The following is a 54,644-nucleotide window of genomic DNA, read 5'->3' as shown; positions in this document are numbered from 1 at the left end:
ATCACCGGCCGCGTCGCCGACGGCACCCGGGTCACCCCGGGACAAGCCGTGCTCACCGTCGTCGCGCCGACCCGTGGGCTGCTCACCGCCGAGCGCACCATGCTCAACCTGGTCTGCCACCTCTCCGGCATCGCGACCGCGACCGCCGCCTGGGTCGACGCCGTCACGGGCACCGACTGCAAGATCCGCGACAGCCGCAAGACCCTGCCCGGCCTGCGCGCATTGCAGAAATACGCGGTCCGCGTCGGCGGCGGCGTGAATCACCGGATGGGACTCGGCGACGCCGCGCTCATCAAGGACAACCACGTGGTCGCCGCGGGCTCGGTGGTCCAAGCGCTGCGCGCTGTGCGCGCGCTCGCTCCCGATATCGCCTGCGAGGTCGAGGTCGACAGTCTCGAACAGCTCGACGCGGTGCTCGCCGAGGATGTGGAGCTGGTGCTGCTCGACAACTTCCCGCTCTGGCAGACCCAGGCCGCCGTGCAGCGCCGCAACGCCACCGCGCCGGGCACGAAGCTGGAGTCCTCCGGCGGGCTGGCCCTCGACGTGGCCGCGGACTATGCCCGGACCGGCGTCGACTACCTGGCCGTCGGTGCGCTCACCCATTCGGTCCGGGTGCTCGACCTCGGGCTCGATATGTAGCGGAACGATCTCGTTCGCCGATCTAAGGACGTGTTGTCTCGACCCGATCGGTACCTTGATTCACCGCGCGCCCGCTCACCCCTGTGTCACCCTGCGAGTATGCAGCCGACGACGGCGTTGCTGCTCTCCATCGTCGCCGCGCTGGCCGCGCTGTGGTTCGGCGTTCCGGCCGCGGCCGCGGCGCCGGACTGCGCCCCGGAAAACGTTGCGCGACAACCGATCACGATCGCGGTCGACGGAGAGCAGGCGAGTGGCTGGGCGTACGAGCCCTACACCTGTAGTCCCGGTGACCTTCCCGCGCGTCAGTTGATCGTGGCGGTACACGGCTTCAACGAGAAGTCGGCCGATTACCCCGACGTGATGTCGGCGCTCGCGCAGCGCAGCGGCGCGACCCTGCTGACGCTCGATCAGCGCGGCGGGAACAGCCAATGGAAGACGGGGGAGTGGAACCCGTGGGCCGGCTGGCACGATGTGGTCGCCGCCGCTCAGTGGTACAAGGACGAGCATCCGTCGGTCAGCAGGACCGTGCTGTGGGGTTGGAGCCAAGGCGGCATGACCAGCGGGCTGGCGCTGGCGCACGGGCCCGCCGGGTTGTTCGACTACTGGGTGAACACCGCCGGGCCGTCGAACGCCGTCGACTACTGGAACCTGGGCAACAGCCTCGGACTGCCGCAGCTGACGCAGATCGAGCGGGACGCGGGGGACTGTTCACCCGCGGAGTGTCCGCAGGCGTACCGGGACCGTTCCACCGCCGCGCTCGCCGCGCAACTGCACGCGCGACGGAGCTTCCTGGTGCACGGCACCGCCGATCCGATTGTCCCGTATCAGCATTCGCTCGACCTGAAGGCGGGACTCGCGGCGGCGGGCCGACCCTATTCGATGTACACGATCATCACCGGCCGGGGTCCCGACGGGGCCGTCCTACCCGGAACGCACTGGATCGGACCGGTCTGGTTCCAAGGGGCGTGCGTGGTCGAGCGGATCCTCACCGATCGTGAGCCGATGGACCGGCCCGCGCTCGAATACACCACCGATGTGCTCGCCGGCGTCGACACCGCCCCGCCGTCGCCGCCCGGTGCGACCTGCGCGGCGTGAGCCGCGCTAGGCGGTCAGTTCCCGCTCCAGCGGGGTCCTGAAGCGGGGGATGGCGCGGACCTCGCCGAACCACGCGCCGGTGCGCTCGGCCTCGGCTTCGATCATGGCTTTGGCGTCCGCACCGACGTCTTCCAATAGGCGCCAGACGATTTCGCCGTCCTTGCGCTGGGCCCAGCCGCCGACGATGCGGCCGTCCCACCAGATCGTCGGGCCGATATTGCCGTTGCGGTCGAACAGCGACGGTGCGTGCGGGCCGAGATACCACTGCCTGGACTGCCAGCCCATCGGTGTCGGATCGAGCGCGGGCAGCAGTGCGGCCCAAGGTGCCGGTGCCGCAACGGGTTCCACATCGTCGGCGAGCAATAGGCCGGTGCCGCTGTCGAGTTCGACCTCGACGGTATCGAGAGCGGTGAGTGCCTTGCGGACTTCGCCGACGCCCCAGCCGGTCCACCACTTGAGATCGGTGAGCGGCGCGGGACCGAACGCTCGCAACCACTGCCGGAGCAACTCGGTGCGCGCCTGCTCGGCCGAGAGCGCCGCAATGCCTTCGGGGAGCCAGGATTCGATCGGCGACCAGGTGTACTGACTGCTGGTCCAGCTGCCGTTCGGGCGGCCGCGGACGATGCGGCCCTCGCAGCCGAGGGTCACCAGCACCCAGGTGGTGATGTTGGTCGGCTTCGAATACGCCTTCTCCGGCGCGGTGTTCACCTGGGTGCGCAACCGGGGCACGTCCTTGCTGAGCTGTGCGCCGGTGGCCGCGCCGCGGGCCAGCAGGGCGGCGTGCGTTTCGGCTTCGACCTCGGCGAGCCACGGGGACACCTCGCCGTCGACGACCCCGGCGACTTCGAGATACTTGCCGTAGGTGCGACGCTGCTTGTGCGCCAGCGCATCAGCGCACGCGGACTGCAACACCGGCAGCAACTCGACCGGGACGACGAACATGGTGCGGCGCATCGCCAGCATGCGCAGCAGCGTCCGGTCGTCGTAGAGCGCCCGTTCGACGTGTGCGGGGGTGAGCATGTTGCTGCGCGCCCCGACGGACAGGTACACCGTCGCCGGGTCGGTCGCGTGCAAGGCGACCAGCGAGCGAACTATCTCGGTGACCTGATCGGACCGGTTCGCCGTCGCGAGCCGGTGCCGCACCGCCAGCCGAGCGCGTCGCTCGGCCACATCAATCGAACGCATAGGCGAAAGCCTAGCGTTCGCCGGTGACCGATCAGAGTCCGAAGTCGTGCGGGTTCAACTGCAGCGCCTGGCAGGCATCGCGGATGAACAGTCGCAGCGGCAAGGTGTGCGGTCAGTCCGCGGGTGTCCAGGCGCGGACCAGATCGAGCAGGCCGGGGAAGCGGGCGTCGAGATCCGCGATGCGTACCTTGCTGCGCCGTTCCAGGCCGTACTGCTGCTGCCGGGTCACCCCCGCCTCCCGCAACACCCGGAAGTGGTGGGTGAGCGTGGATTTCGGCCGATCGATACCGAACCAGCCGCAGGAACGGTCGGTGTCGGGGGATTCGCGCAGCAGCTTCTGGATCATGGTGAGCCGCAACGGATCGCTGAGCGCCGCGAGGACCTGGTCCAGCCGCAGGTCCGCGCGGTCCGGCTCGGGCAGCCTGGTCTCCGCCGTCTCAGTGGCCATGGGCGCTTCTCCTGGGGTCGTGATGCTTAGTACGTATTTTATCGTACTAGATGCTAGGTTCGACTTCCGTCGTATCAGTACGAGAAAAGTCGAACTAGTGGAGGTCGAGATGGGGACAGTCGTTGCGGAACGGGAGGTTGCGCCCCGGGCCGGGCTCGTGTGGTCGGCGGCGTGGCCGGTGCTGGCGGTCTTCGTCCTGTCGAACGCCGCGACGCCGCTGTATGTGCGGTGGCAGCGCGACCTCGGCTTCTCCGCGGGCACGTTGACGGCGATCTTCGCCTGCTACATCGTCGGATTGCTGGGTGCGCTGCTCGTCGCCGGCGTGGTGTCCGATCGGCTCGGGCGAAAGCCGGTACTGCTGCCCGCGATCGCGCTGGCCGTGGTCGCCTGTGTGCTCTTCGCGACGGCGGGTTCGGTCGCGGGGCTCGCCGTCGCCCGGTTGCTGACCGGCGTCGCGGTCGGGGCGGCCGTGTCGGCGGGCATGGCCGCGGTCACCGATGTGGCCGGGCCCGCCGGGAAACGACTTGCGGCGCTGGCCGCTTCGACGGCCATGGTGCTCGGGGCCGGCTCGGGGCCGTTGCTCGCCGGGGTGCTCTCGGAGACCGTGCCCGGTCCGACGGTGACGGTGTTCGTGGTCGAGATCGCACTGCTGGCTTCAGCTTTCGTGGTGGTCGTGCGGCTGGCAGTGGCGCCGGGATCGGGTGCGCGCGGACCGTGGATCCGGATTCCAGCCGTGCCCCGGGACGGTCGGATCGCGGTGCTGCTCGGCATCGCCGTGTTCGCGCCCGGCATCACCGCGACCTCGTTCGTGCTGTCGCTGGGTCCGTCCCTGCTCGCCGACCTGCTCGGTGCGGCGAACGGAGTGGTTGCGGGCGGCCTGGCCTTCGCGATGTTCCTGGGCGCCACCGGTATTCAGCTTGCCGCCCGGCGATTGCGGGTGCGCACGATGCTGCTCGGCGGCGCACTGGCCACCACCGCGAGCATGCTGTGCCTGGTTCTCGCGGTAGTGCTGTCGTCGCTGCCGTTGTTCGCCGCAACGGCGGTGCTGGCCGGATCGGGCCAGGGGCTCGGACAATTCGGCGGCCTTACCGCAATCAGCGCCTGCGTCCCCGCGGGCCGTCTCGCCGAAGCGAACGCCGCCCAGAACGTCGGCGGTTATCTCCCGGCGGCCGTTCTCCCCCTTGTCACCGGATACCTCAGTGACGCAATCGGTTTGACCGCCGGAACAACTGCCTTCGCCATCGTCGTGAGCGCCGCGGCGATCACGGGCGGAGTGTTCGTCGCTCTACGAGCGGGGGAGGTCGCGACGGTGTGAGGGGCAGGCCGAGCTTCGTCGGGCAAAGCCGGTGTCCGCCTTCGCAAAGTGTGAATGTTGTTGCGAGCGGGCCGATCTAGCGGCGGATGGTGGCGACCGCATCCTCGAAGAGGCGTTCGGGGTCGTCGGCCCCGCCGGAGCGATACCACGCGTCGACGACGGCGTCGAGGCAGGCCAGCGCGGCGGCGACGAACGCGAGTGCCCGGGGGTCGGGGGCCGGGGAGGCAGGCAGGCCGAGGCGGCGCTGCACCTCGGGGGCGAGTAGTTCCTGCCAGCGCAGCTGCTTCTCCAGGTGTCGGGCGCGCAAGGAGGGCGCCTCGTGGTGGATGCGGGCGAGGGTGAGCTGCTCCTCCTGGCTGCCCGCCGGCTGCTGGAGTACCAGGAAGGCTTTTCTGATAGCCGTCCAGGCCGACTCGTCGTCCGGACGGGCTGCCAGCGCCGCTCGCACCGACTCGCCCAGCGCGTCGGTGTCGCCCAGGACGACGTCCTCCTTGCTGCCGAAGTAGTGGAAGAAGGACCGGCGGGAGATACCGACCGCGGTGGTGATCTGGTCGATCGTCGTCGCCTCGAAGCCGTTCTCCGCGAAGAGCCGTACCGCTGTGGCGGTGATTTCCGCTCGAGCCGCGCGGCGCGCGCGTTCGCGGAGCGTAGGGGAGTCGACCATGCACTGAGTCTACTTATCTTCATCGAGTGCGATATATTGCACTGGGTGCAAATAGTGCATATGGTGCAGCTATGACTCCGATCAACTTTCCCGGCCAGACCACGATCGTCACCGGCGCCAGTTCCGGCATCGGTGCTGCTTTCGCCCGCGAACTCGCCCGCCGCGGCTCCGACGTCGTCCTCGTCGCGCGGCGGCAGGACCGCCTGGAGGTACTCGCCGCAGAACTGCGGACGCAGCACGGCGTGCGCGCCACTGCGGTCGCCCTCGACCTGAGCGAGCCGGGCGCGGGCCGGCGGTTGGCCGCCGACCTGGCCCGACGGAACATCGCCGTCGACGGCCTGGTGAACAGCGCCGGTTTCGGCACCGACGGCGCCTTCCACGAAGAGGACCCGGACCGCCTCACGGACGAAATCAACGTCGACGTCGCCAACCTCGTCGACCTCACCCGCGCGTTCATCGAACCGCTCCGCGCCTCCGGCCGGGGTGTTCTCGTGAACGTCGCGAGCATGACGGCCTACACGCCGATGCCCGCGATGGCGGTCTACGCCGCCTGCAAAGCCTTCGTCCTCAGCTTCACCGAGGCGCTGTGGTACGAGTCGCGCGGCACCGGCCTGCGGGTGCTGTCACTCGCCCCGGGCCTGACCCGCACCGAGTTCTTCGACGACCTGCGCAGCGGGGAACACCGGGGCACCTACCAGACACCCGAACAAGTCGTCGCGACAGCGATACACGCCCTCGACCGCGGCCGGCGACCGAGCATCCAGTCGGGCCGCCTGAACGCGCTCGTGGCGCAACTGCCCCGTTTCACCACCCGCCGAACTGCCGTCCTGCTGAGCGGAATGATCTCGGCGCGGTCTTCCGGGGCCGTGGTCGCGGCGTCATAGTGCGCTGATTGTCTTGGCTCGCCCCGTTCAGGCCACGGCTTTGCTCAGCCGATGGCGGGCGTGGGGATCGAGCCGCCTGCCGATGATCACGGACACCGGCTCCAGGTCAGATGGTTTGATCCGCACCCCCACTGCAGGTGGTTCCGGATCGCCCGCGACGGCAAGGACACGGGGGACCAATTCGTCGGGAATTTGCCATATTTCACGATCGACGGTCTCGCCGTTGATCGTTCCGTCCGTGGTGTAGGTACTGGTCACCTCCCAGACGAGGGGCGCATCGGCGGGCTGTATCGCGATCTCGCACAAGCGGCATCCGAACTCGCCCTGAAAGGTCTTGTGCCGGATACACCTATCGAGCAGATACGGCTTCGGCGCGATGGTCCAGTCACCGAAGTCGGAGTCGATCGTCGGGCTGGCATGAAAGGGTGATCCTGTGTCCACGGCAACTCGGCCAGATCGAATCCTGCGAAACCGCGGGCGTAACGGGCCGAGTCGCAGAAGTGCAGCACCAAATGCTGTTGCCATACCGTGCGCGCCACCGCCGAACCAGCCAAGGCGATCACATCGCAGAACACATCGGTGGCCCCGTTGCTCATGTAGACGTCGAGGCCCGACGCATTCGCGCTGAAACGGTTGCCCATCGTCTCGACCCTGGTAGTCCGGCTGTATCCCGACACTTCGCTACTCGAGACCGGTGCGCGGACCGAGGGGTCTCGGCCAGTCCGGGTCGGATGCTGCGGCTCTTTCTGTTCAGCGGCGCGCCGTTGTCATCGGTGTGCTTCGCCAGCGGCTTGCCTCGCGCTGGAAGCCGTGCAGGAGGCGGACTACCGGGCGGCGGATGGTAGGTGGTGCGGGCTGAGTTTTGTTGGTGTTTCTTGTGTTTGGGCTTGTTGGCCGGCTTCCGAAGGTTGACTTGCTCAGTCTTGTGGACCTGCCGCCGGAGTTACATGGATAGTGCTGAGCGCGTCGTGTGCCGTACCCGGCTGTCGGCGCACGTCAGGTGCGCGTTGGCTTGTTCCGGCGTGGTCATCTGGCTGTGGTTGCGTCTCGAGCGGCTTGGGAAAGGGAGGATGGTCGGGTTGTGTGGACCAAGCGACAGATAGGTGGGGGTTCACAGAGTTTCGATACGGTTCACAGGGGTTGTAGCTGCTGCGAAGCGTATGGAAGCTCTGTGAAGCACCTGGCCGCACCGGCGCGCGCAGGCGATCACGTCAGAAACCCCAGTTGGCCCAAAACCGTTCCAAATCCCGAGAACTGGTGCAGATCCCAAAGCGCCCGCATACCATTCACCCGCCCCGAAAAGAAGCGCTCGAGAACGGCGCCACAGCCAGACGACCACTCAGGTAAGCGACACCGCGCACCTGACGTGCGCCTACAGCCGGGTACGGCATACGACGTGCTCAGCACCATCCATGTAACGCCGGCGGCAGGCACGCCGAACTGAGCTGGCAAACTTCGGAAGCCAGCCAACAGGCCCAGACGCAACGACTCGGATCAACGATGCCTCGGATCAACGGGCCTCGGCCGTCGATGTCCGGGCCTGGCTGATGCTTCGAGTCGGTGCTGTCGTGAACCGACAGTGCCTCGGGCCAGCGGTGTTTCGGCCGATGACGCCCCGGACCGACGATGTGCCGGACCCCGGGGCTCGCATCACTGAGCAGCGAACCGTGCGTTGGACGTGGGCAAACGTGTTGCGGAGCAGAAAGGCTGCGCCACGTGTCGGCGGGCAGGGGCGGGAGGGCGCCGTGCCATCATTCGAGGATGAGGCGCGGGAAAGTACTGGTGGCGGTGGGTGTGCTGGGGGGTGCGTTGGTGGTGGGTGCGCCGGTGGGGGTGGCGGAGCCGGAGTGCGTGGCGCAGGTGGGGGTGCGGGCGGTGACGTTGACCGTGGATGGGGAGGAGGCGACGGGGCGGGTGTACGAGCCGTCGGGGTGTGGGGTGGCGGCGCCGGCGAAACTTGTTGTCGCGGTGCATGGTCACGACGGGTCATCGGCTGACTATGCCGGGTATCTGATGTCGATTTCGCGACGGACCGGGGCGCCGGTGCTGTCGATGGATCTGCGGTCGGCGGACAGCGTGTGGCGGACCGGCGAATGGAATCTGTGGGCGGGACAGCGCGATATCGTGGCGGCGACGCAGTGGTATCGCGGCGAGCATCCGACCATCGAGCGCACCGTACTGTGGGGCTGGAGTCAGGGCGGCATCATGAGCGGCCTCGCGGCGATGCACGGGCCGCGCGGACTGTTCGACTACTGGGTCGACAATTACGGTCCCGCAGACGATTTCACGATGTGGCTGGCCGCGGGCAAGGTCGACCCCGCGCTGCCCGGGCAAATCGAACGCGATGCGGGCGGTTGCACACCGCTCGCCTGCCCGCAGGCCTACATCGAGCGTTCCCCCGCGCTGCTGGCCGGCCGGTTGGACGTGCGCCGCACCTTCCTGATCCACGGCACCGCCGATGATGTGGTGCCCTACCCGACCTCCCTGGAAATGCGCGCCGGACTGCTCGCCGCAGGCAAACCCGTCTCGATGTACACCGTCGTCACCGGCCGCGACCTGAACGGCACCGTGGTCCCCGGCGACCACAGCGTCGGCCCCGCCTTCTTCGAGGGCGGCTGCGTAGTAGAACGCCTCCTCCTCGGCACCGAACCGTCCGACGGCCCCGACCGCGACTACCTCATCGACGTCGCCCACAACATGGTCACCGCCCCCGCTCCACCACCGAATGCCAAGTGCGCCACATGATCTCGGTGCGAGCGCGGAACTCGGCGAGCGACGCTGCCTCGGCGTCCAGTGTGTCGCATAACCTGTTTCGAGCACCGGTGACGTCTGCAACCTCGTCGACTCCAGTGCATCGGAGGTCCTCGGTCATCTGTCCGGACATCGAGCAGGGTGCATGTCGCCTGGCGCTCCGCTAGATGCCATGTGCGCCGGGTGCTCGCGGTCTGAGCGCCGAGTGCGGCTCCGCCGGATGGCAAGTGCGCCATCGTGGCGCAGGTGGGGACTGTGTTCCAGGTCAGTCGGCCGTCAACGTGTCGGGAACTTCACCGTGGTAAGGGATCCACCTGTATCCGGGTTGGAAGACGGCGTAATCGTCACCAAGGCCCAGTTCGGCGTGGAGGGCGTCGCAGAGCACGAGACCGCTGATCGCTCCGTCGCGTAATTCGTCCAGCCAATCGTTTCTGAGTTCGACAGGGTCGACTGTGTCTTCAGGATCCCAGCCGACCCGTGCGGCCACGTATCCATCGAAAGTGGTGAGTAGCTCGTATATTCCGTGGCCGAGTTCGGTCAGCTCCGCTGCGGTGAGCGTGAATCCGGGGAGCGAACCGTCCAGTGCGACGCCGTACCCGACACCCACCGGCAGCAGCGACAATTCGAGGTATGGACCGTCGGAGCGCAGTATCGGCCCGTGGATCGGTATTCGCTGATCGCCCGCAGTAAGCAGGTCGGTCTGACTGGTGGCGCAGGTGAGTAGGGCTGAACGCGCCGCGTCCATGTTGTCGCCGAAGTTGATTACCAGCTCGAAACAGTACGCCACGCCCACTCCATCTTTCGTGCAGATCGACTCTAACTGTTGCTGCTCGAAACTCCCTGTGGAGACCGCTGCGCGGGCGGAAAGTTGGGATCGGTAGGTGGTGGGCTCGGCATGTACTCGGCCCATGACATCTTCTCAATCTTCCGCTAACCGACCGCAGTCCACCGGGCTGGACAAGAAGACCAGTGCGATCCTGTCGTACGCGCTGGGCTGGGTCACCGGGATCATCTTCCTCTTCGTGGGAAAGAACGATCCGGACGTGAAATTCCATGCGGCGCAATCGATTGTCTTCTTCGGGGCGGTCTCGGTGGCCAATATCGGGTTGAGCATCATCGGCTCGTTCCTCGGGGCACTGGGGATCATCTTCAGCCTGGCCGGACTCGTGCTCGCGGTTTTCTCGTTCGTCGTCTGGATCATGGCGATGGTCAAGGCGAACGGGACCGGCGGTGTCCGGGCGGAACTGCCGTTCGTCGGACGGTTCACTGCCCCGTACGCGGATCGCCTGGCCGACTCGATCAATTAACTGCGCCCCGCGTCCCCCATCGACGCCGCGCCGCACCGCATCCCGAAGACCAACGGCCCGAGGCTATCTCGGGCCGTTGGCGTCCTCGAAGCTCCACAAAAGATGGGGTTTCGGTTGCGACAGCACACTTCCGCGACTGTCGAAGTTGATGGACCGCTTCGAGGCCCGCGCGTGGATCCTGCGCCGGACCGACCCTGGCGACGGCCGCTACACCTTGGCCGAGGCGGGCTGCAAGCAGGTGGTCGACAGCGCGCCGGGACATGTCGCGCAGGTGCGCCGTCTCGTTTTCGATCCGCTGACGACCGCGCAACGCCGCCATCTCGGCACTACTGTCTCGCCCCGCCGAGTCGGTGCGGCGGGAGATCGCCGGTCCGGCCCACCGCGGCGCCGGACCGGATATTCCGCCCGCCACCATGGCGGATCCCACAGGGACGGGCTCTGGGAAAGTGGGAACATGATCATGACCACCCGGGGTTGACGTGATTACACCGACGACGAAGTGAGGGTGCGATGACGAAGCCGACCGATCCGGCCTACCACTGGAACAACGCCGAGCTGGATCTCGACGGGTATCTGGCCCGGATCGGCTTCGACGGGGAGCGCGCCCCGACATTGCGGACGTTGCGGGAGCTGGTGCGGTTGCACACCACCACGATTCCGTTCGAGAACCTGGAGATCATCCTCGGCAGGCCGGTGCTGCTCGATCTGGAGTCCTTGCAGGAGAAGCTGATTCGGCAACGCCGCGGCGGCTACTGCTATGAGCACGTCACTTTGTTCGCGGCGGTGCTGGAACGCCTCGGATACGACATCATCGCCTTCAACGGCCGGGTGACGATGGGCGCCGAGCAGGGGCTGCGTCCGGCCACGCACGCGCTGCTGCGCGTGACGACCGCGGACGACGACCGGGTCTGGCTGGTCGACGTCGGTTTCGGCTCCGGCCCGCTGGAGCCCTACGAATTGTCGACGGAGACCGGTGAATTCAGTGCCGGTGCGTGGCGGTTCCGGCTGGAACACACGCGCGGTGAACTGGACAGTGACCGTTGGGTGCTGCACCAGTTCGGCAAGGACGGGTGGATCGACCGCTACACCTTCGCGACCACGCCGCAGTACCGGATCGACTTCGCGGTCGGCAACCACTTCGTCTCCACCTCGCCGCGTTCGCCGTTCACCACGCGGCCGTACGCGCACCGCTTCCTGCCCGACGCCGACCACATGATCGACGGCACCACCGTGGTCACCACGCGCCCGGACGGCAGCAGCGACACCCGGGAGATCGAGGTGTCCGAGGTGCCGAAGGTCCTGTCCGAACTGTTCGACATCGACCTCACCGAGGCCGACGCCGCGAAGCTGGCCGAGGGGGACTGGCAGCGGCGGTGACCGGGCGTCGCAGCTGCCATCCGGAACTACCTGCCGTTACAGTCGGCGGGGTGCGTACCCACCGGAAGTGCCTCGTCCTGTTCGCCGCACCCGCGCTCGTGCTCGCCGCCTGCTCGTCCGGACCGGACCAGCCCGACACGGTCGCCGGCCAGTTCGCCGACGCGCTGACCCGCGACGATATCGCCGCGGCGGCCGACCTCACCGACGATCCGGCGAAGGCCACCGACACCCTGGGCAAGCTCTACGACGGCCTGGGCAAGGAGGTGAAGTTCGATGTCCGTGCGATCGACCAGAACACCTTCAGCCTGGCCGCCACCTGGAAGCTCGGCAAGGACGGCAAGTCCGAGTGGACCTACACCACGACCGGTGCCGCGAACGACCGCGGCGACGGCTGGAAGATCGCCTGGAATCCGGACACGGTCGCGCCCGGTCTCGCGGCGGGGCCGCTGTCCTACAGCCCGGTCTACCCGCAGCCCGCCCGGGTGCTCGATGCCAGCGGCGGGGACCTGATGACCCAGCAGGTGGTCACGCTGGTCAATGTGAGCCCCGGCGCCGACACCGGCGCACTGGCCGGCTTGCTCGGTCCGATCTCGCCGGGTATCACCGCCGCCTCGCTGCAATCGGAACTCGCTGCGGCCCAGGGCAAGCCGATCACCGCGATCAGTTTGCGCGATGCGGATATCGCGCCGATCCAGGCACAGCTGGCCGCACTGCCCGGCGTCACGCTCGCCCCGCAGACCCGGCTGCTCACCACGGACAAGGCGCTGTCCTCGCCGGTGCTGTCCGGTCTCACCCAACTCTGGCAGCAGACCGCCGACGAGAACGCGGGCTGGGCGGTGCGCGCGCAGACCGCGCAGGGCACGCAACGGGTCGGCGGCCGGGACGCGAAGCCGACCACCGATATCGCGACCACGCTGAACATCGACCTGCAGCACGCGGCGGAGGCGGCGCTGGCGCCGATCACCCAACCGGCTGCGATCGTCGCCCTGCAACCCTCCACCGGCAACGTCGTCGCGGTCGCGCAGAACGATGCCGCCGACGCCCAGGGCCCGATCGCGCTCACCGGCCTGTACCCGCCCGGTTCGACGTTCAAGACGGTGACCGTCTCCGCCGCGCTCGAGGCGGGCACGGTGACCCCGGATACGGTGCTGCCCTGCCCGGGCGTCGCGACCATCGAGGGCCGCCGCATCCCCAACGACAACAACTTCGACCTCGGCTCGGTACCCCTGCACACCGCGTTCGCGCGTTCCTGCAACACGACCATGGGCGCGCTCGCGGTGAAGCTGCCCGCCGACGCGCTGACCGCCGCCGCCGCGCAGCTCGGGCTCGGCATCGACTACGTCACACCGGGTTTGACCACCGTCACCGGTAAGGTCCCGCCGGCCGACACCCCCACCCTGCGCGTCGAATCCGCCATCGGCCAAGGACAAGTCACCGCAACGCCGTTCGGCATGGCGCTGGTCGCCGCGTCGATCGCGCACGGCTCGGCGCCCGCGCCGGCGATCGTCAAGGGCAAACCCGGCACCGCGGACAAGACGCCCGCGCCGTTGCCCGCCACCGTCGTCGAGCAGGTGAAGACGATGATGCGGGAGACCGTGACCTCGGGCACCGCCACGCAGTTGCGCGATATTCCCGGTTTGCTCGGCAAGACCGGGACCGCGGAGTTCATCGACGACAAGCACGCGCACGGCTGGTTCGTCGGGATCGCGGATGACCTGGCATTTGCCGTGTTCATCAATGATGCCAACAGTTCTGGCCCCGCCGTCGACGCCGCGGGCCGGATGCTGCGCGCGGTGCGCTAGTCGCCGCACCGCGATGTGGGCGCAGAATTCGCCCATGCTGAGGAGCGCGGAAGTTCCGCGGCCCGCTACACTCGTCCCCGGACCGCGTCAGTAAGCAATAAGCGGAATGTCACGATTTCGAGAAGGTTCGGAGTAGGCGCCATCGATACCGGTCAGTTGATCGCGGAGCATTACCGCCTGGTCGAGCGGATTGGTAGCGGCGGCACAGGCGTGGTTTGGCGTGCCATCGATGAGCGCCTGCAACGCTCGGTGGCCGTCAAGCAGATCCACATCAAGCCGAGTCTGCCCGAGGCCGAGCGTGACGTGGTCCGGCAGCGTGCGATCCGGGAGGCCCGCAACGCCGCCCGCTTCCAGCATCCCAATGCGATCGTCGTGTTCGACATCACCGAACATCAGGGCGACCCGTGCCTGGTGATGGAGTACCTGAAATCCAACAGCCTGGCCGCGGTGCTCTCCACTCAGGGGCCGTTGCCGCTGACCCACGTCGCCCGCATCGGTGAGCAGGTCGCCTCGGCGCTGATCGCCGCGCATCAGGCCGGCATCGTGCACCGGGACGTCAAGCCGGGCAACATCTTGCTCGACGATCACGGCACCGTGAAGATCACCGACTTCGGCATCTCCCGTGCCGCGGGCGACGTCACGCTCACCGAGACCGGCCTGATCTGCGGCACCGCCGCCTATCTCGCGCCCGAGATGGCGCGCGGCGCCGACCCGACCCCCGCCTCGGACGTGTTCGCTTTGGGCGCAACGCTTTTCCACGCGCTGGAGGGCGAGCCGCCGTACGGCGCGAACGCGAACCCGCTCGCGGTGCTGTACGCCGCCGCCAACGGTCAGGTCAGCGAACCGCGTAATGCCGGCCCGGCCACGGATTTCCTGCTCGACCTGCTCAGCCCGGACCCGCAGGACCGGCCGACCATGCGCGCGGCGCTCGATCACCTCGCCGCGTTCGCCGACTCCGGTCCGGCGCCGGTGGCCGCCGGATTCGTGCCCGCCAGTGAGGCTTTCGTGCGCCGCCGCAACGGCGCACCGGAATCGGCGACCCGCGCGCTGCGTCCGTCGGCGGTCTCGGGCGCCACGCACCATCCGGCCGAGCGGCCACTCCCGCCCGACCGGCAGCACGCGCCCGACCGCCAGGCCAGGCAGCGGCCCGCGCCGCGTCCGCCGCAGCACAACACCGCCGCGCACCCGCGCACCGCCACCCAGCCGCGCCCGGCGCCGCGCAAATCCGGCAGCAAGCGCAAGGCCGTCCTGGTCGGCGCGCTGATCGGCGGAATCATCGCCGCCGTCGCGGTGAGCATCGCCGCGATGTCCCGCGAGGACACGAATCAGCCCGTGGTGCAGGCGAATCCGCCTAGCTCGAGCGTGTCGAGCGGCGGTACCAGTTCGACTCCGGCCGCTGCCGCGGTGGGCAAGACCAAGAGCGTGGGCAAGGTCGACCAGCGGGCGGCGATCGACCAGGTCGTCGACTTCTACACCAATCTGTCCGATCTGGACCTCCCGGCGGCGTGGAAGCGATTGACCCCCGCAGCCCAGCAGGTCTACGGCGGCCAGCAGGCCTTCGAGAGCTACTGGACGAAGAACCGGCTCACCGGCTTCAACACCGTCGACACCGCGGACAGCGGCAGCGGTAGTGGCGACGGCTCGGTGGCGGTCAACGTGGCGAGTGTGACCTACGGCGGTCAGAACAAGTCGGTGACGCTGCGGATGATCAACTCCGGCAACGGATCCGCCTTGATCGACACCGACACGCGCTGAGCCTGCGGGGCGGAACCCACCGCTCGCCCTCGATCGGTCGCGAAGTGTGGTGCATCTCGTCGTCAGGGGAGGGCGAAGGTCACGAGGCCGTCCGTGGCCCGGATCCTCGACGCGGATCAGCGTGGCACGAACGGCGGCGACGACGTGCAGCGAGGGTGCCGACCCGGACTCACGGCGCTCGGAAACTTCTGGTCAGCTGATCACCAGGTGATGGTGGCGGCATCGGCCGAGATCCCACCGCCAGGATTACCTGGTGATCAAGTGACCAACTCGGAATCGTGCGAGGATCGCGACGGCAGCCACCTCGACGCGGTGTTCGGGGAGGCCCAGGGCGGCGACGCCGATCAGCGTGCCGGGAGGTGCGCGGTGACACCTGAGTGGACCGGGCGGATAACGGGTGGCGTCGGCCCACTAGGCTGGTAGCTGCAACTTTCCTGTTGCGGATCAGCTGAGGACAAGGATCGACACCACATGACAACCCGCATCGAGCTCGCCCGCGTCGATTTGCGCGGTCGCACTCCCTCTGTTGCCGAGCTGCGCGCCGCGCTGCCGCGCGGGGGAGTCGACGTGGACTCGGTGCTGCATCAGGTGCGGCCGGTGGTGGAGGCGATCCGGGACCATGGCGTTTCGGCGGCGCAGGAGTACAGCGAGAAGTTCGACGGTGTGATCCCGGCCACGGTCCGGGTCCCCGCGGCGGAGCTGGAAAAGGCGCTGGCAGACCTGGACCCGGCGGTGCGCGCGGCGCTGGAAGAGTCCATCGCCCGGGCCAGGAAGGTGCACGCCGATCAGCGCCGCACCGACAAGACCACCGAGGTGGTGCCCGGCGGCACCGTGACCGAGCGCTGGGTGCCGGTCGAGCGGGTCGGGCTGTATGTGCCCGGCGGCAACGCGGTCTACCCGTCGAGCGTGGTGATGAACGTGGTGCCCGCGCAGACCGCGGGCGTCGGTTCGCTGGTGGTCGCCTCGCCGCCGCAGGCGCAGTTCGGCGGCCTGCCGCACCCCACCATCCTGGCCGCCGCGCAGTTGCTCGGCGTCGACGAGGTGTGGGCGGTCGGCGGCGCGCAGGGCGTGGCGCTGCTGTCCTACGGCGGCGTCGACACCGACGGCGCGCAGCTGGAGCCGGTCGACCTGATCACCGGACCGGGCAACATCTATGTGACCGCGGCGAAGCGGCTGTGCCGCGGCCTGGTCGGCATCGACGCGGAAGCGGGCCCGACCGAGATCGCGATCCTGGCCGACGCCACCGCCGATCCCGTGCACGTGGCCGCCGACCTGATCAGCCAGGCCGAGCACGACGTGCTCGCCGCCAGCGTGCTCGTCACCGACAGCGTGGCGCTGGCCGACGCGGTCGATGCCGCGCTGACCCGGCAGCTGAGCGTGGTGAAGCACGCGCACCGGGTCACCGAGGCGTTGCGCGGCAAGCAATCCGGCACGGTGCTGGTCGACGATATCGAGCAGGGGCTGCGGGTGGTCAACGCCTACGCGGCCGAACACCTGGAGATCCAGACCGCCGACGCCGCCGCGGTAGCGGGCCGGGTGCGCAGTGCCGGTGCGGTTTTCGTCGGCGCGTACGCCCCGGTGAGCCTCGGCGACTACTGCGCCGGATCCAACCACGTGCTGCCGACCGCCGGATGCGCAAGGCACTCTTCGGGTTTGAGTGTGCAGACGTTCTTGCGCGGGATCCACGTGGTGGAGTACACCGAGGCGGCGCTGAAGGATGTCGCCGGACACGTGGTGGCGCTGGCGAACGCCGAGGATCTGCCCGCACACGGCCAGGCCGTGCAGGCGCGTTTCGAGGCGCTGTCATGAGTCGTCCCGTGACCGTGCCGGGGTCGGGGATCGGCCTCGACGATCTGCCGCTGCGGGAGAGCCTGCGCGGCAAGAAGCCCTACGGCGCACCGCAATTGACGGTGCCGGTGCAGTTGAACACCAACGAGAACCCGCACCCGCCCAGCCGGGCGCTGATCGACGACGTCGCCGAGTCCATCCGGATCGCGGCCGAAGACCTGCACCGCTACCCGGACCGGGACGCGGTCGCGCTGCGCGCCGGACTCGCCGAATACCTCACCCGGCAAACGGGTGTCGCGGTGACCGGCGACAACGTCTGGGCCGCCAACGGTTCCAACGAGATCCTGCAACAACTGTTGCAGGCGTTCGGCGGGCCGGGCCGCAGCGCACTGGGTTTCGTGCCGTCCTATTCGATGCACCCGATCATCTCCGAGGGCATCGACACCGAATGGGTCGAAGCCAAAAGGGGCGCGGACTTTTCCCTCGACGTCGACTACGCGGTGGCCGCCATCGCCGAGCGTTCGCCGGACGTGGTGTTCGTGACCAGCCCGAACAATCCCACCGGACACAGCATTCCGGCGGCCGAACTGGCGCGGATCATCGAGGCCGCGCCGGGCATCGTGGTGGTGGACGAGGCCTACGGCGAGTTCTCCGCGCAGCCGAGCGCGCTCACCTTGATCGACCGGTTCCCGGCCAAGCTCGTGGTGACCCGGACAATGAGCAAGGCCTTCGCCTTCGCCGGCGGCCGCCTCGGCTACCTGATCGCCGCGCCCGCGGTGATCGACGCGATGCTGCTGGTCCGGCTGCCCTACCACCTGTCGGTGGTCACCCAGGCCGCCGCGCGCGCCGCACTGCGGCACGCGGACGAAACGCTCGGCAGCGTAGCGGAACTCGCCGCACAGCGAGACCGGGTGGCCGCTGCGCTGCGCGACCTCGGTTTCGACGTGGTGCCCAGCGACGCGAACTTCCTGCTGTTCGGCCGGTTCAGTGATGCGCCGCGCACCTGGCAGCGCTACCTGGACCACGGCGTGCTGATCCGTGATGTCGGCATTCCCGGCTACCTGCGCACCACGATCGGCCTGGCCGCGGAGAACGACGAATTCCTGAAGGTCAGCCGCATCCTGGTCGACACCGACCTGACGCCCCGATGAATCCGCCTGTGGAGGAAGCAATGACGAACCGAACCGCGCGGGTGGAGCGCATCACCAAGGAATCCAGCATCGTGGTGGAGCTGGACCTCGACGGGACCGGCAAGACCGAGATCGCCACCGGCGTCCCGTTCTACGACCACATGCTGACCGCGCTCGGCGCCCACGCCAGCTTCGATCTGACCGTGCGGGCCGAGGGGGATATCGAGATCGAGGCGCACCACACGGTCGAGGACACCGCGATCGTGTTCGGTCAGGCGCTGGGCAAGGCCTTGGGCGACAAGGCCGGTATCCGCCGCTTCGGTGACGCCTACATCCCGATGGACGAGACCTTGGCGCACGCCGCGGTGGACGTGTCCGGGCGGCCGTACTGTGTGCACACCGGCGAGCCGGAACACCTGCTGCACGCGGTCATCCCGGGTTCCGGCCCCGGCGCGCCGTATTCGACGGTGCTGAACCGGCACGTCTTCGAATCGATCGCGTTGAACGCGCGGATCGCGCTGCACGTCCGCGTGCTCTACGGCCGCGACCAGCACCACGTCACCGAGGCCGAATTCAAGGCGGTGGCACGGGCTTTGCGCGCCGCGGTCGAACTCGATCCGCGGGTACAGGGTGTGCCGTCCACCAAGGGGACGCTGTGAGCCTGAAATCTGTCGCGCTGCTGGACTACGGCTCCGGCAATCTGCACTCGGCCGAGCGGGCGCTGGCCCGGGCGGGGGCCAAGGTGGAAGTGACCGCCGACCCCGAAATCGCGTTGGCCGCAGATGGTCTCGTCGTCCCCGGCGTCGGCGCGTATGCCGCGTGCATGGCCGGACTGCGCGCGGTGCGCGGGGAGCGGATGATCGGTCAGCGGCTCGCGGGCGGCAGGCCGGTGCTCGGCATCTGCGTCGGTATGCAGATCCTGTTCGAGCGCGGGGTCGAGTTCGGCGTGCAGACCGAGGGCTGCGCGGAATGGCCGGGCACGGTGGAACGCCTGGCCGCCCCGGTGCTGCCGCACATGGGCTGGAACACCGTCGCCGCGCCGGCCGACAGCATGCTGTTCGCGGGCATGGACGCCGAAACCCGTTTCTACTTCGTGCACTCCTACGCCGCGCAGACCTGGGAGCTGCCCCCCGGCCAGCACTTCGCCGCGCCCAAACTCACCTGGGCCGAGCACGGCGTGCCGTTCCTCGCCGCGGTGGAGAACGGGGCGCTCTCGGCGACCCAGTTCCACCCGGAAAAGTCCGGCGACGCCGGCGCCCAGCTGCTGCGCAACTGGGTGCAGTCGCTCTAGGGTCAGTCGGTCTCGGCCCGGTTGACCAACCACCGGCCGTCCGCGTTCACGACGGTGACCAGCAGCGACATCTTGTTGGTCTTGGGCATGCCCTCGGTGGCGTCACCGGTCGTGGTCTGCACCACGGTGAGCGTGACGTCGGCCTGGTTCGCGTCGCCGGACACGACACGGCAGTCCACCGAATTGACCTCCGCCTTGGTGTGATTGGCGGCGAGCGTGTCCAGGATCGTCGGCCTGGCCCGCTCGAACTCGTCGTGCAACCCGCCGGTGGTGACGTCGAGCATGCGCCCGGCATGCTCGCCGAAGTTCGCGTAGTCGTAGGTGCCCGCGATCCGGCCGAATTCGCACCCGGCCAGCCGGGCCTCCTCGGGCGGTGCGGCCGCGGCGGTCGGCGCGGTGGCGAGACCCACGAGGCAGCAGGCTGCCGAAAGGGCGGACAGGGCAGCAAGAGTCGAACGTGACATACGGGAACCCCAGGGGGAGTAGGGAATAGGCGATCGGAATGAGCGCCGAGGCGAGACACTACCGGCCCGCGGGCCGGTCCGGTGCCCGTTGCTCGCGATCACGGTCTCCGGGTAGACCCTGAGTGCCCTGCGCCGAATATCCGGGACCACACCGGATCCGCGCGCGCCCGCCCGCGGCTACGGTCGATTCGAGGAGGGCGCCATGCGACGCGGCACCATTGCCTCGGTCGTGCTGACGGGTTACGCGGTGCTCGCGTGCTTCGCCTTCGCGACGACCGCGGCGGAAACGATCTTTCTGTACCCCAACATCTTTCGGGATGTCCCCGACTCGCTGGTCCTGACCGAGCAATTCATGAGCGTGGTCGCCGTGGGCGATGTGATGCGTCCGCTCGGCGCGGCGTTGACGTTGTGCGCGCTGCTCGCCGGTGCGGCGGCGCTGTGGGCGCGATCGGGCAGGCGATGGCTGGCGCTGTCGCTGGCGTCGTTGGTGAGCGGCCAGTTCCTGCTCTCGATCCTGTACCAGTGGCCGCGGGCCTCGATCCTGTTCGACGATCGAGCCGAGCACACGCTGGACGAGATCCAGCGTGCCGCAACCGAGTTCCAGTTCGGGCAGGGATTGCGCATCCTGGCGGCGGCGCTCACCGCGCTGTTCGCCGTGGCAGCCGCGCTGGCCTGCTATCGCGCACGGATCCGGGCAACTGTCTCGGCCAGCTCTGTCGATCATGTGGTGGGCGTTCCCGGCACGGGCTAGATTGGCCGTCATGGCGATCGCGCGCGACGAGGCGCCGGACAGGCTCGGTGCTATGCCGACGCGACTGGTGGACCAGGTCGCGCTGCTCGCCAACCGGGCGGCCGAGCGGGCGCTGGACAGCACCGGTTCGCGGCGGCACCACTACGCGTTGCTCGCGGTGCTGGGTGAGACGGGTGCGGCCGGGCAGGCCGAGATCGGCAAGCGCACCCGGATCGACCGCAGCGATATCGTCACCGCGGTCAACGAACTGGCGGCCCGCGGTTTCGTGGAACGCGGTCCCGACCCCGGCGATCGCCGCCGCAAGATCGTCACGCTGACCGAGACAGGCGCTGCGCATCTCGCCGAACTGGACCGGCGACTCGCCGGGGCGCAGGAGGAATTGCTCACCGGGCTCGCGCCCGCCGAACGCGCCGAACTCGTCCGGCTGCTCACCCACATCCTCGATCGGCACCACCCGCCGCGGTGACCGGCGCGTCCATTCCCGCAGGCCCGAGGCGGGGCGCGAAGACGGGACGACTAGGCTGTTCAAAGTGAGTGAGCGGAGCGAACGAACCATCAACGCAGCGTCCAAGACGTCGACGAAGCCGAGCGCCAGCGAGGCGCAGTCGTGAGTCTTGTGCTGCTGCCCGCCGTCGATGTCGCCAATGGAGAGGCCGTGCGCCTCGTGCAGGGGGAGGCCGGTAGCGAAACCAGCTACGGCTCGCCCCGCGAGGCGGCGCTGGCGTGGCAAGAGGCGGGCGCGGAGTGGGTCCATCTGGTCGACCTGGACGCCGCCTTCGGGCGCGGCTCGAACCGCGAGCTGCTCGCCGAGGTGGTCGGCGAGCTCGACGTGAAGGTGGAGCTGTCCGGCGGTATCCGCGACGACGATTCCCTGGCCGCGGCGCTGGCCACCGGCTGCCACCGGGTGAACCTCGGCACCGCCGCGCTGGAGGACCCGATCTGGTGCGCCAAGGCGCTCGCCCAGCACGGTGAGCGGATCGCGGTGGGTCTGGACGTGCGGATCATCGACGGCGAACACCGGCTGCGCGGCCGCGGCTGGGTCAGCGACGGCGGCGATCTGTGGGAGGTGCTCGAGCGCCTGGAACGGGACGGCTGCACCCGGTACGTGGTCACCGACGTCACCAAGGACGGCACCCTCACCGGCCCGAACCTGGACCTGCTGCGCGAGGTGTGCGCCGCGACCGACGCGCCGGTCATCGCCTCCGGCGGCGTGTCCACCATCGATGACCTGATCGCGATCGCCGAGCTGGTGCCGGACGGCGTCGAGGGGTCGATCGTCGGCAAGGCGCTCTACGCGGGCCGGTTCACCCTGCCCGAGGCGCTGGCCGCGGTGAGATGAGCCAGGATTCCCCGGCGCTGCCCGACCTTTCGGCACTGCTCGATATCGCGCGCGACATCCTGGATTCGGTCACCTCGCGGTTCGTCGAGGGCGTCGGCGCGCCGAGCGCGGTGGCCAAGGGCCGCAACGACTTCGCCACCGAACTCGACCTGGAGCTGGAGCGCACCATCTCGGCGCAGCTGGAGCAGCGTACCGGGATCGGCGTGCACGGTGAGGAATTCGGCGGGCCGGACCTGGTGTCGGGCACCTCGTGGGTGCTCGATCCGATCGACGGCACCTTCAATTACTCGTCCGGGCACCCGCTTTCGGGCATGCTGCTCGCCCTGGTGCACGAGGGCGAGCCGGTGCTCGGTCTCACCTGGCTGCCACTGCTCGGGCAACGCTACGCCGCGCAGGCCGGCGGGCCGGTGCTGCTGAACGGTCAGCCGCTGCCGCCGTTGCCGCACGGCAAGCTCGCCGAGGCGATGATCGGCTTCGGCGCGTTCAATGTCGATGCGCGCGGCCGGATTCCGGGCCAATTCCGGTTCGATCTGCTCGGCCCGCTGAGCAGGCTCTCCTCGCGGGTGCGGATGCACGGCTCGACCGGAATCGACCTGGCGTTCACCGCCTCCGGAGTGCTCGGCGGCGCGATCGTGTTCGGGCATCATCCCTGGGACAACGCCGCGGGGGTGGCGCTGATCCGGGCGGCGGGCGGTGTCGTCACCGACCTGGCGGGGGAGCCGTGGACCATCACCTCGGGTTCGGTGCTCGCCGCGGCGCCCGGCGTGCACGAGGAACTGCTCGAGATGATCTGCACGGTCGCCGATCCGGCGACCGCGGAGGAAGGGTGAGGCAATGACGTTGGCGGTACGCGTGATTCCGTGTCTGGATGTCGACGCGGGCCGGGTGGTCAAAGGCGTGAACTTCGAAAACCTGCGCGACGCTGGCGATCCCGTCGAGCTGGCCGCGACCTATGACGCGCAGGGTGCCGACGAACTCACCTTCCTCGACGTCACCGCCTCGACCGGCGACCGCGGCACCATGATCGACGTGGTGACCCGCACCGCCGAACAGATCTTCATCCCGCTCACCGTCGGCGGCGGCGTGCGCACCGTCGACGACGTGGACCGGCTGCTGCGCGCGGGCGCGGACAAGGTGTCGGTGAACACCGCCGCCATCGCGCGCCCCGAGGTGTTGCGCGAAATGTCGGAGCGGTTCGGTTCGCAGTGCATCGTGCTGTCCGTCGACGCGCGCACGGTGCCCGCGGGGCAGCCCGCGACGGCGTCCGGCTGGGAGGTCACCACCCACGGCGGTAAACGCGGCACCGGCATCGACGCGGTCGAATGGGCCACCCGCGGCGCCGAATTGGGCGTCGGGGAGATCCTGCTGAACTCGATGGACGCCGACGGCACCAAGGCCGGTTTCGACCTCGCGATGATCCGCGCCGTGCGTGCCGCCGTCACCGTGCCGGTGATCGCCTCCGGCGGCGCGGGCGCCGTCGAGCATTTCGCCCCCGCCGTCCAGGCCGGCGCCGATGCCGTCCTGGCAGCCAGCGTCTTCCACTTCGGCGAACTCACCATCGGCCAGGTGAAGGATTCGATGCGCGCCGAGCACATCGTCGTCCGCTAGTCCGCAGAACCAGGCCCTGCCGGGGATGCGGCAGGTCACCCGTCGATGTGCCGAACTCGCCGAATCTTTGACCGCCAGTGACTTTCGCTGAAGAATCCCGCTGGTCGGTCGCTATGGCCGCGGCGGCGACTCGCTGTGGTTCCGCTGACTGTTGCCGGTGGATCGCGCGAGGGCTGAAGGCGCATAGCGGGTCTCGCTGGAACGAGCACGACCCGCTCAGCTTGGAGGCCGAGCGGGTCGTCGGGTGCGTTCAGGCGCCTGCGGCCACTTTGAGCAGGACCGCGCCGGCGATGATCGCGGCGAAGGACACGATCTTGGGCAGGGTGATCTTCTCGTGGTAGACGAGCGCGCCGAGGATGACGGTGCCGAGGGCGCCGACGCCGGTCCAGATGGTGTATCCCACACCGACATCCAGGGTGCGCAGCGCCAGGCTCAGCGTGAAGATGCCGCCCGCCGCGGCGACCAGGGTGAAGACCGAGGGCCACAGTTTGGTGAAGCCGTTGGTCGCGTTGGTGCCGAGCGCGAACGCGATCTCGAACACGATGGCGATGCCGAGAAATAACCAGGCCATGACGAAAACTCCTGTGCTGGTGGTGAAGTGGGGGATCAGGCGGTTACGGGCTGGGCGGCGCGAGCGGCGAAGGTGTCGGCCAGTTTCAGGCCGAGTACGCCGCCGATGATCAGCACGAAGGCGAGCACCTTCCAGACGTTCAGCGTCTCGTGGAAGATCACCGTGCCGAGGGTGACGGTGCCGACCGAGCCGATGCCGGTCCACACGGTGTAACCCACCCCGACGTCGAGGGTGCGCAGCGCGAGGCTGAGGAAGAAGATGCCGCCCGCCGCGGCGGCCGCGGTGAGCAGGGACGGGCCGAGCACGGTGAATCCGTGCGTGGCGTTGGTCGCCAGCGCGAAGACCACTTCGAACACGGCGGCGATCAGTAGGTAGATCCAGGCCATCGGAACAGCTCCTTATTTGTATGTATATGCAACTAAGTTGCGCGAGGAGAAGTATGCATGTACAAATAATTTGTGTCAAACACGGTGCGCGACGAGGAGATGTGGAGTCGGCTGTCCGCCTTGTACGTCCAGGTGGAAGGCCGGTTGGCGACGGCGGTGCAGCGTGGGCACGGGCTCGGGCTGTCGGAGTTCCGTGCCCTCGGGTTCCTGCGCGAGGCCGAGGACGGCGAGCTGCGCATGCAGGATCTGTCGAACCGGCTCGGGCTGAATCAGAGCTCGGTGACCAGGCTCGTCGGGCGGCTCGACGCCGCAGGCCTGGCCTACCGCGATCTCTGTCCGGACGATCGGCGCGGGGTCTACACGGTGATCACCGACGAGGGGCGGGCCCGGTACGAGGCGGCCCGCGGCACCTACCGCGACACGCTCGCCGCGGCCCTGGACGAATCCGACGACGACACCGTGGCCGCCCTGCGCCGGGCCCGGGTCTGAGCTTTGTTATAAACGGTCACATGAGTCTCGATCCCGCCATCGCCGCCCGGCTCAAGCGCAACGACGCGGGCCTGGTGTCCGCCGTCGCGCAGGAGCGCGGCACCGGCGACGTGTTGATGGTCGCGTGGATGGACGACGAGGCGCTGGCCCGCACGCTGGAAACCCGCAAGGCGACCTACTTTTCGCGGTCGCGGCAGCAGTACTGGGTCAAGGGGGAGACCTCGGGCCACACGCAGTACGTGCACGAGGTTCGGCTCGATTGCGACGGGGACACCGTGCTGCTGGTCGTCGATCAGGAAGGCGCGGCGTGTCACACCGGGACACACACCTGCTTCGATACGGACGTGCTGCTCGCCGATCCGGCCTAGCCGGGCCTAGGTGCCGCGTTCTGCGGCGCCGCCGGTGTCGGGACGGCTGAGCGCATCGGTCAGATGATCCGCGAGCAGCTCGCTGAGTTCGGCGAGCTGAGCCGTCTGCTCCGGCTCCAAACCGTCGAAAACCATGTGCCGCACGGCATCCAGGTAACCGGGGGCCGCTTCGACCACCTTGTGGTAGCCGTCGTCTGTGAGTACGGCCTGCACGCCACGGCGCCCGGCGGTAGCCGAACGTTGCGCCCAGCCCATCCGCTCCAGCTTCGACACCACATGCGAAAGCCGTGATAGCGATGCATTTGCCTTGTGTGCGAGGTCACTCATCTGCAGCCGATGCCCGGGTTCCTCGGACAGCAGGGTCAAAACCCAGTACTCGAAATGGGTAACCCCGGATTCTCGTTGCAGCTGGGTGTCCAAAGCGCCTGGTAGGCGTGTCATCAGCGCAACAACCGCGCGCCAAGCTCGTTGTTCTACGGGGTCTAACCACTTCGTCACTGGTGTGCCTTCTTTCAAGCCAAGTGACGTGGTTTTGTTAGTAAGACTAGCGATTATTGAAAAGCGTGTTCACAGTCACCCGTGACTCTGAGTTTGCCACGACTTCGCTCGACCGTCATGGAGTTGGCAGGTGAGGTGAGTTCACTCACAGACCGCCGGGGCCCGTCATGGGTTTTGCCGCATCGGCGGGCGGGGTCGCTTGTGCATGTGCACGCTTCGGATGCCGCCTGCGCCACCAGCGCGAGACGGTCAGCGCCAGCACGGCCAGCCAGATCACCGCCGCGACGATCGCGCCGACCAGTGTCGCGCCGCGGAAGGCGGGCGCGTCGACGTCCAGAATCCGTTGTCCGGCATGGGCCGCGTTGCTGCCGCCGAGCACGATGGTCAGCGTCATCAGATTGGGAATCGCGACCAGCGCGGCGATCACCACGGCCGCGCCCGCCAGGAACCGGCCGGCCCGGCGGCGCCACACCCGCCCCGCGAACAGCAGCAGAAGCAGCGGGACGAGGGTGCACACGCCGCCATAGACCAGGCCCCAGCCGATGCCCTTGGCGAAGCTGCCGTTGACCATCTCCGCGATCCGCTGCGCCCACCAGCGTGGAATGAACGCCGAGAGGATGAAATAGGCGACGAACAAGAGGACGAGCAAAGCCAGCCCGCCGGCGAGCCAGGTCCGCCACGCGGGACCGGTCGATTTCTGCTCCAGCTGTCCGTCGGTCGCAGTCATGACCCCAGGGTAAGCCGGGTGCGCGGCGGAAACGGGCTGATCTTCCCGGCGTTTCGGTACGTCCGTGCCGGGATTTGCCGCGGGCTTGCCTACTTCGCCCGCTCGCGCAGGAACTTCAGCGCTTCGTCGGCGTGCACGTTGGCCCGCAATTCGCCGGTGATGATCTTGCCCACGGTGCGGTCCTGATCGATGACGAAGGTCTGGCGCTTGACCGGGGCCAGCTTGCCGAGCAGTCCGCGCTTCACGCCGAACTGCGCGGCGACCACGCCGTCCGGATCGGAGAGCAGGGGATAGCCGAGGCGCTGCTTGTCGGCGAAACCGGCCTGGGTCGCCACCGCGTCGGCGCTGATGCCCGCACAGGACGCGCCGAGCGCGGCGAAATCGGCCGCCACATCACGGAAGTGGCAGGCCTCCGCCGTGCAGACCGGAGTGTTGGCGGCGGGATAGAAGAAGAGCACCAGCGGACCGTTCGCGAGCAAGGCGTCGAGCGAACGGAGCGTGCCGGACTGATCGGGGAGCTCGAACTGGGGAGCGAGCTGGCCTGTCTGCATAAAAGAGACAGTACCGGGCACTTGTCGCACCCGGTACTCTCCGTGTTTCGGACCCGTCCTCACACTCCGATGAGAGCGGCCACTTCCGGGTTCTTGACCTGCATGACGTCGAGGATGCCGTGGGCACGCAGGAACGGCTTGAGTTCCTTGAGCCGGTCGGCATGCATGGCGTACTCGTCCGGAAAGTGGTTCCGGTCCAGCGATTCGAGCGCCTTCGCGTAGGTGACGAAGGTGGCTAGCGCGCTCTGCGCGCCCGCCGCCTGCGCGGCCTTGTTCGACTGCAGTCCGACCATCCGTGGGGGCTGGTTCGGCGCACCGCCCGGTGCGGCGTGCCTGCCCTCCGGTTGCGAGGGGTACATCAGTTGACTCCTCTCGATATGGATACCGCGTGCGAGATGGAACGGAGCGAGTGTAGAGACGTCGATCACAGCGCCGCGCGCGGCATCGGAACCGGGCGGTTGCTTTTGGGATGGAAGTGAACGGAGTCAGGGTGCGCGCGAAAAAGCGCTGGGGGTACCTGGGATGATGGCCCTATGCACGGCGCGTCGACTCCCACCACCACGACCCGCGAACAGTTCCATCAGCTGGCCGCGGCCCATCGAGTGGTACCGGTGACCCGAAAGGTGTTGGCGGACTCCGAAACTCCGCTCTCCGCGTACCGCAAGCTGGCCGGCGACCGGGCGGGAACTTTCCTGTTCGAGTCCGCCGAGAACGGGCGATCGTGGTCGCGCTGGTCGTTCATCGGCGCGGGCAGCCCCTCGGCGCTGACCGTGGTGGACGGCGAGGCGGCGTGGCTCGGCAACATCCCGGTCGACGCCCCCGCGGGCGGTGATCCGCTGGTGGCGCTGCGGGAGACGCTGCAACTGCTGCGCACCGAGCGGCTGCCCGGCCTGCCGCCGCTGACCAGCGGCATGGTCGGCTACCTCGGCTACGACGCGGTCCGGCGCATCGAACGCCTGCCCAACCTGGCTCTCGACGATCTGCAACTGCCCGAGATGGTGCTGCTGCTGGCCACCGACCTGGCCGCATTCGACCACCACGAGGGCGCGATCACCCTGATCACCAACGCGGTCAACTGGAACGGCACCGCCGAACGGGTCGACGAGGCCTACGACGAGGCGCTGGCCCGCCTGGACCGGATGACCGAGGCCCTCGCGGCCCCCGCGCCCTCCACGGTCTCGGTGTTCGACCAGCCCGACCCGGAGTACCGGCGCAAACGCACCACCGAAGAATTCGGCGCCGGTGTGCGCCGCCTGGTCAAGGAGATCGAGGCGGGCGAGGCGTTCCAGGTGGTGCTCTCGCAGCGCTTCGAGATGGACTACGACGGCGCCCCGCTGGACCTGTATCGCATGCTGCGCGCCTCGAACCCGAGCCCGTACATGTACCTGCTGCACATCCCGGACGGCGACGGCGGCACCGCGTTCTCCATCGTCGGCTCCAGCCCCGAATCGCTGGTGACCGTGAAGGACGGCGTGGCGACGACCCATCCGATCGCGGGCACCCGCTGGCGCGGCGCCACCGAAGAGGACGACATCCTGCTGGAGAAGGGCCTGCTCGCCGACGAGAAGGAGAACGCCGAGCACCTGATGCTCGTCGACCTCGGCCGCAACGACCTCGGGCGGGTCTGCCAGCCGGGCACCGTGCGCGTCACCGAGTACCGGCACATCGAGCGCTACAGCCATGTGATGCACCTGGTTTCGACGGTGTCGGGCCGGCTCGCGCCCGGCAAGAACGCGCTCGACGCGGTGCGCGCCTGCTTCCCCGCGGGCACGCTCTCCGGTGCACCGAAGGTGCGCGCGATGGAGCTCATCGAGGAACTCGAGCCCACCCGGCGCGGCGTCTACGGCGGCGTCGTCGGCTACCTCGACTTCGCCGGCGACGCGGACACCGCGATCGCCATTCGCACCGCGTTGCTGAAGGACGGGACCGCGTACGTGCAAGCGGGCGCGGGGGTGGTCGCCGACTCCGATCCCGAGTACGAGGACGTCGAAGCCCGCAACAAGGCCATGGCGGTGCTGCGCGCGATCGCCTCGGCGAAGACGGTCCGCGCGTTCGGCGCGGAACCGGACGCGACGAACGGCGACACCGCATGAGCGAATCCGAGCCGAGCCGAGCCGCCGCGGATCCGAATGCGGCCGCCGCGGATTCGGCCCCGGCGGCCGCAGATTCGAGCCCGGCCGCCGCGGATTCGAATGCGGCCGCCGCGGATTCGGGCCGGGCTGCTGCGGATTCGAACCTCGCCGCCGGCGTCCAGGACGCTTCCGCCGCACCCGACTCGCGACGCAAGTACCCGATCGGTCCGCTGGTCCTGCTGGCATTCGCCGCCGCGGCACTGTGGGGCGCCTCGCGACTGACCTGGGTGACGGTCACCTCCTCGGACGGCCTCACCGAGCCGCGCACCGATCGCCTCAACGGCGGCGTCTGGTTCGGCGCGCTCACGCCGCTGGCGCTGGTGCTGCTCGCGTCCGTCGCGGCGGTGCTGGCCACCCGCGGCTGGCTGCGTCGCATGCTCGGGGTGCTCATCGCGCTGGTCGCCGCGGTCGCCGCGGTGCCCGCCTTCGCGCTGCTCACCAGCTCCGGCAAGATCGCCGAACGGGCTGCGACGCTGGCCGAACTGCCGGGCCGGGCGCAGGTGGAGCAGGCGACGACCGCGCCACTGCCCGCGGTGCTCGCCCTGCTGGGTGCGATGGCGGCGTTCGTGGCGGGCGCACTGCTCACCCGGATGCCGCAGGACACCGCGCGCCTGTCCGGCAAGTACGACAACCCGGTGTTCCGGCGCGCGGCCGCCACCGAACAGGTCGCCCAGCGCCGCGACGCGCAGGCGGGCACGGAACCGAACGCCGGTCAGCTGTCCGAGCGGGTGCTGTGGGACGCGCTGGACGCGGGCACCGACCCGACCGAAGACGCCGTGACCTCGGACCGGGGACCAGAAGCGGCGGACAAGGGCGAGGCGGGCGGTCGTGCCCGCTGAGATATCCACGCGCGGCGACTGTGGTGGGCCCCACCTTGCGCGCGGATTGGTTGCCTGGTCCACAACAAGACCCGCCGAAAACGCGGCCGGTACGTCCATTTATTCTTGGTCAGCATCGGTGAGACAGCGCCTGGGGGGATTCTCAGGTAGCAAGTCCGTCTCCCCAGAAAGGATTCGAGCCAGATGACGGTACTCGACTCGATTCTCGACGGGGTCCGCGCGGATGTGGCCGCTCGGGAAGCCCTCCTCGATTTTCAGGCGATCAAGGCGGCCGCAGCGGCGGCGTCCAGCCCGCTCGACGCGCGCGCGGCACTCCTCGAAGACGGTATCGGCGTCATCGCCGAGGTGAAGCGGGCCAGCCCCTCCAAGGGCGAACTGGCCGACATCCCGGACCCGGCCAGCCTGGCCAAGGCGTACGAGGACGGCGGCGCGCGGATCATCAGCGTGCTCACCGAGGGCCGCCGCTTCCACGGGTCGCTCGACGACCTCGACGCGGTCCGTGCCACGGTGAACATCCCGATCCTGCGCAAGGACTTCGTCGTCGGCCCGTACCAGATCCACGAGGCCAGGGCGCACGGCGCCGACGTGATCCTGCTGATCGTCGCGGCGCTGGAACAGGACGTGCTGTCCTCGCTGATCGACCGCACCGAATCGCTCGGCATGACCGCACTCGTCGAGGTGCACACCGAGGAGGAGGCCGACCGCGCGCTGGAGGCGGGCGCGTCGGTGATCGGGGTGAACGCGCGCAACCTGAAGACGCTCGAGGTCGACCGCGATGTGTTCGCGCGGATCGCGCCCGGCCTGCCCACGGAGGTCATCCGGATCGCCGAGTCCGGCATCCGCGGCACCGCCGACCTGCTGGCCTACGCCGGTGCGGGCGCCGACGCGGTGCTCGTCGGCGAGGGCCTGGTGACCAGTGGCGATCCGCGTGCCGCGGTCTCCGAACTGGTGACCGCCGGTACCCACCCGTCCTGCCCGAAGCCCGCGCGGCGGGGCCGGTGACGACGGTGAGCGGTCTACCCGCGGCCAGCGAAGGCGTCGCGCACCGCAGCGCGCACGAGCCCGACACCGGCGGCCACTTCGGCGTCTACGGCGGCCGGCATGTGCCCGAGGCGCTGATGGCGGTCATCGAAGAGGTCACCGCGACCTACGAGAAGTCCCGGCTGGACCCGGACTTCCTGAACGAACTCGATCGGTTGCAGCGGGACTACACCGGGCGGCCGTCGCCGGTGTTCGAGTGCACCCGGCTCGCCGAGCACGCGGGCGGCGCCCGCATCCTGCTCAAGCGCGAAGACCTGAACCACACCGGTTCGCACAAGATCAACAACGTGCTCGGTCAGGCGCTGCTGGCCAAGCGGATGGGCAAGACCCGCGTGATCGCGGAGACCGGCGCCGGCCAGCACGGCGTCGCCACCGCCACCGCGTGCGCGCTGCTCGGCCTCGACTGCGTGATCTACATGGGCGCCGTCGACACCGCGCGGCAGGCGCTGAACGTGGCGCGCATGCGCCTGCTCGGCGCCGAGGTGATCTCGGTGACCACCGGTTCGCAGACGCTCAAGGACGCCATCAACGAGGCGCTGCGCGACTGGGTCAGCAACGCCGACGACACCTACTACTGCTTCGGCACGGCCGCGGGCCCGCACCCGTTCCCGATGCTGGTGCGCGACTTCCAGCGCGTCATCGGGCTGGAGGCCCGGGTGCAGGTGCAGGAGTCGACCGGGCAGTTGCCCGACGCGGTCGTCGCCTGCGTCGGCGGCGGCTCCAACGCCATCGGCATCTTCCACGCCTTCATCGACGACGCCGAGGTCCGGTTGATCGGATACGAGGCGGCCGGCGACGGCGTCGAAACCGGAAGGCACGCAGCCACGTTCACCGGCGGCACGCCGGGCGCGTTCCAGGGCGCGTACTCGTACCTGCTGCAGGACGAGGACGGCCAGACCATCGAGTCGCACTCCATCTCGGCCGGTCTGGACTACCCGGGCGTCGGCCCCGAGCACGCCTACCTCAAGGACATCGGCCGCGCCGAATACCGCCCGGTCACCGACACCGAGGCGATGGACGCGCTGCTGCTGCTCAGCCGCACCGAGGGCATCATCCCGGCGATCGAGTCCGCGCACGCGGTCGCGGGCGCCCTGCAACTGGGCAAGGAACTCGGCCCCGGCTCGATCATCCTGGTCAACCTCTCCGGGCGCGGTGACAAAGACATGGACACCGCGGCGCGCTGGTTCGGGCTGTTGGATGAAGGGGCTAGTCAGTCATGAGCGAGCGAATCATAGGCACAGCGTCCATGACGTCGACGGCGCCGAGCGTCAGCGAGGCGCAGTCATGAGTCAGCAGTCTCGCCTTGCGAATACCTTTGCCGCCGCGCGCGGGGAAGGGCGGGCCGCGCTCATCGGTTACCTGCCCGCGGGCTACCCCGATCTGGCCGGTTCCATCGAGGTCTGCCGCACCATGGTCGAATCCGGTTGCGACATCGTCGAAGTCGGCGTCGCCTACTCCGACCCGGTGATGGACGGCCCGACCATCCAGGCCGCCGCCGATCAGGCGCTGCGCGGGGGAGTGCGGGTGCGTGACGTGTTCTCCGTCGTCGAGGCGATCACCAGCGCCGGCGGCCAGGCGGTCGTCATGAGCTACTGGAATCCGGTGCTGAAGTACGGCGTCGACCGTTTCGCGCGCGATCTCGCCGCCGCGGGCGGCGCCGGAATCATCACGCCCAACCTGATTCCCGACGAAGCCGACGACTGGTTCGTCGCCTCGTCCACGCACAACCTGGACCGCATCTTCCTGGTCGCGCCGTCCTCCACCGAGGAGCGCCTGGTGAAGACTTTGGAGGCGTCACGCGGGTTCGTCTACGCGGCGTCGACGATGGGTGTCACCGGTGCGCGGGACGTGGTCTCCTCGGCGGCGCCCGCGCTGTGCGCGCGGATCCGGGCACACTCCGATATCCCGATCGGTGTCGGTCTCGGCGTGCGCTCGGGGGCGCAGGCGGCCGAAATCGCTTCCTACGCAGACGGAGTCATCGTCGGCTCGGCCCTGGTGAGTGCCGCGGGCGAGAGCCTGGACGCGGTGCGCGCGCTGACCGCCGAACTGGCCGAGGGCGTGCGTTCGGCGACTGTCGCGTCGTAGTCCCGAGGGGCTCTGCAGCAGAGTTCTGCGGGGCGTGATGGCTCCCCAGAAGGCCGCCACGGTGCGGTGGTTCCAGCGCGCTGCGCGATCTCCGCTACGGTGGCCCCGTGACCTTACGAGTCCTGGCGTACATTCCCAGCCCCCCGCAGGGCGTGTGGCACATCGGTCCCTTCCCGCTGCGGGCCTACGCGCTGTGCATCATCCTCGGCATCATCGTCGCCATCTGGTGGGGCGAGCGGCGGTGGCGCGCTCGCGGCGGGCAGCCCGGCACCATCCTGGACGTCGCGATGTTCGCGGTGCCGTTCGGTCTGGTCGGCGGCCGGCTGTATCACGTCGCCACCGACTGGCAGAAGTACTTCGGCGCCGACGGCGACCCCAAAGCCGCGCTGGAGATCTGGAACGGCGGCCTCGGCATCTGGGGCGCGGTGCTGCTCGGCGGCGTCGGCGCCTGGATCGGCTGCCGGGTGTATCGAATCCCGTTGCCCGCCTTGGGCGACGCGATCGCGCCGCCGATCCTGCTGGCCCAGGCGATCGGCCGGCTCGGCAACTACTTCAACCAGGAGTTGTACGGCCGCACCACCGAATTACCGTGGGGCCTGGAGATCTACTTCCGCTACGACGACAACCTGAAGCCGGACGCGATGAACGGCGTCTCCAACGGCGTCGTCGACAAGGTCGTGCATCCGACCTTCCTGTACGAACTGCTCTGGAACGTGCTGATCGTCGTGCTGCTCGTGCAGCTGGACAAGCGCTACCGGATCGGGCACGGCCGGCTCTTCGCGCTCTACGTCGCGGGTTACAGCTTCGGCCGCTTCTTCGTCGAGCTGATGCGCGACGACGAGGCCACCAAGATCGCGGGCATTCGCATCAACTCGTTCACCTCCGCGCTCGTATTCCTCGCCGCCATCGCCTATTTCGTGTTCGCGACCAAGGGCCGGGAGACGGCCGAACAATTGCAGCCCGCGACCGAGCAGCGACCATGGCCGTGGCAGCTCGGCGCGTTGCGCGCGGCGGCGGCGTCCGGCGCGGGTGCGGGTGCCGTTGCGCTGAGCAAGGATTCGGCCGACGAGACGGCGGACGCGTCCACCGAGTCCGCGGACGAAGCTGCCGCGGGTGAGCCGGAGGAGGTTGCCGCGGGCGGCGATGCGGCTGGGGACGCCGCCGAGGCCGAGTCGGGTGCGACCGAAGCCGCTTCGACGTCCACCGGCAAGGCGGACAGGGCGACCGCCGCAGACACCGCGGCTGAGACGAGCGGGACCGACGCCGCGCCGGCGTCCACCGGTAAGGCAGCCGAGTCGACCACCACGGATACCGCGGCTGAGACAAGCGGGTCGACCGCCACCGACGCCGCCTCGGAGCCCACCGGCAAGGCCGGCGAGACCACTGCCGAGGGTGCTTCGGATGATTCCGCCGAAGCCGCGTCCGCCGACGCCTCCTTGTCGAAGGGCACCGCCAAGGACGCCACGGATACCGGCAAATCCTGACCGGCGCGGTGCCGCTGTGCGTGCGGCGGCACCGTTCACGTCGGCGTGCACCGGCGTCGCCGACCGGTCCTGGCAAGTCCTGCGCTTGCGCGGTCCCGCTGTGAGGGGGCGGCACGTTTCTGTCGGGGTGTACCCGGCGTCGCCGACCGGTCCTGGCAAGTCCTGCGCTTGCGCGGTCCCGCTGTGAGTGGGGCGGCACGTTTCTGTCGGGGTGTACCCGGCGTCGCCGACCGATCCCGGCAAGTCCTGCGCCGCGCGGTGCCGCTGTGAGCGGGGTGGCACCGTTTCTGTCGGGGTGTACCCGACGTCCTCGACGGGTCCTGGCAAGTCCTGTGCTGCGCGGTACCGCTGTAGCTGCGGCGGTACCGCGCACCGGTTTGCTCCGGATTTTCCGTGGCGGATAACGGAACCTCGGCACCGGCGATAATTCGGGAGAATGCCCCGAACGGTAAGGGGGCGACAAAATACGTCGGCCCGGCCAGAATGTCTCGTGATCGTCGCGAGCAGCTTCCCGCTCGGCGGATGGATCCATGTCGGGGGCCGATGAGGGAGCGCCCCGGCCGACTGAGGAGGACATGTCAGTGACCGACCCCTACCAGCAGAATCCCGGTGCAGGCGGCCCGCAGTACGGCCCGCCCGGTACGGGTCCGGACCTGAACAAGCCGCAGGACACCGCGGGCCAGCCGCAGTACGGCCAGCCCGCCGATGCTTACGCCCAGCCCGCTGATCCGTACGCGCAGCCGCAGTACGGTCAGCCCAACCCGTACGGCCAGCAGCCGGGCGGCTACCCGCCCGCCGCCTACGGCCAGCCGCAGGGCTACAACCCGAACGATCCGGAAGCCCCGTTCGGCCGCGACCAGTTCGGTGTGCCCTTCTCCGAGAAGCAGAAGCTGATCGCCGGCCTGTTGCAGATCTTCCTCGGCAGTTTCGGCGTCGGCCGTTTTTACACCGGCTACACCGGCATCGCCATCGCTCAGATCGCGGTCACCTGGCTGACCTGCGGTGTCGGCTTCATCTGGCCGCTCGTGGACGGCATCCTGATGCTGGTCGGCAAGGTGCCCGACAGCGACGGTCGCCCGCTGCGCGACTGACGCAGCCACCACGAGAAGGCGGGCATCTCCGGGTGCCCGCCTTTCTGTTGCATCAGGTCAGGTCGCCTCTGCCCGGGAAGGCTCTCGCCGAGGACGAAGGACCCAGCGCGACGTAAGCAACAGAATCCGGCCCGCATGATCGACGCGCAGACCCGGTTGGACCGTACAACCGTTTCGCGCACCATGATCGATATAGGGTTCTTCGCAGAAATACCGGCGTAGCCTTGGCCGGATTTGCGTGTTGTGTGTGGAGCTCCATACACCGAAGAGAGGGAACCCGTGCGTCGCAAGCTGTTCGCCGCCGCCATGCTCGCCATCGTCGCCGCCACCGGGCTCACCGCCTGCGGTAGCAGCAGTGATCCGAATGTGTTGAAGGTCGGCACCGAGGGCACGTACTCGCCGTTCAGCTTCCAGGGCGCGGACGGCAAGATCACCGGCTACGACGTCGAGGTGATCCAGGCGGTCGGCGAGAAGCTCGGCAAGAAGGTCGAATTCGTGCAGACGCCGTGGGATGCCATCTTCGCGGGCCTCGAGTCCAAGCGGTTCGACCTGGTGGCCAATCAGGTGACGATCAACGACGAGCGCAAGAACAAGTACGCGCTGTCGAGCCCGTACACCACCTCCGACGGCGTGATCGTCACCCGGTCGGACAACAACGGCATCACCACGCTGGCCGACCTGAAGGACAAGACCTGCGCCCAGTCGGCGACCAGTAACTGGGGCAAGGTCGCGGCGGGCGCGGGCGCGAAGGTCGAAGCGGTGGAGGGTTTCGTGCAGGCCATCCAGCTGCTGAAGAACGGCCGGGTCGACGCCACCGTCAACGACTCCCTCGCCGTCGCCGAGTACACCAAGAAGACCGGTGACAACGGCGTGAAGATCGCGGGCAAGACGGGCGAGACCAGCCAGCAGGCGTTCGCCGCCCGCAAGGGTGACGGGCTGATCACCGATGTCGACAAGGCGCTCACCGAGCTGCGCGCCGACGGCACGCTGGCCAAGATCTCGGACAAGTACTTCGGCACCGACGTCAGCAAGTAGCCGACGCCGTTCATGGATGCCGCCACTCGGGAACTGATCTGGCACAACCTGTGGCCGATGCTGCAGGCCACGGTCAACAAGACGATTCCACTCACCGCGATCAGCTTCGTCATCGGCTTGGTGATCGCGTTGTTCGTGGCGCTGGCCCGGATGTCACCGGTGTGGCCGCTCTCGGCGGCCGCCCGGTTCTACATCTCGATCATCCGGGGCACGCCGCTGCTGGTGCAGCTGTTCATCGTGTTCTACGCGCTGCCGCAGTTCGACATCGTGATCGATCCGTTCCCCGCGGCGGTGATCGCGTTCAGCCTCAATGTCGGTGGTTACGCGGCCGAGATCGTCCGCGCGGCGATCCTCAGCGTGGCGAAAGGGCAGTGGGAGGCCTCGCAGGCGCTCGGCCTGCGCTATCCGCAGATGATGCGGTTGGTGATCCTGCCGCAGGCCTCGCGGATCGCGGTGCCGCCGCTGTCGAACACCTTGATCTCGCTGGTCAAGGACACCTCGCTGGCCTCGACGATCCTGGTCACCGAGCTGTTGCGGGTCGCGCAGCTGGCCGCGGCCCCGACGTTCGACTTCTTCGCCCTCTACGGCGTGGCCGCGGTCTACTACTGGGTGATCTGCCTGATCCTCGGTTTCGGCCAGACCCGCCTGGAGACCCGCCTGGCCCGGCACGTCGCCACCTGAGCCCCTTCCTTTCCCGGCTTGGCCGCCCACGCGCCGAAAGCTACTTTGGCCGGGATCGGAAGGAGGCGGCGGTGGACGGCTGGTACGTGCTCGAAGCCAGTGCGCCGCATCGTTATCGGGTGCCATGGGACGACGAGCTGCCGGTGGCAGTGCCGACCGGCGTTCCGCTGGACGAGCACTACTTTCGCGGCTTCCTGATCTACCGGGCGTGGCGCGGGCAGTGGTTTCTGCGGCTCCGGTGGGCGGTGCGGCCGCCGGGGGAAGCGGATCGGCCGGCTGCGTGTGACGACTGCCTGCTGGCGGTCGGACCGATGAACGAAGTCGTCGTCGAGGTGCGGCGCACGGTCGACGGCCGGCCGCGCCGATATCGCGTCGCGCGGCGCGGCGCGGCCGATTCCTCTTCGCGCACAGTGCGATTCGATCTCGGCCGTGCGGTCACCGCCCGGGCCGACGAGATATTCGACGTCGAGCAAGCGGGTGCGTTGTTCCTCGCCTACTACTGCGCCGGAACCGTCCCGGACGCGGAATACACACTGCGCGAACTGGATTCCGCCGAAGGGCGGACCGAATTCGGTGTGCAGACCCACGTCCTGACCGTTGACCACGGGTGCTATCGGCCGGTGCTCGCGACGGTTGCCGAGGGTGAATTCGCGGCGCTGCTGCCCGAAGCCGAGCAGGATCCCGAACTCGGCGACGAATCCGCGGTGCTGGTCCTCGCCACCCTCCCTCCGGGCCGGGCCTGGGCGGACCTCGATGACGAGGAGGTCGCCGGGGGTGCTGAGTTTCTGCAGGTCGCCGGGTCGGGCGGCCGCTACTTGGTCGAGTGGCGGTTGTGGGACGGTACGGAGTACCGGCAGTTCGCGATCGGCCGGCATGCCACCTCGCCCGTCGAGGTCATGCGAGAGTCATTGCGGCAGTCCGGCGAATGGTTGGAGCAGATTCAGCACGATATGGACGAGCTGTCGGTGGCGATGGATCGGATCGAGTTCGATGCGGTCGAATGGGTAACAATCGAGGTGGCGTCCGCTGTGCTCATATCGGAGGACGGGACACCGCTTCTTGTGCCCGAGTCGGCGGCGGACAACGCGACAGTGCCGGCCGATGAGCCGCTGGCGCCTGTCATCCCGCTGCGCGCACGGGAACCGGATGGGGTCGCGGTGGCTGCCGACGACTCGGGCACGGACGCGGAGGACCCGGCGGTGGACGACTGCGTCCCGCAGATCTCCGTACCGACCGCCGACGTCCCGATCCACTTCGACAATTGCGTGGAGTACGTCTACCCGAACGAGGTCTTCGCCCCCGCCGAAGTGGACGTGCTCCTCGTGCACTACACCCGCACCGGCAGACTCCCGGAACTCGGCTTCAGCTACCGCGAGGTCTCTCTCGAACGGTGACGCGGGGCCGTTCGCGGACGCCTCGATTTCACCCGGTTCCGCCTCGCGAATTTCTACCAGCGAGTAACATTTTCCGGCGTCGTTCCAAATACGTACCGCTGGCCTGCGGTGTTGCGCTATTCGTAACAGTTGTAGGTTTCACCAAGTCGCGATCGTTTTTTTCACCCAGCTTTCACCTGGGGCACAGCAGGCTGTGGCTACCCGGCGGGACTAGGCTCTACCCGTGATGCGACGGACGAAGATTGTGTGCACGCTCGGCCCGGCTACTGCCACCGAGGACCGTATCCGCGAACTCGTCGAGAGCGGCATGGACGTGGCTCGGCTGAATTTCAGTCACGGCGAACACGCGGATCACGCCGAAAACTACAAGAAGGTGCGGCAGGCTTCCGATCACCTCGGCAGAGCGGTCGGCATTCTCGCCGACCTGCAGGGGCCGAAGATCAGGCTGGGCCGCTTCATCGAGGGCAAGACCGTCTGGGCGACGGGCGAAGAGGTCAGGATCACCGTCGACGATATCGACGGCACGCACGACAGGGTCTCCACCACCTACAAGGAACTCGCCAAGGACGCCAAGCCCGGTGACCGCCTGCTCGTCGACGACGGCAAGGTCGGCCTCACCGTGATCGAGGTCGTCGGCAACGACGTGGTCTGCCGGGTGACCGAGGGCGGCCCCGTCTCGAACAACAAGGGCGTCTCGCTGCCCGGCATGGACGTCTCGGTGCCCGCGCTGTCCGAGAAGGACATCGAGGACCTGGAATTCGCGCTGAAGCTCGGCGTCGACTTCATCGCGCTGTCGTTCGTGCGGTCCCCGTCCGACGTCGAGCTGGTGCACGACGTGATGGACCGGGTCGGCCGCCGGGTGCCGGTGATCGGCAAGCTGGAGAAGCCCGAAGCCATCGACAACCTGGAAGCGATCGTGCTCGCGTTCGACGCGGTCATGGTCGCCCGCGGTGACCTCGGCGTCGAGCTCCCGCTGGAGCAGGTGCCGATCGTGCAGAAGCGGGCCATCCAGATGGCGCGCGAGAACGCGAAGCCGGTGATCGTGGCGACCCAGATGCTGGAGTCGATGATCGAGAACTCGCGCCCCACCCGGGCCGAGGCCTCCGACGTGGCCAACGCGGTGCTCGACGGCGCCGACGCGGTGATGCTGTCCGGTGAGACCTCGGTCGGCGCCTACCCGATCGAGACGGTGCGCACCATGGCGCGCATCGTGCACGCGGTGGAGACCGAGTCGACCCGGGTGCCCCCGCTGACCCACGTGCCGCGCACCAAGCGCGGTGTCATCTCCTACGCGGCTCGCGACATCGGCGAACGGCTCAACGCGAAGGCGCTGGTGGCGTTCACCCAGTCCGGCGACACCGTGCGCCGCCTGGCCCGGCTGCACACCCCGCTGCCGCTGCTGGCGTTCACGCCGCTGCCGGAGGTCCGCAGTCAGCTCGCGCTGACCTGGGGCACGGAAACGTTCATCGTGCCGACGGTGGACAGCACCGACGCTATGATCCACCAGGTCGATGTAGCACTTCTCTCAATGGAGCGATACCAAAAAGGTGATCTGGTGGTAATCGTCGCGGGCTCCCCGCCCGGTACTGTCGGTTCCACTAACCTGATCCACGTACATCGCATCGGCGAGGAGGATCACTAGTCTATGAGCAGGTCTCTCGGTGGAACGGTGGTCGACGCGTCGGCCACCGGACGGTCTGATCTCGACGTTTTGCTCGGTCTGCTCGATCTGGAGCAGATGGACGAGGACGTGTTCGTCGGTCAGCACCCGGAGAAGGTGTGGAGCCGCACGTTCGGCGGTCAGCTGGTCGCGCAGGCGATCATCGCGGCCGGCCGCACGGTCGGCGACCGGCCCGTGCACGCGATCAACGCGCATTTCGTGCGCGGTGGCGACACGAAGAAGCCGATCGAGTACCGGGTGGACCGGCACCGGGACGGTCGCGCGTTCGCCAACCGCACCGTCACCGCCTACCAGGACGACCAAGAGCTCTTCGTGATGCTGGCGGCGTTCCAGGACTGGAACAAGGGGCTCGAGCACGGGCACCCGCTGCCGGAGGTGCCCGACCCGGAGACGTTGCCCCGGGTGGAGGAGAGCTTCCAAGGCTTGGAAGACAAGCTGGAGATGTTCATCAAGGCGCCGCATCCGATCGATATGCGCTACACCAACGACCCGGCCTGGATCCTGAAGGGCACGGGGGAGCGGCTCAATCACAACCGGGTGTGGATGCGCACGGACGGGCAGCTGCCCGACGATCCGCTGCTGCATGTGGCGGCGCTGGGCTATTCCTCGGACACCACCGTGCTGGATTCGATCATCACCACGCACGGTCTTTCCTGGGGCTTGGACCGGATCGTCGCCGCGACGGTGAATCATTCGATCTGGTTCCACCGGCCGTTCCGGTTCGACGATTGGGCGCTCTACGCCACCGAATCCCCGGTGGCGTCGGGTTCGCGCGGGCTGGCCACCGGCCGATTCTTTTCCCGCAGCGGCGAGTTGCTCGCCACTACCGTGCAAGAGGGCCTGATCCGGCACTTCCCGGCGCGTTCGACCACCACCGCGGGCTGAACCCCACCGCTGTCCCGGCGACCCGCGTCGCCGGGCACGGCGGACGGTGAGAGTTGCCGGGTAGCAGTCAGATTCGTTCGCGCTCGGTGTCGAGATCGACATCGGCGCGTTCCATGGCGCGGATCGTGAACGGAATCCCGCCGCCCGGCGCGGTACGCGCGACGCCGGAGATCCCCTGCCGCAGTTGCTGTTCCAAGCGCGCCATCGCGGCATCGGTGAGTTCGGCGCGGGCGCCGACCAGGCTGAGCGCGATCTCGTAGGTGCCGTAGCCGCCCGGGTCCTGCCCGGGATGCGCCGCACGCCACTGGCTTTCGAGTGCGTCGTGGGCTGGGTCGTCGGTGTCCACCGGCAGGGTGAAGCGCCACGCGAACACCTCCCGATCCTGGAGATGCTCGTCGACCACCTCGCGGACGGTCTGGACGACGCGTTCGAGGGTTTCCGATGTCACATACACATGGAGCGAAACATCCGAAATGCGTTTCGGCATGTCTGATTCCTGTCGTGTGTCGAACCAGCAACGGCGGAAGTTGTTGTCCGCGGGAGTGTAATCCCTCGCGCCCGGAAATGGACATAGCAGCCCTGCATTGCTGTGTCGAACTGCGCAATTGCCGCGGTGTGCGCGCTTATCGGCGGTGTGCGGCGAGGAAAGAAGCCAGCGGCGCGGATTCCAGGCGCGGCTCGATGATCAGGCCGGAGAGCTCGGCGCCGGCCGGGCGCGGCTGCTCGTGCGGAGCCAGGGCGAGGATCAGCGGTACCAGCGCTTCGGCGATCCGGTCGCCCACCTCGCAGTAGGCCTGTTCGGACAGGCCGATCGGGTCGGCGATGTTCTCCCGGCCGACCAGCGCGAGATCGTTGCGCGCACGGTGCAGTTCGGCGATCGAGCGCGCGCCGGTCACGTGCGCGATGCGGTGTGCCTCCAGCAGTGTGAAGGTGCGGGCGGCCACCCCGAAGCCCATCTCGCTCACCTGGTCCCGGATCTGCTGGGTCATCGTGAGGACCAGATCGGCGTTGTCCACCATGTCCGGCTTCAGCCGGCGGGCCTTGAACTCGCTCGCGTCCGCGCCCAGGCCCTCGATCGCCTGCGCCGCCAGCGGTTCGACCGGAAAGCCCACCAGCGCACGGGTTCCCGCGCTCTCGGCGGTCACATTCGGCAGCGCGTGTTCGACGGCGAGAGCGCGGGTGACGCGCTCGGCAATCACCGAACGGCAAACATTGCCGTTGCAGACGAACAGGACGTGCATAGGGATACGGTAAACGTTCGAATACACCGTGGATGTCCGAAAACCTCCGAATTCGGTTACCTGGACGAGTGTTCATCTGCAGGTCGAGCGCCGTACACGAACTGCGCCGCACAAAGTCTCGGATCGAGATGTGCGCCGCATTCATCGGATGATCATGTGCAACTGTGGTCTCCTGCACTTACCCCACCCGTGGTGTATCGAAACACAACGTTGTGATTGCCTCGTGATCGGCGTGACCGTTAGTCGAATTCGTTGCCGTAGAGCGTCTTCTCGTCCACCACGGGCGCGACCTTGGCGGGCTTGTCGTACACCCGGCCGCGGGTGCTGAACATCCGGCCGCGCGAGTCGATCACCGGCGCGAACCGCGCCATCCCCGTCGGCCGCGCCATATCGTCGTACATCGCGTCGATGCCGCCGCGCATGAAGTAGGCCTCGTGCCAGAATCCCGCGCCACCGGAGTCGCGCAGAAACCGGTGCCACCACTCGCGGTGCGGGTCGGACCGGGTCCAGCGCTCCAGGCTGTCCAGGTCGCGCCAGTACTGGCGGGCGCCCCAGTGCGGCGGGAACAGCGACCAGATCACGTCTTCGTGCAGCAACAGCCCGTCGGGCCGATCCTGGTGCGAGCGATACAGTTTCGGGCCGAGCCCGAGCAGCCGCAGCAGGCCGCGTGGCTTGTGCACCCGCATCCCCAGGTAGATGACCACCAGATCCGGATAATCCCGCAGATCGACCGTCGTCCTGTGCACCCGCATCGCAACCTCCGCTGACTCGGGCCTCCTATCACCCTATGCGTTGGATACGAGACACAAGAGCGATCAGTTCAGATCGGTCCGCGGCGCCCCGGGAAAGCCCTGGCGGCCCGGCGTGGCGCGTCGGCGGATGCGCGGTCCTGTCGGTGCGCACCGCTAATCTGCGGAGATGGCCACACCGGACGCGGCACTGCGCCGCCTGCTGCGTGATATCGGAAAGCTCTTGCAGCCGTACGGGTTCGAGGGCGCCGAGCCCAGCTGGGTGCGGGTCGAGGAAGGCGGTGTGGCGGTGGTCGGCCGCACCAGGGCGTTGCGGTCCTGGACCGACGGGCAGCAGGTGCTGCGCTTCGGTTTGAGCCTGCGCGTCACGCCGATCGCATGGTGGGAATTCGGCAATTGGCGCGCCGCGCAACTGGGCCGCGCGCCCAGTCCGCTCGAGGCGGCCACCGGTCCCGACCTGATCGCCGACGGCCTGCCCGAATCCATGACCGAGCTGTGGTCGCTGCGCACCGAACCCGACCAGCCGGGCCAGGTGCAGAGCGGTGATGTCGAGGCCATCCGCGCCGAGCTACCCCGTCGCGTGCACGCCTACGCCCGCCGCGCCCGCCAACTCCTGGAGCCCGACCGTTACCTGGACGAGCTACTGGCCCAGCCCGACCGGCAGGTCGCGACCTGGGAGGCGATCACCGTCCTGTTGGCCGAGCGCGGACCCACGCCGGAACTCGACGACGCGCTCGACCAGTTGCGCGCCCTCGCTCCGTCGACCCACGCCGACGGAGTCCTCGCCTACGCCCGCTCCCGAGCGGCCGTCGCCTGAGCTGTCGCGATATGCCCGCGCAACGCCTCCAATGTCGCGGGGTGGTCGAGCAATGCCTCGTTCGGCGCGGATGCCCGCGCAACGCCTCGAAAGTCGCGGTGTGCTCGAACAACGTTTCGTCCGGGCGCGGTGTTCGAGCGCTTCGCCTGTGATGCGGTGTTCGAGGCAACTGTCAGCCGATCTGTCCGCGGCCATCGCATCGCGTACGTTCTCGCCGCTGTTGCGGGGTTGGCCGCGAGATTGCTGCCCCGGCTTCCAGGCGGGACTCGGGCGCGAACTATCATGGAGGAGCTGCGGCATCGCTCGTCGAGGGGTGTCGCGCGGCGGTGGGGCCCGCCGTACCCGAACCGCGGCGATGTTGCCGACAACGGTCCCTGCTTGTGATGGCACGCGCCCGCTGCGGGCGCTACACGAGTGGGAGCCTCGGCATGACGACAACGGGTACCGGCTGCACGCAGACCGATATCGATCCCGATCTGTTCGATCCCGCGCCGCTGCGCGCCAGGATGAGCGCGCAGGCGCCGATCTTGGCGGTCATCGCGCTCGGCGGTGCGCTCGGCGCGGCCATACGCTACGGCGCGGCTCTGGTCTGGCCGACCGCCCCGGGAACGTTCCCGGTCACCACGATGGTCGTCAACATCACCGGGTGTGCGGCCATGGGGGTCTTCATGGTGTTGATCACCGAGGCCTGGACGGCGCCCGTGCTGCTGCGCCCCCTTGTCGGAACCGGCATTCTCGGCGGCTACACCACGTTCTCCACCTACGCCGCCGACAGCGACCACCTCATCCAAAACGGTAGCCCGGCAGTCGGTTTGGCGGTATTGGTGGCCACGCCGGTGGCGGCCCTCGTCGCGATCTGGATCGCAGCCGGGCTCACCAGACGGTTCATCGCCCTCGGTGCACAGCGTGTCACGCTAGATGTGCAGGTCAGCGAGCCGGAGGACGCGCAATGAACTGGGTCCTCGTCGTCGGCGCCGCGATGGTCGGGGCGCCGGTGCGCTATCTCGCCGACCGGTTCGTGCAGCGCCGGCACGACAGCCTCTTCCCGTGGGGCACGCTCGCGGTCAACACCCTCGGCTGCCTGATCCTCGGCTTCCTCACCGCGACGGTGAGTGCGGACTCGCATCTGCAACTGCTGGTCGGCACCGGTTTCTGCGGTGCGCTGACCACCTACTCGACCTTCTCGTTCGAGTCGGTTCAGCTGGCCCGCAAGCACGCCCGCTTCTACGCCGTCGCCAATATCGTCGGCAGCATCATCACCGGGCTGGGCGCGATCTTCCTCGGATCGGCACTCGCCCAAGCCCTTTGGGGCTGAGCGGCTCAAGCGCCGGGCTTGTGCTCGGCGATCTGGATGAGGTTGCCGCAGGTGTCGTCGAGGACGGCGGTGGTGACGGTGCCGTGGTCCAGCGGCGCCTGGGTGAACTGCACGCCGAGTCCGCGCAGCCGCTCGTACTCGGCGTGGATGTCGTCGACGGCGAAGGAGGTGAACGGGATACCGTCCTCGACCAGCGCGTTCTTGAACGGGCGCGCCGCGGGATGGGCGTCGGGTTCCAGCAGCAGTTCGACACCGTCGGGGGCCTGCGGGGAGACGACGGTCAGCCAGCTGTACTCGCCGACCGGCACGTCCTGCTTCTTCACGAAGCCGAGCTTCTCGGTATAGAAGCGCAGTGCTTTGGCTTGATCGTCGACCCACACACTGGTGACGTTGATGCGCATGTCCTACTCCTTCGTCCAGCGATCGGTGAGATTTCGCAGCGGTTCTCGGTTCAGATAGTGGAATTTGTACCGGCCCTCCCGGCTCGCAGTCACCAGCCCGGCGACCGCGAGCACCGCCAGATGCTGGGAGATCGCCTGCCTGCTCGACGACATCCCGTGTCGCATCGTCAGCCGCCCGCACAGCTCGAACAACGTCTGACCGTCGCGCTCGGCGAGCTCGTCGAGGATCACCCGGCGCGTGGGGTCGGCCAGCGCCTTGAACACCTCGGCGGAGTCGGTACTTTCGCTCACCCCCTCACTATAGGCAAGTAAACGCTTGCATGTCACGTCCAGTGGCGAATCGTGCCGGGTGGGGGAGTCGCGTCGAGCGGGAAGGCAAGCTGTCGCCGCTCAGCTTTCCACCAGATCCATGCGGAGGAATTCGGTGATGCGGAGCAGTTTCGGCGGGCGGCTCACCTCCTTCGAAAGTGCTTGGAACGCTTCGGCTTCCCCGATCAGGCGGGGACTCTCGAGTTGCAGATCCCGGCCGTCGATCCGCAGCCCGGCGCGCCCGGCCTTCAGGATGTTCTGCACCCAGTCCGCACCTGACCCGTAGACCAGGATGAACAGGTAGCCGCCCGCGACCGGATGGGCGTCCAACGGTGTGCGATAGGTCGTGCCCGAGGTGCGTCCGACATGGGTCAGCACCGGCCACTTCCCGCCCGCGAGGGCGCGCGGATTGAACACCCGCTTGTTCACGTGTCCCCACCATTTCGGCATCGGCATCGGAGTCTCCTTCACTTGCTGCCTTACGAGCGTAAGGCTGGCTTACGCTTGTAAGGTAGGCTTACGCACGTAAGGCTGTCAACTACCTGTTTTCGAGGAGGCGCCATGTCCCGACCACCGCTACCGCTCAGCAGAGACCGCGTCCTCGAGGCCGCGGTCCAGGTCGCCGATCGCGGTGGGGTGGAAGCGATCACCATGCGCCGAGTGGCGCAGGAACTGGGCGTCGAGGCGATGTCGCTCTATCATCACGTGCCCAACAAGGACGCCATCCTCGACGGCGTCGTCGACACCGTGTTCGCCGCGATCGACCTGCCGGACACCGCACAGCCGGACTGGCGCGACGCCCTCCGCGCGCGCGCATACTCCGCCCGCAAGGTCCTGTCGCAACACCGTTGGGCCCTCGGCCTGCTGGACTCCCGCCGCAACCCCGGCCTCGCCACGCTGCGTCACCACGACGCCGTCCTCGGCGTGCTCCGCAACGCCGGATTCACCCTCCCGACCGCCGCGCACGCGGTCTCCCTGATCGACAGCTACATCGGCGGCTACGTCCTCCAGGAAGCGAACCTCCCCGCGGCGACCCCCGGCGATGTCGAGACTGTCGCAGGCGGCATCCTCGACCGCCTACCTGACGACCTGCCGCACCTGCGCGAGATGATCGTCGACCACGCCCTACGCCCCGGCTACGACCACACCGCCGAATTCACCTACGGCCTCGACCTCCTCCTCGACGCCCTGGAAGCCAAGCGCGAGTAGACTTTTCGGCAGGCCCGCGCCGAGAGCAGTCGCGACGCCGGCCCCGCACGTCACCACAGGGGCGATCCGCAACTGGACGAGCGATCACGAGGAAATGGTGGCGGCATCGCCCGAGAGGTTCCCGCCACCATTTCCCCGTGATCACTCGACCAACTCGCCGCAGGCCTCGAGGCACTCCGGACCGCCCCGCGCACCACTCGCTTGTGCGAACTTCGAGGCGGATCGCCACCCGATGCCGCCGGACGAGCTCGTTCGTCATCGCTCGCCACCCGATGCCGCCAGGCGAGCTCAGCTGTCGGAGATGAGTTGGCCTTCGGCCAAGTAGATGTCTACCGGTGCGTCTTGTTGATCGCGACTCGACGCCGCCAGGGGAGCTCGGCTGTCGGGAGGGGTGGGCTGGCCTCGGTGCAGTAGGTGTCCAGCGGTGCGTCTTGTTCGTCGTCGATGGCGACTCGCTGCCGCCAGGCGAGTTCAGCTGTCGGAGGTGAGTTGGCCTTCGGCGAGGTAGGTGTCCACCGGTTCGCCTTGTTCGTCATCGATCGTTACCAGGTACCAGGGGCTGGACCGCACATCCGGGTTGAGAGTGAGCCCGTTGTCGTCGTGCGCTGGCGTGTATTGCAGGTCGACCTCGACGACGACGCCGTGCCTGCCGAGGGAGACGTGCCGAACCCGATCCCCGACACCGAACTTGGCTTCCGACATGCTGCACGCTCCTTCGTTCCCGCAATCGCCACTGTATCCGGTGTGCCCCCAATGAGATTGCCCAATCCACCCCACTCGACGCGTCCACGTGGAAGCAGGGCCGACCCCCACCGCAGGCCTGCAGCCTAACCGCCCACCCCCTGGTAACCGAGCCCCCACACGCCCCCACCCCACCAAGATCAAAAATCGTCCCTGGAGCCACCCCGGCGACCCCCTAGCCACCCCTGTATATAAAGGACCCGCCACAGGGCGGCGAAGCCCCGCCGAGCGGGGGTTGCACCCTCGGATGTAATACCGAGACCCCCGGCTGCGCATGACACCCCAACGCGCCCACGGCAAGGGGGTTCGGGGGCGAAGCCCCGCCGAGCGGGGCCCGGGGGTTGCACCCCCGGTGAAATGACGAGCGACCCCGGTCCGCGCCTTCCGCGGACAGGGGTCGCCCAGAGCGAGTGCCGAGTGTGGGACTCGAACCCACACGTCCTTTCGGACAACGGTTTTTGAGACCGTCGCGTCTGCCAGTTCCGCCAACCCGGCGCACCGGGACGAAATGATAGCGGGTGGAGGGGGCTGGTACCTAACTGGTTGGTGGCGGGGCTGCGGTCGGGCGGTTTGCCCTGGGTATATGCGTTCTATGCCGAAGTGAAAGGTACTCTTTACATCACTCGACGACCGGTGGTGAGGTCGATGGTCGGCAAGTTGGACCAGCGTCCACTCTGCGGCGTGTCGGGGACAGGCATCGAAACCATGAGGGGTCTTACCTATGAGCACAGCAGCAGGGGGCGCAGGCACTAAGCGCGACGCGGGGGCGAAGCGGGTCGTCGTCGCGGAGGATGAGGCGCTCATCCGCATGGACCTGGTCGAGATGCTGACCGAAGAGGGCTATCTGGTGGTCGGTGAGGCGGGTGACGGGCAGCAGGCGGTGGATCTGGCGGTGGAGCACCGGCCGGATCTGGTGATCATGGATGTGAAGATGCCGCGCCGGGACGGCATTGATGCGGCGGCCGAGATCGCCTCGAAACGTGTTGCGCCGGTGGTGATTTTGACGGCGTTCAGTCAGCGGGATCTGGTCGAGCGGGCGCGCGACGCGGGGGCGATGGCGTATCTGGTGAAGCCGTTCACGAAGTCGGACCTGGTGCCGGCGATCGAGTTGGCGGCGAGCCGGTTCCATGAGATCACCGCGCTGGAGGGTGAGGTGGCGAATCTGTCGGACCGGTTGGAGACGCGCAAGCTGGTGGAGCGGGCGAAGGGCGTGCTGATGCAGACGCAGGGTCTGTCCGAGCCGCAGGCGTTCAAGTGGATTCAGCGGACCGCGATGGATCGCCGGACGACGATGAAGGCCGTCGCGGAGGTCGTGCTGGAGAACTTGGCCCCGAAGTGACAGGGGTGGTCCGGTGAGCGGACCGCTGACCTATGCACGCCGTGCTGACGGACTGTGCCCGCCTGCGCTGATTAGAAGGAAATTTTACTCACGTGAAACAGGATCGTGAACAAGAATTCGACACGATGTCGGATTCATGATCCGAATGTGATGCAGAACTAACGCACCAACGCTATGTTCTGACCGGGCTGACGTGGTCGGCCCCCTCGGTGATCCCGGGGGAGCACAGGACTTAGAGGTGAAACGTGCTTAGTTCGACAAGGCACAGTCGTACGACGCGAGGTGTTTTGGCAATCGGTGCAGCTGCCGCGCTGGTGCTGACCGGTTGTAGTGACAAATCGACCAGCACCGGTACGGATGCGTCCGGTACCAGTGGGGCGTCCAGCCTGAAGATCACGCCGGTCGTTCAGGTGGACACCAACGGCAAAGAGGTCGCGAAGGTCGATCCGGCGAAGGCCGCCGATCCGGCCGGTGACGGCAAGGCGACGTGCGCGCCGACCAACATCGCCTTTGCCGGCGCGTTGACGGGTCCGAACGCTGCTCTCGGGATCAACATCGATATGGGCGCGAAGTTGGCGCTCGATCAGCACAACAAGGCCAACCCCGGCTGCCAGATCACGTTGAAGTCGTTCGACACCGAGGGTGACCCGCAGAAGGCCACGCAGGTGATCCCGCAGATCGTCAACGACAAGTCGATCGTGGCGCTGCTGGGCCCGACGTTCTCCGGTGAGACCAAGGCGACCGGCAAGATCCTCAGCGATGCCGGCCTGGCGTCGCTGACCTCGTCGGCGACCAACGCGACGCTCACGTCCAACGGCTGGACCAGCTTCTTCCGCGGCCTCGCCAACGACGATGTGCAGGGTCCGTCGGTGGCGAAGTACCTGACCGGCACCGCGGGTTACAAGAAGATCTGCGTGGTCCAGGACAACAGCGACTACGGCACCGGCCTGGCCAAGAGCATCACCGAGGGTCTCGGTGCCGCCGCCGACGCGAGCTGCGCATCCAGCATCAAGACCGGTGACAAGGACTTCTCCGCGACGGTCACCAAGATCGCGGGCGCGAACGCGGACGCGGTCTTCTTCGCCGGCTACTACGCCGAGGGTGCGCCGCTGGCCCAGCAGCTGAAGTCGGGTGGCTTCAAGGGTGTCTTCGTGGCGCCGGACGGCACCAACGATCCGCAGTTCCTGTCCCAGGCGGGCAGCGCGGCCAAGGGCGCGACGCTGACCTGCCCGTGTGGTCCGGCTCCGGAGAAGTTCGAGAAGGACTACCAGGCTTTCAACAAGCAGCCCTCGGGTGTCTACTCCGTCGAGGCCTATGACCTGGCCACGATCCTGACCAAGGCGATCGGCGCGGGCAAGGTGACCCGCCCCGACATCCTGGAGTACGTGCGTTCCTATGACGGCGCCGGCCTGGCCCGTCAGTACAAGTGGAGCGCCAACGGCGAGCTGAGCAACGCGCTCATCTGGATCTACACGGTCAAGTAACCCGACCCACGAGTCGCGCAGCACGTAACGGGGTTCGCGCGAATCCCGTTACGTGCTGCTGTTTCGTGAAGGGCGAATGAATGAGGGCGAATTACGAATGACTTCCACTGCATTAGCCGACGCAGTACAACTCGTCGGCGGCTCGATCGACTTCAACTATGAGGGAGTGATCGACGATTTCTGGCGACTGACCGTCGACGGATTGTCCTACGGTGCTATCTACGCACTGGTCGCTGTGGGCTACACCCTGGTCTACGGCGTACTGCGGCTGATCAATTTTGCCCATTCGGAAATATTCATGCTCGGCTTGTTCGGCCAGTACATCGGGCTGATGTTGCTGGGCTTCTCGCCGAGTGGTGATGTCTATTCGCAGGGCATCATCCTCACCATCACCTATCTGGCGCTCGCGATGATCTTCGGCATGGCGGTGTCCGGTGCGGCTGCGGTCGGGTTGGAGCGGGTGGCCTATCGGCCGCTGCGCAGACGCGGCGCCAAACCCCTGATCTTTCTCATCACCGCGATCGGCGCTTCGTTCGTGATCCAGGAGATCGTGCACTTCGTGTTGCCGAAGATCTGGCCGAGCCTGGGCGGCACGAACGCGCAGAAGCCGATCATGCTGGTGGAGCCGACGAAGCAGTTCAGTTTCGGCGGGGCGGACATCACCAACGTGACGATCGTGATCATCGTCGCCGCGGTGATCCTGGCGATCGCCACCGAGCTGCTGATCAATCAGACGAAGTTCGGCCGTGGCATTCGGGCCGTGGCGCAGGATCCGGATACCGCGACGCTGATGGGCGTTTCCCGGGAACGGATCATCATGCTCACCTTCCTCATCGGCGGCGTGCTCGCCGGTGCGGCGGCGCTGTTGTACGCACTCAAGATTCCGAACGGCATCATCTATTCGGGCGGTTTCATTCTCGGCATCAAGGCGTTCAGCGCCGCGGTGCTCGGCGGCATCGGCAATCTGCGCGGGGCGTTGCTCGGCGGGTTGCTGCTCGGTCTGGCGGAGAATTACGGCCAGATCCTGTTCGGCACCGAATGGCGTGACGTGGTCGCGTTCGTGGTGCTCGTGCTGGTGCTGATGATTCGGCCGACCGGCATTCTCGGTGAAAGCCTCGGGAAGGCACGCGCATGAGTGACGTTTCCACGAAAACCCCGGTCCCTCCGGCCAAGCCGGAACGTCCGATGCACGGTGTCGGCGACGCGCTACGTGCGTGGTGGGGTGGGTTGTCGCGCCCGGCGCAATGGGCGGTCGGGGTGCCCGCGATCATCCTGCTGGCCCTGCTGCCGCTGTTCCCACCGCCGTTCATCGATACGCCGGGCACCAGTTTCGGCGGTGTGATGGCGCAGTTCGCCATGTACGCGCTGCTCGCGGTCGGCCTGAATGTCGTTGTGGGACAGGCAGGTCTGCTCGATCTCGGCTATGTCGGCTTCTACGCGGTCGGCGCGTACACCGTCGGGCTGCTCACCAGTCCCAACAGTCCGTGGAACCAGACCGGCGACGGCTGGCTCAACGACGACTGGGCGTGGCTGGCCTGTCTGCCGCTGGCCGTGGCGGTCACCGCGATGTCCGGCCTGATCCTGGGCACGCCGACGCTGCGATTGCGCGGTGACTATCTGGCGATCGTGACCCTCGGCTTCGGTGAGATCGTCCGGTTGCTCGCCGACAATCTCGGTGAGGTGACCAACGGCAGCCTCGGTCTGTCCGGTATCGCGTATCCGCGCGTCGGTGAATCCGAGCAGAAGCCGAACGGTGTGTTCTCCTCCGGCAATGTCGGAAACTCCGACTCGGCCAATATTCTCGACAAGGCCAACGCGGGCACCTGGTGGTTCTGGATCGGCATGATCCTGGTGATCATCACCCTGCTGATCGTCGGCAACCTGGAACGCAGCCGGGTCGGCCGGGCCTGGGTCGCGATCCGGGAGGACGAGGACGCCGCCGAGATCATGGGTGTGCCCACCTTCAAGTTCAAGCTGTGGGCGTTCATGATCGGCGCCGCCGTCGGCGGGCTCTCCGGTGCGCTGTACGCGGGGCAGGTGCAGTTCATCAACCCGACCGGCTTCAACATCATCAACTCGATGCTGTTCCTGTGCGCGGTCGTCATCGGCGGGCAGGGCAACAAGCTCGGCGTGATCGTGGGCGCGTTCGTCATCGTGTATCTGCCGAACCGGCTGCTCTCGGTGCAGGCGGTCGGTCAGTCCGCGGTCGGCTGGGTGGCGCTGATCTTCACCATCGCGCTGGTGGTCGGTTTGGTCATCGTGTGGCGCAGGTGGGCTCGGGATCAGGAGCGGCCGATCCGGTGGGGCTATCTGGCCGGTGGTGCGGTCGCGGTGATCGTGATGCTCGTCGTGCTCAACAACGTGCTGGTCTTCCAGAAGCCGGGCGCGCAGTCGCTCGGTGACTACAAGTACCTGTTCTTCGGTATCACGCTGATGGTGGTCATGATCTTCAAACCGCAGGGCCTGTTCCCGGTCCGGCAGAAGCTGCTCGCCTACGGGCGGCAGGTGTACCAGGCGGTGCGCAGACCGTCCGGCGACGAGGCGATCGGAGCGACCCGATGACCGGGCCGAGCGCCGGCGGCGCACTGTTCGACAATGAGGACATGGCCGCGGGGTACGCGGCCGAGCCCGAGACCGAACCCAGTGCCGGTGTGGTCGATCTGACCGCGGTGAACCCGGACCTGGCCGACGCGGAGGCGGTCGCGGAGGTCGTCGCCTCGCATCGCGAGATCGAGACGGCCGTCGGTGCGCCGCTGTTGCGCACCGAGGACCTGACCGTGAAGTTCGGCGGCCTGACCGCGCTGGACGCGGTGAGCTTCGAGATCCGCCGCGGCGAGATCCTCGGGCTCATCGGACCGAACGGCGCGGGCAAGACCACCTGCTTCAACGCGATCACCGGCGTTTATCGGCCGGCGTCGGGCACCGTGTACTTCGACGGCGCGCCGCTGACGAAGACCAAGCGCAACGCCATCACCCGGCTCGGTATCGCGCGCACCTTCCAGAACATCCGGCTCTTCGGCGAGATGACGGCGCTGGAGAACGTGGTGGTCGGCACCGACGCCAGGCACCGGACCTCGGTGCCCGGCGCCATCTTCCGCACCGCCCGGCACCGCCGGGAGGAGCACGACGCGATCGAGCGGGGCATGGCGCTGCTCGAATTCGTCGGCATCGCACCGCGGGCGGTGGAGAAGGCGCGCAACCTGTCCTACGGCGACCAGCGCCGGCTGGAGATCGCCAGGGCGCTGGCCACCGAGCCGAAACTGCTCTGCCTGGACGAGCCCGCCGCCGGGTTCAATCCGAGTGAGAAGTCGGCGCTGATGGATCTGATCCGCAAGATCCGCGACGACGGGTTCACCGTCTTGCTGATCGAGCACGACATGCGCCTGGTGATGGGCGTGACCGACCGGATCGTGGTGCTGGAGTTCGGCCGCAAGATCGCCGACGGACTGCCCGCCGCCATCCGGGAGGATCCCGCGGTGATCGCCGCCTACCTCGGGGTGCCCGACGA

At 68.0% G+C, this 54,644-nt stretch carries 61 protein-coding genes and 1 tRNA gene (2 of these 62 running past the window's edge); 42 read left to right on the top strand and 20 right to left on the bottom strand.

Features of this window, described 5'->3' with window-relative positions:
* Positions 1-639: the 3' portion of a carboxylating nicotinate-nucleotide diphosphorylase gene (nadC, locus tag TY25_RS12545; protein ID WP_042256079.1), read on the top strand. It extends 222 nt beyond the left edge of the window; 639 of the gene's 861 nt are visible here — the last part of the coding sequence; its start codon lies off the left edge, out of view; its stop codon occupies positions 637-639.
* 99 nt (positions 640-738) lie between these two features.
* A complete protein-coding gene (locus TY25_RS12540; RefSeq protein ID WP_042256078.1) occupies positions 739-1,734 on the top strand; it encodes an alpha/beta hydrolase family protein in 996 nt (331 codons plus the stop codon).
* Positions 1,735-1,740: 6 nt separating this feature from the next.
* Here the strand turns inward: TY25_RS12540 and TY25_RS12535 are convergent, their stop codons facing one another.
* Both TY25_RS12535 and TY25_RS12530 read right to left on the bottom strand, forming a co-directional pair.
* On the bottom strand, positions 1,741-2,919 hold the full coding sequence (locus TY25_RS12535; protein ID WP_042256077.1) for a winged helix DNA-binding domain-containing protein: 1,179 nt from the start codon (positions 2,917-2,919) through the stop codon (positions 1,741-1,743).
* Between the two features lie 112 nt (positions 2,920-3,031).
* Positions 3,032-3,367, bottom strand: coding sequence for an ArsR/SmtB family transcription factor (locus TY25_RS12530; RefSeq protein ID WP_042256075.1), 336 nt, complete (start codon positions 3,365-3,367; stop codon positions 3,032-3,034).
* Between the two features lie 109 nt (positions 3,368-3,476).
* Between TY25_RS12530 and TY25_RS12525 the strand changes: the two genes are divergently transcribed.
* Positions 3,477-4,682, top strand: coding sequence for an MFS transporter (locus tag TY25_RS12525; protein ID WP_042256178.1), 1,206 nt, complete (start codon positions 3,477-3,479; stop codon positions 4,680-4,682).
* Positions 4,683-4,758: 76 nt separating this feature from the next.
* Here TY25_RS12525 and TY25_RS12520 read toward each other — a convergent pair whose 3' ends face one another.
* Positions 4,759-5,346 (bottom strand): TetR/AcrR family transcriptional regulator, encoded by a 588-nt coding sequence (locus TY25_RS12520; RefSeq protein ID WP_042256074.1) that lies wholly within the window; start codon positions 5,344-5,346, stop codon positions 4,759-4,761.
* 71 nt (positions 5,347-5,417) lie between these two features.
* Between TY25_RS12520 and TY25_RS12515 the strand changes: the two genes are divergently transcribed.
* The gene (locus tag TY25_RS12515; protein ID WP_042256073.1) at positions 5,418-6,230 is read left to right on the top strand and encodes an SDR family NAD(P)-dependent oxidoreductase; all 813 of its coding nucleotides are present in this window, start codon (positions 5,418-5,420) and stop codon (positions 6,228-6,230) included.
* Between the two features lie 27 nt (positions 6,231-6,257).
* Here the strand turns inward: TY25_RS12515 and TY25_RS12510 are convergent, their stop codons facing one another.
* On the bottom strand, positions 6,258-6,755 hold the full coding sequence (locus TY25_RS12510) for a hypothetical protein (RefSeq protein ID WP_146154027.1): 498 nt from the start codon (positions 6,753-6,755) through the stop codon (positions 6,258-6,260).
* 1,236 nt (positions 6,756-7,991) lie between these two features.
* Between TY25_RS12510 and TY25_RS12505 the strand changes: the two genes are divergently transcribed.
* On the top strand, positions 7,992-8,975 hold the full coding sequence (locus TY25_RS12505) for an alpha/beta hydrolase family protein (RefSeq protein WP_226887432.1): 984 nt from the start codon (positions 7,992-7,994) through the stop codon (positions 8,973-8,975).
* Positions 8,976-9,246: 271 nt separating this feature from the next.
* Here the strand turns inward: TY25_RS12505 and TY25_RS12500 are convergent, their stop codons facing one another.
* Positions 9,247-9,891, bottom strand: coding sequence for a hypothetical protein (locus TY25_RS12500; RefSeq protein WP_146154026.1), 645 nt, complete (start codon positions 9,889-9,891; stop codon positions 9,247-9,249).
* On the opposite strand from TY25_RS12500, the gene TY25_RS12495 reads away from it, so the two are divergent.
* From TY25_RS12495 to hisH, 9 genes are all read left to right on the top strand, one after another.
* Positions 9,890-10,288 carry a DUF4870 domain-containing protein gene (locus tag TY25_RS12495; RefSeq protein ID WP_042256069.1) on the top strand — a complete coding sequence of 133 codons (399 nt, stop codon included), beginning with the start codon at positions 9,890-9,892 and terminating at the stop codon, positions 10,286-10,288. The genes TY25_RS12500 and TY25_RS12495 overlap by 2 nt on opposite strands.
* Before the next feature lie 148 nt (positions 10,289-10,436).
* A complete protein-coding gene (locus tag TY25_RS12490; RefSeq protein WP_201773660.1) occupies positions 10,437-10,766 on the top strand; it encodes a winged helix DNA-binding protein in 330 nt (109 codons plus the stop codon).
* Between the two features lie 32 nt (positions 10,767-10,798).
* The gene (locus TY25_RS12485) at positions 10,799-11,665 is read left to right on the top strand and encodes an arylamine N-acetyltransferase family protein (RefSeq protein ID WP_042256068.1); all 867 of its coding nucleotides are present in this window, start codon (positions 10,799-10,801) and stop codon (positions 11,663-11,665) included.
* A gap of 50 nt (positions 11,666-11,715) precedes the next feature.
* The gene (locus TY25_RS12480; RefSeq protein ID WP_042256067.1) at positions 11,716-13,467 is read left to right on the top strand and encodes a penicillin-binding transpeptidase domain-containing protein; all 1,752 of its coding nucleotides are present in this window, start codon (positions 11,716-11,718) and stop codon (positions 13,465-13,467) included.
* A 156-nt stretch (positions 13,468-13,623) separates the two neighbouring features.
* On the top strand, positions 13,624-15,222 hold the full coding sequence (locus tag TY25_RS12475; RefSeq protein WP_042256066.1) for a serine/threonine-protein kinase: 1,599 nt from the start codon (positions 13,624-13,626) through the stop codon (positions 15,220-15,222).
* 471 nt (positions 15,223-15,693) lie between these two features.
* Entirely contained in the window at positions 15,694-17,031 is a 1,338-nt protein-coding gene (gene hisD / locus TY25_RS12470) for a histidinol dehydrogenase (RefSeq protein ID WP_042256065.1), read from the top strand.
* Positions 17,028-18,161, top strand: coding sequence for a histidinol-phosphate transaminase (locus TY25_RS12465; protein ID WP_042256064.1), 1,134 nt, complete (start codon positions 17,028-17,030; stop codon positions 18,159-18,161). Before hisD ends, TY25_RS12465 begins: the two co-directional genes overlap by 4 nt.
* 20 nt (positions 18,162-18,181) lie before the next feature.
* Positions 18,182-18,799, top strand: a complete 618-nt coding sequence (gene hisB / locus TY25_RS12460; protein WP_029902504.1) for an imidazoleglycerol-phosphate dehydratase HisB — start codon at positions 18,182-18,184, stop codon at positions 18,797-18,799.
* On the top strand, positions 18,796-19,431 hold the full coding sequence (gene hisH / locus TY25_RS12455; protein WP_042256063.1) for an imidazole glycerol phosphate synthase subunit HisH: 636 nt from the start codon (positions 18,796-18,798) through the stop codon (positions 19,429-19,431). The genes hisB and hisH overlap by 4 nt, the downstream gene beginning before the upstream one ends.
* Positions 19,432-19,433: 2 nt before the next feature.
* On the opposite strand, the gene TY25_RS12450 is transcribed toward hisH, so the two are convergent.
* Positions 19,434-19,895 (bottom strand): hypothetical protein, encoded by a 462-nt coding sequence (locus TY25_RS12450; protein ID WP_146154025.1) that lies wholly within the window; start codon positions 19,893-19,895, stop codon positions 19,434-19,436.
* A gap of 202 nt (positions 19,896-20,097) precedes the next feature.
* Here TY25_RS12450 and TY25_RS12445 point away from each other — a divergent pair, with 202 nt between their 5' ends.
* From TY25_RS12445 to hisF, 5 genes are all read left to right on the top strand, one after another.
* Entirely contained in the window at positions 20,098-20,646 is a 549-nt protein-coding gene (locus TY25_RS12445; RefSeq protein ID WP_042256061.1) for a hypothetical protein, read from the top strand.
* A 10-nt stretch (positions 20,647-20,656) separates the two neighbouring features.
* The gene (locus TY25_RS12440) at positions 20,657-21,112 is read left to right on the top strand and encodes a MarR family winged helix-turn-helix transcriptional regulator (protein WP_042256176.1); all 456 of its coding nucleotides are present in this window, start codon (positions 20,657-20,659) and stop codon (positions 21,110-21,112) included.
* 141 nt (positions 21,113-21,253) lie between these two features.
* Positions 21,254-21,985 (top strand): bifunctional 1-(5-phosphoribosyl)-5-((5-phosphoribosylamino)methylideneamino)imidazole-4-carboxamide isomerase/phosphoribosylanthranilate isomerase PriA, encoded by a 732-nt coding sequence (priA, locus tag TY25_RS12435; protein WP_014983285.1) that lies wholly within the window; start codon positions 21,254-21,256, stop codon positions 21,983-21,985.
* The gene (locus TY25_RS12430) at positions 21,982-22,815 is read left to right on the top strand and encodes an inositol monophosphatase family protein (RefSeq protein WP_042256060.1); all 834 of its coding nucleotides are present in this window, start codon (positions 21,982-21,984) and stop codon (positions 22,813-22,815) included. The genes priA and TY25_RS12430 overlap by 4 nt, the downstream gene beginning before the upstream one ends.
* Positions 22,816-22,819: 4 nt before the next feature.
* Entirely contained in the window at positions 22,820-23,593 is a 774-nt protein-coding gene (gene hisF, locus TY25_RS12425; RefSeq protein WP_042256059.1) for an imidazole glycerol phosphate synthase subunit HisF, read from the top strand.
* Positions 23,594-23,843: 250 nt separating this feature from the next.
* On the opposite strand, the gene TY25_RS12420 is transcribed toward hisF, so the two are convergent.
* Both TY25_RS12420 and TY25_RS12415 read right to left on the bottom strand, forming a co-directional pair.
* Positions 23,844-24,164, bottom strand: a complete 321-nt coding sequence (locus TY25_RS12420; protein ID WP_042256058.1) for a DMT family transporter — start codon at positions 24,162-24,164, stop codon at positions 23,844-23,846.
* Positions 24,165-24,199: 35 nt separating this feature from the next.
* A complete protein-coding gene (locus tag TY25_RS12415) occupies positions 24,200-24,550 on the bottom strand; it encodes a DMT family transporter (RefSeq protein ID WP_042256057.1) in 351 nt (116 codons plus the stop codon).
* Between the two features lie 72 nt (positions 24,551-24,622).
* Between TY25_RS12415 and TY25_RS12410 the strand changes: the two genes are divergently transcribed.
* Together TY25_RS12410 and hisI are read left to right on the top strand one after the other, a co-directional pair.
* Positions 24,623-25,039, top strand: coding sequence for a MarR family winged helix-turn-helix transcriptional regulator (locus TY25_RS12410; protein ID WP_201773659.1), 417 nt, complete (start codon positions 24,623-24,625; stop codon positions 25,037-25,039).
* A gap of 20 nt (positions 25,040-25,059) precedes the next feature.
* On the top strand, positions 25,060-25,407 hold the full coding sequence (gene hisI, locus TY25_RS12405) for a phosphoribosyl-AMP cyclohydrolase (RefSeq protein WP_042256056.1): 348 nt from the start codon (positions 25,060-25,062) through the stop codon (positions 25,405-25,407).
* A gap of 6 nt (positions 25,408-25,413) precedes the next feature.
* Here the strand turns inward: hisI and TY25_RS12400 are convergent, their stop codons facing one another.
* The 4 genes from TY25_RS12400 to TY25_RS12385 all read right to left on the bottom strand — a co-directional run bounded on the left by TY25_RS12400 (position 25,414) and on the right by TY25_RS12385 (position 27,542).
* Entirely contained in the window at positions 25,414-25,848 is a 435-nt protein-coding gene (locus TY25_RS12400) for a MarR family winged helix-turn-helix transcriptional regulator (RefSeq protein WP_226887431.1), read from the bottom strand.
* Positions 25,849-26,050: 202 nt separating this feature from the next.
* On the bottom strand, positions 26,051-26,632 hold the full coding sequence (locus TY25_RS12395; protein WP_042256055.1) for a hypothetical protein: 582 nt from the start codon (positions 26,630-26,632) through the stop codon (positions 26,051-26,053).
* A gap of 89 nt (positions 26,633-26,721) precedes the next feature.
* Complete coding sequence (locus TY25_RS12390) at positions 26,722-27,183, bottom strand: peroxiredoxin (protein ID WP_029902482.1); 462 nt, start codon at positions 27,181-27,183, stop codon at positions 26,722-26,724.
* A gap of 59 nt (positions 27,184-27,242) precedes the next feature.
* Positions 27,243-27,542 (bottom strand): hypothetical protein, encoded by a 300-nt coding sequence (locus TY25_RS12385; protein ID WP_014983295.1) that lies wholly within the window; start codon positions 27,540-27,542, stop codon positions 27,243-27,245.
* 174 nt (positions 27,543-27,716) lie between these two features.
* On the opposite strand from TY25_RS12385, the gene TY25_RS12380 reads away from it, so the two are divergent.
* From TY25_RS12380 to TY25_RS12325, 12 genes are all read left to right on the top strand, one after another.
* A complete protein-coding gene (locus tag TY25_RS12380) occupies positions 27,717-29,276 on the top strand; it encodes an anthranilate synthase component I (protein ID WP_042256054.1) in 1,560 nt (519 codons plus the stop codon).
* Positions 29,273-30,154: a TIGR02234 family membrane protein gene (locus TY25_RS12375; protein WP_172595779.1), complete on the top strand. Its 882-nt coding sequence runs from the start codon at positions 29,273-29,275 to the stop codon at positions 30,152-30,154. Before TY25_RS12380 ends, TY25_RS12375 begins: the two co-directional genes overlap by 4 nt.
* 183 nt (positions 30,155-30,337) lie before the next feature.
* A complete protein-coding gene (trpC, locus tag TY25_RS12370; protein WP_042256053.1) occupies positions 30,338-31,156 on the top strand; it encodes an indole-3-glycerol phosphate synthase TrpC in 819 nt (272 codons plus the stop codon).
* A complete protein-coding gene (gene trpB, locus TY25_RS12365; protein ID WP_042256051.1) occupies positions 31,153-32,415 on the top strand; it encodes a tryptophan synthase subunit beta in 1,263 nt (420 codons plus the stop codon). The genes trpC and trpB overlap by 4 nt, the downstream gene beginning before the upstream one ends.
* 64 nt (positions 32,416-32,479) lie before the next feature.
* Positions 32,480-33,280 carry a tryptophan synthase subunit alpha gene (gene trpA, locus TY25_RS12360; RefSeq protein ID WP_042256049.1) on the top strand — a complete coding sequence of 267 codons (801 nt, stop codon included), beginning with the start codon at positions 32,480-32,482 and terminating at the stop codon, positions 33,278-33,280.
* Positions 33,281-33,387: 107 nt separating this feature from the next.
* A complete protein-coding gene (gene lgt, locus TY25_RS12355; RefSeq protein WP_042256047.1) occupies positions 33,388-34,764 on the top strand; it encodes a prolipoprotein diacylglyceryl transferase in 1,377 nt (458 codons plus the stop codon).
* Between the two features lie 575 nt (positions 34,765-35,339).
* On the top strand, positions 35,340-35,855 hold the full coding sequence (locus TY25_RS12350) for a TM2 domain-containing protein (RefSeq protein ID WP_226887430.1): 516 nt from the start codon (positions 35,340-35,342) through the stop codon (positions 35,853-35,855).
* A gap of 306 nt (positions 35,856-36,161) precedes the next feature.
* Positions 36,162-36,890 carry an amino acid ABC transporter substrate-binding protein gene (locus TY25_RS44010; RefSeq protein ID WP_029902465.1) on the top strand — a complete coding sequence of 243 codons (729 nt, stop codon included), beginning with the start codon at positions 36,162-36,164 and terminating at the stop codon, positions 36,888-36,890.
* A gap of 12 nt (positions 36,891-36,902) precedes the next feature.
* Entirely contained in the window at positions 36,903-37,571 is a 669-nt protein-coding gene (locus TY25_RS44005; RefSeq protein ID WP_042256045.1) for an amino acid ABC transporter permease, read from the top strand.
* A gap of 71 nt (positions 37,572-37,642) precedes the next feature.
* Positions 37,643-38,965: a hypothetical protein gene (locus TY25_RS12335; protein ID WP_042256044.1), complete on the top strand. Its 1,323-nt coding sequence runs from the start codon at positions 37,643-37,645 to the stop codon at positions 38,963-38,965.
* A 223-nt stretch (positions 38,966-39,188) separates the two neighbouring features.
* On the top strand, positions 39,189-40,607 hold the full coding sequence (gene pyk, locus TY25_RS12330; protein ID WP_029902459.1) for a pyruvate kinase: 1,419 nt from the start codon (positions 39,189-39,191) through the stop codon (positions 40,605-40,607).
* Between the two features lie 3 nt (positions 40,608-40,610).
* The gene (locus tag TY25_RS12325; RefSeq protein ID WP_042256043.1) at positions 40,611-41,531 is read left to right on the top strand and encodes an acyl-CoA thioesterase; all 921 of its coding nucleotides are present in this window, start codon (positions 40,611-40,613) and stop codon (positions 41,529-41,531) included.
* Between the two features lie 67 nt (positions 41,532-41,598).
* Here TY25_RS12325 and TY25_RS12320 read toward each other — a convergent pair whose 3' ends face one another.
* The 3 genes from TY25_RS12320 to TY25_RS12310 form a co-directional block, all read right to left on the bottom strand.
* Entirely contained in the window at positions 41,599-41,979 is a 381-nt protein-coding gene (locus tag TY25_RS12320) for a hypothetical protein (RefSeq protein WP_226887429.1), read from the bottom strand.
* Between the two features lie 175 nt (positions 41,980-42,154).
* Entirely contained in the window at positions 42,155-42,772 is a 618-nt protein-coding gene (locus TY25_RS12315) for an arsenate reductase/protein-tyrosine-phosphatase family protein (RefSeq protein ID WP_042256041.1), read from the bottom strand.
* A 239-nt stretch (positions 42,773-43,011) separates the two neighbouring features.
* Positions 43,012-43,524 (bottom strand): phenylacetaldoxime dehydratase family protein, encoded by a 513-nt coding sequence (locus TY25_RS12310; RefSeq protein ID WP_042256040.1) that lies wholly within the window; start codon positions 43,522-43,524, stop codon positions 43,012-43,014.
* A 166-nt stretch (positions 43,525-43,690) separates the two neighbouring features.
* On the opposite strand from TY25_RS12310, the gene TY25_RS12305 reads away from it, so the two are divergent.
* The 3 genes from TY25_RS12305 to crcB all read left to right on the top strand — a co-directional run bounded on the left by TY25_RS12305 (position 43,691) and on the right by crcB (position 45,653).
* Entirely contained in the window at positions 43,691-44,338 is a 648-nt protein-coding gene (locus TY25_RS12305) for a hypothetical protein (protein WP_042256039.1), read from the top strand.
* A 428-nt stretch (positions 44,339-44,766) separates the two neighbouring features.
* Complete coding sequence (locus TY25_RS12300; RefSeq protein ID WP_042256038.1) at positions 44,767-45,291, top strand: fluoride efflux transporter FluC; 525 nt, start codon at positions 44,767-44,769, stop codon at positions 45,289-45,291.
* A complete protein-coding gene (crcB, locus tag TY25_RS12295; protein WP_042256037.1) occupies positions 45,288-45,653 on the top strand; it encodes a fluoride efflux transporter CrcB in 366 nt (121 codons plus the stop codon). Before TY25_RS12300 ends, crcB begins: the two co-directional genes overlap by 4 nt.
* 5 nt (positions 45,654-45,658) lie before the next feature.
* Here crcB and TY25_RS12290 read toward each other — a convergent pair whose 3' ends face one another.
* From TY25_RS12290 to TY25_RS12280, 3 genes are all read right to left on the bottom strand, one after another.
* Complete coding sequence (locus TY25_RS12290) at positions 45,659-46,054, bottom strand: VOC family protein (protein ID WP_042256036.1); 396 nt, start codon at positions 46,052-46,054, stop codon at positions 45,659-45,661.
* 3 nt (positions 46,055-46,057) lie between these two features.
* Positions 46,058-46,345, bottom strand: a complete 288-nt coding sequence (locus tag TY25_RS12285; RefSeq protein WP_042256035.1) for an ArsR/SmtB family transcription factor — start codon at positions 46,343-46,345, stop codon at positions 46,058-46,060.
* Positions 46,346-46,444: 99 nt separating this feature from the next.
* The gene (locus tag TY25_RS12280) at positions 46,445-46,819 is read right to left on the bottom strand and encodes a PNPOx family protein (RefSeq protein WP_042256034.1); all 375 of its coding nucleotides are present in this window, start codon (positions 46,817-46,819) and stop codon (positions 46,445-46,447) included.
* A 105-nt stretch (positions 46,820-46,924) separates the two neighbouring features.
* Here TY25_RS12280 and TY25_RS12275 point away from each other — a divergent pair, with 105 nt between their 5' ends.
* Positions 46,925-47,572: a TetR/AcrR family transcriptional regulator C-terminal domain-containing protein gene (locus TY25_RS12275; protein ID WP_042256033.1), complete on the top strand. Its 648-nt coding sequence runs from the start codon at positions 46,925-46,927 to the stop codon at positions 47,570-47,572.
* Between the two features lie 471 nt (positions 47,573-48,043).
* Here the strand turns inward: TY25_RS12275 and hspQ are convergent, their stop codons facing one another.
* Positions 48,044-48,274 (bottom strand): heat shock protein HspQ, encoded by a 231-nt coding sequence (gene hspQ / locus TY25_RS43195; RefSeq protein ID WP_042256032.1) that lies wholly within the window; start codon positions 48,272-48,274, stop codon positions 48,044-48,046.
* A 450-nt stretch (positions 48,275-48,724) separates the two neighbouring features.
* A tRNA-Leu gene (locus TY25_RS12265) sits at positions 48,725-48,808 on the bottom strand.
* 226 nt (positions 48,809-49,034) lie between these two features.
* Between TY25_RS12265 and TY25_RS12260 the strand changes: the two genes are divergently transcribed.
* The 5 genes from TY25_RS12260 to TY25_RS12240 form a co-directional block, all read left to right on the top strand.
* Positions 49,035-49,652 (top strand): ANTAR domain-containing response regulator, encoded by a 618-nt coding sequence (locus TY25_RS12260; protein WP_014983319.1) that lies wholly within the window; start codon positions 49,035-49,037, stop codon positions 49,650-49,652.
* A gap of 287 nt (positions 49,653-49,939) precedes the next feature.
* Complete coding sequence (locus TY25_RS12255) at positions 49,940-51,136, top strand: branched-chain amino acid ABC transporter substrate-binding protein (RefSeq protein ID WP_042256031.1); 1,197 nt, start codon at positions 49,940-49,942, stop codon at positions 51,134-51,136.
* Positions 51,137-51,233: 97 nt separating this feature from the next.
* On the top strand, positions 51,234-52,271 hold the full coding sequence (locus TY25_RS12250) for a branched-chain amino acid ABC transporter permease (protein ID WP_042256030.1): 1,038 nt from the start codon (positions 51,234-51,236) through the stop codon (positions 52,269-52,271).
* Entirely contained in the window at positions 52,268-53,698 is a 1,431-nt protein-coding gene (locus tag TY25_RS12245) for a branched-chain amino acid ABC transporter permease (protein ID WP_081868831.1), read from the top strand. The genes TY25_RS12250 and TY25_RS12245 overlap by 4 nt, the downstream gene beginning before the upstream one ends.
* Positions 53,695-54,644: the 5' portion of an ABC transporter ATP-binding protein gene (locus TY25_RS12240; protein WP_042256028.1), read on the top strand. The gene runs 46 nt beyond the window's last position; only the first 950 of its 996 coding nucleotides appear in the window; its start codon is at positions 53,695-53,697; its stop codon lies off the right edge, out of view. The genes TY25_RS12245 and TY25_RS12240 overlap by 4 nt, the downstream gene beginning before the upstream one ends.

Source organism: Nocardia brasiliensis NBRC 14402, from assembly GCF_000308475.2.
GTDB classification, from domain to species: Bacteria; Actinomycetota; Actinomycetes; order Mycobacteriales; family Mycobacteriaceae; genus Nocardia; species Nocardia brasiliensis.
The sequence above is the reverse complement of the archived record's forward strand: the minus strand, read 5'-3'. Positions and strand labels throughout refer to the sequence as shown.

Coding starts and splice junctions, on each gene's coding strand:
- TY25_RS12245 (WP_081868831.1), top strand. CDS start 52,268: ATGAGTGACGTTTCCACGAAAACCCCGGTCCCTCCGGCCAAGCCGGAA.
- TY25_RS12495 (WP_042256069.1), top strand. CDS start 9,890: ATGACATCTTCTCAATCTTCCGCTAACCGACCGCAGTCCACCGGGCTG.
- TY25_RS12350 (WP_226887430.1), top strand. CDS start 35,340: ATGTCAGTGACCGACCCCTACCAGCAGAATCCCGGTGCAGGCGGCCCG.
- TY25_RS12325 (WP_042256043.1), top strand. CDS start 40,611: ATGAGCAGGTCTCTCGGTGGAACGGTGGTCGACGCGTCGGCCACCGGA.
- TY25_RS12430 (WP_042256060.1), top strand. CDS start 21,982: ATGAGCCAGGATTCCCCGGCGCTGCCCGACCTTTCGGCACTGCTCGAT.
- TY25_RS12450 (WP_146154025.1), bottom strand. CDS start 19,895: ATGTCACGTTCGACTCTTGCTGCCCTGTCCGCCCTTTCGGCAGCCTGC.
- hspQ (WP_042256032.1), bottom strand. CDS start 48,274: ATGTCGGAAGCCAAGTTCGGTGTCGGGGATCGGGTTCGGCACGTCTCC.
- TY25_RS12380 (WP_042256054.1), top strand. CDS start 27,717: ATGCACGGCGCGTCGACTCCCACCACCACGACCCGCGAACAGTTCCAT.
- TY25_RS12390 (WP_029902482.1), bottom strand. CDS start 27,183: ATGCAGACAGGCCAGCTCGCTCCCCAGTTCGAGCTCCCCGATCAGTCC.
- TY25_RS12395 (WP_042256055.1), bottom strand. CDS start 26,632: ATGACTGCGACCGACGGACAGCTGGAGCAGAAATCGACCGGTCCCGCG.
- TY25_RS12400 (WP_226887431.1), bottom strand. CDS start 25,848: ATGACACGCCTACCAGGCGCTTTGGACACCCAGCTGCAACGAGAATCC.
- TY25_RS12525 (WP_042256178.1), top strand. CDS start 3,477: ATGGGGACAGTCGTTGCGGAACGGGAGGTTGCGCCCCGGGCCGGGCTC.
- TY25_RS12290 (WP_042256036.1), bottom strand. CDS start 46,054: ATGCGCATCAACGTCACCAGTGTGTGGGTCGACGATCAAGCCAAAGCA.
- hisD (WP_042256065.1), top strand. CDS start 15,694: ATGACAACCCGCATCGAGCTCGCCCGCGTCGATTTGCGCGGTCGCACT.
- trpA (WP_042256049.1), top strand. CDS start 32,480: ATGAGTCAGCAGTCTCGCCTTGCGAATACCTTTGCCGCCGCGCGCGGG.
- TY25_RS12515 (WP_042256073.1), top strand. CDS start 5,418: ATGACTCCGATCAACTTTCCCGGCCAGACCACGATCGTCACCGGCGCC.
- TY25_RS12490 (WP_201773660.1), top strand. CDS start 10,437: ATGGACCGCTTCGAGGCCCGCGCGTGGATCCTGCGCCGGACCGACCCT.
- TY25_RS12520 (WP_042256074.1), bottom strand. CDS start 5,346: ATGGTCGACTCCCCTACGCTCCGCGAACGCGCGCGCCGCGCGGCTCGA.
- TY25_RS12510 (WP_146154027.1), bottom strand. CDS start 6,755: ATGGCAACAGCATTTGGTGCTGCACTTCTGCGACTCGGCCCGTTACGC.
- TY25_RS12300 (WP_042256038.1), top strand. CDS start 44,767: ATGACGACAACGGGTACCGGCTGCACGCAGACCGATATCGATCCCGAT.
- TY25_RS12445 (WP_042256061.1), top strand. CDS start 20,098: ATGCGACGCGGCACCATTGCCTCGGTCGTGCTGACGGGTTACGCGGTG.
- TY25_RS12485 (WP_042256068.1), top strand. CDS start 10,799: ATGACGAAGCCGACCGATCCGGCCTACCACTGGAACAACGCCGAGCTG.
- TY25_RS12260 (WP_014983319.1), top strand. CDS start 49,035: ATGAGCACAGCAGCAGGGGGCGCAGGCACTAAGCGCGACGCGGGGGCG.
- TY25_RS12465 (WP_042256064.1), top strand. CDS start 17,028: ATGAGTCGTCCCGTGACCGTGCCGGGGTCGGGGATCGGCCTCGACGAT.
- TY25_RS12540 (WP_042256078.1), top strand. CDS start 739: ATGCAGCCGACGACGGCGTTGCTGCTCTCCATCGTCGCCGCGCTGGCC.
- TY25_RS12385 (WP_014983295.1), bottom strand. CDS start 27,542: ATGTACCCCTCGCAACCGGAGGGCAGGCACGCCGCACCGGGCGGTGCG.
- TY25_RS12310 (WP_042256040.1), bottom strand. CDS start 43,524: ATGCGGGTGCACAGGACGACGGTCGATCTGCGGGATTATCCGGATCTG.
- TY25_RS12415 (WP_042256057.1), bottom strand. CDS start 24,550: ATGGCCTGGATCTACCTACTGATCGCCGCCGTGTTCGAAGTGGTCTTC.
- TY25_RS12535 (WP_042256077.1), bottom strand. CDS start 2,919: ATGCGTTCGATTGATGTGGCCGAGCGACGCGCTCGGCTGGCGGTGCGG.
- TY25_RS12505 (WP_226887432.1), top strand. CDS start 7,992: ATGAGGCGCGGGAAAGTACTGGTGGCGGTGGGTGTGCTGGGGGGTGCG.
- TY25_RS12500 (WP_146154026.1), bottom strand. CDS start 9,891: ATGGGCCGAGTACATGCCGAGCCCACCACCTACCGATCCCAACTTTCC.
- TY25_RS12305 (WP_042256039.1), top strand. CDS start 43,691: ATGGCCACACCGGACGCGGCACTGCGCCGCCTGCTGCGTGATATCGGA.
- TY25_RS12440 (WP_042256176.1), top strand. CDS start 20,657: ATGGCGATCGCGCGCGACGAGGCGCCGGACAGGCTCGGTGCTATGCCG.
- TY25_RS44005 (WP_042256045.1), top strand. CDS start 36,903: ATGGATGCCGCCACTCGGGAACTGATCTGGCACAACCTGTGGCCGATG.
- TY25_RS12420 (WP_042256058.1), bottom strand. CDS start 24,164: ATGGCCTGGTTATTTCTCGGCATCGCCATCGTGTTCGAGATCGCGTTC.
- hisB (WP_029902504.1), top strand. CDS start 18,182: ATGACGAACCGAACCGCGCGGGTGGAGCGCATCACCAAGGAATCCAGC.
- TY25_RS12250 (WP_042256030.1), top strand. CDS start 51,234: ATGACTTCCACTGCATTAGCCGACGCAGTACAACTCGTCGGCGGCTCG.
- TY25_RS12530 (WP_042256075.1), bottom strand. CDS start 3,367: ATGGCCACTGAGACGGCGGAGACCAGGCTGCCCGAGCCGGACCGCGCG.
- hisF (WP_042256059.1), top strand. CDS start 22,820: ATGACGTTGGCGGTACGCGTGATTCCGTGTCTGGATGTCGACGCGGGC.
- hisI (WP_042256056.1), top strand. CDS start 25,060: ATGAGTCTCGATCCCGCCATCGCCGCCCGGCTCAAGCGCAACGACGCG.
- TY25_RS12375 (WP_172595779.1), top strand. CDS start 29,273: ATGAGCGAATCCGAGCCGAGCCGAGCCGCCGCGGATCCGAATGCGGCC.
- TY25_RS12275 (WP_042256033.1), top strand. CDS start 46,925: ATGTCCCGACCACCGCTACCGCTCAGCAGAGACCGCGTCCTCGAGGCC.
- TY25_RS44010 (WP_029902465.1), top strand. CDS start 36,162: ATGCTCGCCATCGTCGCCGCCACCGGGCTCACCGCCTGCGGTAGCAGC.
- trpC (WP_042256053.1), top strand. CDS start 30,338: ATGACGGTACTCGACTCGATTCTCGACGGGGTCCGCGCGGATGTGGCC.
- TY25_RS12315 (WP_042256041.1), bottom strand. CDS start 42,772: ATGCACGTCCTGTTCGTCTGCAACGGCAATGTTTGCCGTTCGGTGATT.
- crcB (WP_042256037.1), top strand. CDS start 45,288: ATGAACTGGGTCCTCGTCGTCGGCGCCGCGATGGTCGGGGCGCCGGTG.
- TY25_RS12280 (WP_042256034.1), bottom strand. CDS start 46,819: ATGCCGATGCCGAAATGGTGGGGACACGTGAACAAGCGGGTGTTCAAT.